Origin of the sequence: Paenibacillus sp. DMB5, from assembly GCF_001517085.1 — a bacterium.
GTDB lineage: Bacteria > Bacillota > Bacilli > Paenibacillales > Paenibacillaceae > Paenibacillus_AQ.
The window spans coordinates 1-49,458 of sequence record NZ_LRAC01000152.1; the positions used below are offsets into that span (position 1 = coordinate 1).

General features: G+C 55.6%; 34 protein-coding genes and 6 pseudogenes. 31 read left to right on the plus strand and 9 right to left on the minus strand.

Annotated elements, in window-relative coordinates; translation table 11 throughout:
- Positions 1-383: 383 nt before the first annotated feature.
- From AWJ19_RS27245 to AWJ19_RS27290, 10 genes are all read left to right on the plus strand, one after another.
- Entirely contained in the window at positions 384-1,346 is a 963-nt protein-coding gene (locus AWJ19_RS27245; RefSeq protein ID WP_068728350.1) for a M15 family metallopeptidase, read from the plus strand.
- Positions 1,347-1,515: 169 nt separating this feature from the next.
- Complete coding sequence (locus AWJ19_RS27250) at positions 1,516-1,854, plus strand: DUF3243 domain-containing protein (RefSeq protein ID WP_068728351.1); 339 nt, start codon at positions 1,516-1,518, stop codon at positions 1,852-1,854.
- Between the two features lie 197 nt (positions 1,855-2,051).
- Positions 2,052-2,528 (plus strand): glutathione peroxidase, encoded by a 477-nt coding sequence (locus AWJ19_RS27255; protein WP_068728352.1) that lies wholly within the window; start codon positions 2,052-2,054, stop codon positions 2,526-2,528.
- Between the two features lie 241 nt (positions 2,529-2,769).
- Positions 2,770-4,404: a formate--tetrahydrofolate ligase gene (locus tag AWJ19_RS27260; protein ID WP_068728353.1), complete on the plus strand. Its 1,635-nt coding sequence runs from the start codon at positions 2,770-2,772 to the stop codon at positions 4,402-4,404.
- A gap of 377 nt (positions 4,405-4,781) precedes the next feature.
- A complete protein-coding gene (locus AWJ19_RS27265) occupies positions 4,782-6,146 on the plus strand; it encodes an FAD-dependent oxidoreductase (protein ID WP_068728354.1) in 1,365 nt (454 codons plus the stop codon).
- 281 nt (positions 6,147-6,427) lie between these two features.
- Positions 6,428-7,255 (plus strand): formate/nitrite transporter family protein, encoded by an 828-nt coding sequence (locus AWJ19_RS27270; protein ID WP_068728355.1) that lies wholly within the window; start codon positions 6,428-6,430, stop codon positions 7,253-7,255.
- Positions 7,256-7,599: 344 nt separating this feature from the next.
- A complete protein-coding gene (locus AWJ19_RS27275) occupies positions 7,600-9,696 on the plus strand; it encodes a molybdopterin oxidoreductase family protein (protein ID WP_068728356.1) in 2,097 nt (698 codons plus the stop codon).
- A 127-nt stretch (positions 9,697-9,823) separates the two neighbouring features.
- Complete coding sequence (locus tag AWJ19_RS27280) at positions 9,824-11,038, plus strand: MFS transporter (protein ID WP_068728357.1); 1,215 nt, start codon at positions 9,824-9,826, stop codon at positions 11,036-11,038.
- Positions 11,039-11,108: 70 nt separating this feature from the next.
- Positions 11,109-11,639, plus strand: a complete 531-nt coding sequence (locus tag AWJ19_RS27285) for a GNAT family N-acetyltransferase (RefSeq protein ID WP_068728358.1) — start codon at positions 11,109-11,111, stop codon at positions 11,637-11,639.
- Entirely contained in the window at positions 11,620-12,258 is a 639-nt protein-coding gene (locus tag AWJ19_RS27290; protein WP_082708152.1) for an MOSC domain-containing protein, read from the plus strand. The genes AWJ19_RS27285 and AWJ19_RS27290 overlap by 20 nt, the downstream gene beginning before the upstream one ends.
- 143 nt (positions 12,259-12,401) lie before the next feature.
- On the opposite strand, the gene AWJ19_RS27295 is transcribed toward AWJ19_RS27290, so the two are convergent.
- On the minus strand, positions 12,402-12,950 hold the full coding sequence (locus AWJ19_RS27295) for a GNAT family protein (RefSeq protein WP_068728360.1): 549 nt from the start codon (positions 12,948-12,950) through the stop codon (positions 12,402-12,404).
- A 36-nt stretch (positions 12,951-12,986) separates the two neighbouring features.
- Positions 12,987-13,232, minus strand: a complete 246-nt coding sequence (locus AWJ19_RS27300) for a DUF2164 domain-containing protein (RefSeq protein WP_068728361.1) — start codon at positions 13,230-13,232, stop codon at positions 12,987-12,989.
- Between the two features lie 251 nt (positions 13,233-13,483).
- Between AWJ19_RS27300 and AWJ19_RS27305 the strand changes: the two genes are divergently transcribed.
- Positions 13,484-15,229 (plus strand): glutamine--tRNA ligase/YqeY domain fusion protein, encoded by a 1,746-nt coding sequence (locus AWJ19_RS27305; RefSeq protein WP_198536653.1) that lies wholly within the window; start codon positions 13,484-13,486, stop codon positions 15,227-15,229.
- A 422-nt stretch (positions 15,230-15,651) separates the two neighbouring features.
- Here the strand turns inward: AWJ19_RS27305 and AWJ19_RS27310 are convergent, their stop codons facing one another.
- The gene (locus AWJ19_RS27310) at positions 15,652-16,332 is read right to left on the minus strand and encodes a hypothetical protein (protein WP_068728363.1); all 681 of its coding nucleotides are present in this window, start codon (positions 16,330-16,332) and stop codon (positions 15,652-15,654) included.
- Positions 16,333-16,673: 341 nt separating this feature from the next.
- On the minus strand, positions 16,674-17,900 hold the full coding sequence (locus tag AWJ19_RS27315) for an MFS transporter (protein ID WP_347231169.1): 1,227 nt from the start codon (positions 17,898-17,900) through the stop codon (positions 16,674-16,676).
- Between the two features lie 296 nt (positions 17,901-18,196).
- Between AWJ19_RS27315 and AWJ19_RS27320 the strand changes: the two genes are divergently transcribed.
- From AWJ19_RS27320 to AWJ19_RS27335, 4 genes and pseudogenes are all read left to right on the plus strand, one after another.
- The gene (locus AWJ19_RS27320) at positions 18,197-18,835 is read left to right on the plus strand and encodes a molybdenum cofactor guanylyltransferase (RefSeq protein ID WP_068728365.1); all 639 of its coding nucleotides are present in this window, start codon (positions 18,197-18,199) and stop codon (positions 18,833-18,835) included.
- 131 nt (positions 18,836-18,966) lie between these two features.
- Positions 18,967-20,843 (plus strand): annotated as a pseudogene (locus tag AWJ19_RS27325) (ABC transporter ATP-binding protein).
- A complete protein-coding gene (locus AWJ19_RS27330; protein WP_068728366.1) occupies positions 20,773-21,450 on the plus strand; it encodes a response regulator transcription factor in 678 nt (225 codons plus the stop codon). The pseudogene AWJ19_RS27325 and the gene AWJ19_RS27330 overlap by 71 nt, the downstream one beginning before the upstream one ends.
- Complete coding sequence (locus AWJ19_RS27335; RefSeq protein ID WP_068728367.1) at positions 21,451-22,515, plus strand: HAMP domain-containing sensor histidine kinase; 1,065 nt, start codon at positions 21,451-21,453, stop codon at positions 22,513-22,515. It begins immediately after the preceding gene.
- An 80-nt stretch (positions 22,516-22,595) separates the two neighbouring features.
- On the opposite strand, the gene AWJ19_RS27340 is transcribed toward AWJ19_RS27335, so the two are convergent.
- Positions 22,596-24,161: a PLP-dependent aminotransferase family protein gene (locus AWJ19_RS27340; RefSeq protein WP_347231170.1), complete on the minus strand. Its 1,566-nt coding sequence runs from the start codon at positions 24,159-24,161 to the stop codon at positions 22,596-22,598.
- A 198-nt stretch (positions 24,162-24,359) separates the two neighbouring features.
- Between AWJ19_RS27340 and AWJ19_RS27345 the strand changes: the two genes are divergently transcribed.
- A complete protein-coding gene (locus AWJ19_RS27345) occupies positions 24,360-24,977 on the plus strand; it encodes a LysE/ArgO family amino acid transporter (protein WP_068728368.1) in 618 nt (205 codons plus the stop codon).
- Positions 24,978-25,100: 123 nt separating this feature from the next.
- On the opposite strand, the pseudogene moaA reads toward AWJ19_RS27345, so the two are convergent.
- Positions 25,101-26,101 (minus strand): annotated as a pseudogene (gene moaA, locus AWJ19_RS27350) (GTP 3',8-cyclase MoaA).
- Between the two features lie 322 nt (positions 26,102-26,423).
- Here moaA and AWJ19_RS27355 point away from each other — a divergent pair.
- Positions 26,424-27,122: a molecular chaperone TorD family protein gene (locus AWJ19_RS27355; protein WP_068728369.1), complete on the plus strand. Its 699-nt coding sequence runs from the start codon at positions 26,424-26,426 to the stop codon at positions 27,120-27,122.
- A gap of 98 nt (positions 27,123-27,220) precedes the next feature.
- On the opposite strand, the pseudogene AWJ19_RS27360 reads toward AWJ19_RS27355, so the two are convergent.
- Positions 27,221-30,366 (minus strand): annotated as a pseudogene (locus AWJ19_RS27360) (efflux RND transporter permease subunit).
- A gap of 3 nt (positions 30,367-30,369) precedes the next feature.
- Positions 30,370-31,302, minus strand: coding sequence for a TetR/AcrR family transcriptional regulator (locus AWJ19_RS27365; protein ID WP_068728370.1), 933 nt, complete (start codon positions 31,300-31,302; stop codon positions 30,370-30,372).
- A 173-nt stretch (positions 31,303-31,475) separates the two neighbouring features.
- Here AWJ19_RS27365 and cls point away from each other — a divergent pair, with 173 nt between their 5' ends.
- The gene (gene cls, locus AWJ19_RS27370; RefSeq protein WP_068728371.1) at positions 31,476-32,984 is read left to right on the plus strand and encodes a cardiolipin synthase; all 1,509 of its coding nucleotides are present in this window, start codon (positions 31,476-31,478) and stop codon (positions 32,982-32,984) included.
- Positions 32,985-33,084: 100 nt separating this feature from the next.
- On the opposite strand, the gene AWJ19_RS27375 is transcribed toward cls, so the two are convergent.
- Positions 33,085-34,611 carry a phospholipase D family protein gene (locus AWJ19_RS27375; protein ID WP_082708155.1) on the minus strand — a complete coding sequence of 509 codons (1,527 nt, stop codon included), beginning with the start codon at positions 34,609-34,611 and terminating at the stop codon, positions 33,085-33,087.
- Between the two features lie 273 nt (positions 34,612-34,884).
- On the opposite strand from AWJ19_RS27375, the gene AWJ19_RS27380 reads away from it, so the two are divergent.
- The 13 genes and pseudogenes from AWJ19_RS27380 to AWJ19_RS34345 form a co-directional block, all read left to right on the plus strand.
- Positions 34,885-35,802 carry a MerR family transcriptional regulator gene (locus tag AWJ19_RS27380; protein WP_068728372.1) on the plus strand — a complete coding sequence of 306 codons (918 nt, stop codon included), beginning with the start codon at positions 34,885-34,887 and terminating at the stop codon, positions 35,800-35,802.
- Between the two features lie 270 nt (positions 35,803-36,072).
- On the plus strand, positions 36,073-37,620 hold the full coding sequence (gene crtI / locus AWJ19_RS27385) for a phytoene desaturase family protein (protein ID WP_068728373.1): 1,548 nt from the start codon (positions 36,073-36,075) through the stop codon (positions 37,618-37,620).
- A complete protein-coding gene (gene crtI, locus AWJ19_RS27390) occupies positions 37,617-39,131 on the plus strand; it encodes a phytoene desaturase family protein (protein WP_068728374.1) in 1,515 nt (504 codons plus the stop codon). The genes crtI (AWJ19_RS27385) and crtI (AWJ19_RS27390) overlap by 4 nt, the downstream gene beginning before the upstream one ends.
- Positions 39,128-40,006, plus strand: coding sequence for a phytoene/squalene synthase family protein (locus tag AWJ19_RS27395; RefSeq protein ID WP_068728375.1), 879 nt, complete (start codon positions 39,128-39,130; stop codon positions 40,004-40,006). Before crtI (AWJ19_RS27390) ends, AWJ19_RS27395 begins: the two co-directional genes overlap by 4 nt.
- Positions 40,007-40,792 carry a carotenoid biosynthesis protein gene (locus AWJ19_RS27400; protein ID WP_068728376.1) on the plus strand — a complete coding sequence of 262 codons (786 nt, stop codon included), beginning with the start codon at positions 40,007-40,009 and terminating at the stop codon, positions 40,790-40,792.
- Entirely contained in the window at positions 40,761-41,495 is a 735-nt protein-coding gene (locus AWJ19_RS27405; protein ID WP_068728377.1) for a lysophospholipid acyltransferase family protein, read from the plus strand. Before AWJ19_RS27400 ends, AWJ19_RS27405 begins: the two co-directional genes overlap by 32 nt.
- The gene (locus AWJ19_RS27410; RefSeq protein ID WP_068728378.1) at positions 41,492-42,664 is read left to right on the plus strand and encodes a glycosyltransferase; all 1,173 of its coding nucleotides are present in this window, start codon (positions 41,492-41,494) and stop codon (positions 42,662-42,664) included. Before AWJ19_RS27405 ends, AWJ19_RS27410 begins: the two co-directional genes overlap by 4 nt.
- Positions 42,640-44,136 (plus strand): phytoene desaturase family protein, encoded by a 1,497-nt coding sequence (gene crtI / locus AWJ19_RS27415; RefSeq protein ID WP_068728379.1) that lies wholly within the window; start codon positions 42,640-42,642, stop codon positions 44,134-44,136. Before AWJ19_RS27410 ends, crtI (AWJ19_RS27415) begins: the two co-directional genes overlap by 25 nt.
- A gap of 132 nt (positions 44,137-44,268) precedes the next feature.
- Positions 44,269-45,397, plus strand: a pseudogene (gene fni / locus AWJ19_RS27420) (type 2 isopentenyl-diphosphate Delta-isomerase).
- A 144-nt stretch (positions 45,398-45,541) separates the two neighbouring features.
- Positions 45,542-45,898 (plus strand): GNAT family N-acetyltransferase, encoded by a 357-nt coding sequence (locus AWJ19_RS27425; RefSeq protein WP_241781912.1) that lies wholly within the window; start codon positions 45,542-45,544, stop codon positions 45,896-45,898.
- A gap of 628 nt (positions 45,899-46,526) precedes the next feature.
- Positions 46,527-47,627, plus strand: coding sequence for a redox-regulated ATPase YchF (gene ychF, locus AWJ19_RS27430; protein ID WP_068728381.1), 1,101 nt, complete (start codon positions 46,527-46,529; stop codon positions 47,625-47,627).
- Between the two features lie 287 nt (positions 47,628-47,914).
- Positions 47,915-48,981 (plus strand): annotated as a pseudogene (prfA, locus tag AWJ19_RS27435) (peptide chain release factor 1).
- Between the two features lie 25 nt (positions 48,982-49,006).
- Positions 49,007-49,458 (plus strand): annotated as a pseudogene (locus AWJ19_RS34345) (protein-(glutamine-N5) methyltransferase, release factor-specific); the annotation flags it as partial.

Here is a 49,458-nt window from a genome sequence, read left to right on the forward strand (position 1 = left end):
GGATCAAAGGCAGTTGTGCCCTTGATTTCGCCATAATCCGGCCAGCGCCGCCGAATCAAAGGCAATTATGCCCTTGATTTCGCCTAAAGTCGGCCGAACGCCGAATCAAAGGCAATTATGCCCTTGACCGCCATAATCCGGCCAGCGCGCCGAATCAAAGGCAATTCTGCCCTTGATTTCGCCATAATCCGGCCAGCGCGCCGAATCAAAGGCAATTATGCCCTTGATTTTGCCGTCCGCACTCCAATTCAGGGTTCTTACAGTATGTTAAATATTTTGAAACATTTTGGACGCAATGCTTGTCTATAATGAAAATTGAAAATAACGTTTCACCGTAAGGCAGCAAGTTAAGCAATAAAAAACAACTTGAGAGGAAGCAGCATATGTCCAGAACCGCCAAAATTGTCATTTTATTTATAGCCGTTATCGCCATCGGCTGGGGAATCGGCAAATATACCTCCCCGTCGCCTTCAGCTTCACAGGAAGAAGGGGCTTCCGCAGGCACGGGCAATGAGCTTCAGGCTCCGCCGGTTGCGCAGCCGGAGGCCTCCCCTGAGCCATCGGCTATACCGGAGCCTACAGCGGTTGCCACTGCTGAACCACAGCAGACTGACTCCCCGGCTGCTGGCGAGCCTACAGCAGCGCCTACAATCAAGCCTGCCGATCCGGCACCAACCGCGAAGCCGGCCGCAACGGCTAAACCGGCTGCAACAGCCAAGCCTTCCGGCGGCAGCGGGCCGGCTGATGCCGAGCTTACCGCCGCCGAGCCGGACAGTGTAACAGTCATGGTTAATAAACAGTACAAGCTGCCGGAAGGGTACAAGCCTGCGGATCTGGTCTATCCGGACGTTCCGTTTCTTTTCTCGGAGAAGATAGAGAAACGGATGATGCGTAAGACGGCGGCCGCTGCACTGGAGAAGATGTTTGCAGGTGCCAAGAGTGACGGTGTTTATCTGGCCGGTGTGTCGGCTTACCGTTCAGAGAAGACGCAGACTACGCTGTTTAACAATTATGTAAAACGCGACGGCGAAGAGAAGGCCCGTACCTACAGCGCTGTTCCCGGGCACAGCGAGCATCAGACGGGGCTGGCGATTGACGTATCGGGCAGCGACGGCAAATGTGCCGCAGAGAGCTGCTTTGGAGGAACCAAGGAAGCCAACTGGCTGGCAGATCATGCTGCAGAATACGGTTTTATCATCCGTTATCCCGAAGGCAAGCAGGCGATAACCGGCTATAAATACGAGCCTTGGCATATCCGCTATGTAGGAAAGGATATTGCAGAGGATATTGCGGCCAGAGGCATTACGCTGGAAGAATACTACGATGCCGTTCCGGTATCGAATTAAAGCGCAGGCGGCTCCGTTATCCGGGGCTGCCTTTTACTATTTTGGCAGGACTGTCCGGACATTCCCATCGCCCCGCCCGCTTACCGCGCCTCTTTAGAGATGGTTCACCCCGGAAACGGCTGGTTAAGTAGTGGGAAACCCTACTAATCAGGAACGGGAGGCGGATAAAATGTCCGAACATAATCATGTGGTCAGTAAAGACGGTAATGTCAGTATGGGCCGGGTGGGTGACGTCCTGGAGCGGATTGAGCCGCAGCAGCGGGAGCAGATTCTGGACAATTTCGGTGAATTTCAGCAATATTTAAGTAAGCGCATTCATTTGGCGCAGAAAATTGGAATGGGAGAAGAGCAGCTCGCCGTAGCCGCGGAAAAAGTCGCCGATTACCTGGCCAATCATGAGGAGCCGCGCAACAGTGAGCAGAAGCTGCTGCAGGAGCTGTGGAAGGTCGGCAATAAAGAGGAGCGGCACCGGCTGGCCCATATGCTGGTTAAACTGGCGCGGCGTTAAGCCCTTATATATTGAGATTCTGTACAGATGACAGGCCTTTACCGTGGCAACAGAAAATCCAGGCTCTGCTTTTATCAACCCAAATCCCATTGCCGGTTAGACTCTCTTGGCGTAATTCACCTCCATTTTTGTATTCGCACGGCTGTATAAGGTATGATGGCATTGATTAATTAAGCAGCCGAGAGGATGAAGAGCCAATGTCGATCTATAGTTTTGCCGCTGTTACACCTTCGGGTAAAGAAGTCCCGCTTAAGGATTATGAAGGCAAAGTACTGCTGATTGCGAATACAGCCAGCAAGTGCGGGCTTACTCCGCAGTACGGGGATCTTCAGAAGCTGTATGAGCAATACGGCAGCCAGGGTCTTGTTGTGCTTGGTTTTCCGTGCAACCAATTCGCCGGCCAGGAGCCGGGAACGAGTGAGGAGGCAGAGGAGTTCTGCCAGGTTAATTACGGGGTAACGTTCCCGGTGTTCGCCAAGACCGATGTTAACGGCCCTGATGCAAGCCCCTTGTTCCAGTATCTGAAGGGCCAGCAGCCCGGAACGGCGGACAGCAGCGACATCCAGTGGAATTTCACCAAGTTCCTTGTGGACCGCAGCGGCAATGTAACAGCCCGGGTGGAGTCAAAAGAATCGCCGGAAACGATGAAGGAGCTTATTGAGTCCCTGCTGTAACCGCGCGGTGCAGCTCCAACGATCACGAAATGTTCAGCCAGCCTTCCGCAACCGGGCATCCCGGCCGCGGAGGGCTTTTTGCTGTGGAGTGCAGTGGCTGCCTGCGGGTATACTATGAAAATATTCCTTGACGCTTTTCAGGGACACTGTATTCTTTGAAGAAGGAAACATCAGCGTATTGCATTCAAGGAAGCCAGGCAAGCTGAGCAGGATAATAACGGCAGGAGGGTTTTATAAAGTTATGAGGTTAATTACAGAGGTAGCAGCGGCAGCAGGAATCAGCGGGGAGCATCTGGAGCTGTACGGCAAATATAAAAGCAAGCTGGCTCCTTCCCTTTGGGAAGAGGTAAAGAACAAGCCGGACGGCAAGCTGGTGCTTGTTACCGCAGTTAATCCGACCCCCGCCGGCGAAGGCAAAACACTGACTACGATCGGGCTGTCCCAGGCGCTGAATGCAGCGGGAATCAAGACAGTGGCAGCACTCCGCGAGCCGTCGCTCGGTCCCTGTCTGGGCATGAAGGGCGGGGCAACAGGCGGCGGCAAGGCTCAGATTGTTCCGGCGGACGATATCAATCTGCACTTTACAGGTGATATTCATGCTGTAACTTCCGCGCATAATCTGCTGTCAGCAATGATTGATAATCATATATTCCAGGGTAATGCCCTGGGGCTTGATCCGCAGCGGATTGTCTGGAAGCGCGTTATGGATATGAATGACCGGAGCCTGCGGAATATTGTGACCGGGCTGGGAGACGGTAACGGAACGGTGCGGGAGAGCGGCTTCCAGATCACGACCGCTTCCGAAATTATGGCAGTGCTGTGCCTGTGCGATGACCTTGCCGACCTGAAGAAGCGGCTGAGCCGCATGCTGGTGGGCTACGATATGCTGGGCCAGCCGGTTACGGCCAAAGAGATCGGTGCGGTAGAAGCCATGACGGCCCTGCTCAAGGAGGCAGTAAAGCCCAATCTGGTGCAGACGCTGGAGGGAACACCGGTCATTATCCACGGGGGACCCTTCGCAAATATTGCCCACGGCTGCAGCAGCGTAATTGGAACCCGCTATGCGCTCAAGCTGGGGGAAGTAGTGGTCACGGAGGCCGGCTTCGGAGCAGATCTCGGTGCAGAGAAGTTTATGGATATTAAATGCCGCCAGGCCGGGCTTGCTCCGGATGCTGCTGTTCTTGTCGTTACCGTAAAGTCGCTGAAATACAACGGCGGTGTGCGTAAGGAAGAACTGTATGAGGGCAATCGTGCGGCGCTGCTGTCGGGACTGGCGAATATGGAGCGCCATATTGAGAACCTGGGCAAGTTCGGTGTTCCGGTTATGGTAGCCCTGAACCACTTTGAGGGCGATGCGCCGGATGAGGTAGATGCAGTGCTGGAGGCCTGTCGCCGTCTGGGTGTCCCCGCTGCCGTGTCCAAGGTGTGGGCCGAGGGCGGAGCGGGAGGAATGGACCTGGCAAGAGAGCTGAAAAAGCTGCTGGATCATGCACCAGGCGGGACCTTTGCTCCGCTCTACGAGGACCAGCTCGACATTCCGTCCAAAATCAACAAAATCGTCACTGAAATCTACCGGGGTACCGGAGTAGCCTTCTCACCGGCTGCCAAACGCAGCCTGGCTGTTATCGAGAAGCTTGGTCTGCAGCACCTTCAGGTATGCATGGCCAAAACACCGTATTCCTTTTCTGACCAGCCGAGACTGCTCGGTGCGCCGGAAGGCTTTACGATGGGAGTGCGGGATATTACGCTGTCGCTCGGCGCAGGCTTTGCCGTAGTCATTACTGGGAACATAGTCACAATGCCTGGCCTTCCGGCTAAACCTGCCGCTGAAGGGCTGCTGGTCGATGAGGACGGCGTCCTGCACGGGCTGGAATAGGCTGCCGACTGCTTAAATGAAAAAAATTTAATGCTATCCCTGTACCCGGCGGCTTGCCGCTATGGTATCAGGGATTTTTTTTGGGTAAAAATAAATAGGCGCCTACAGGCCCCACTGGGATTCCTTACATCGCTGCTTCCTGCCGCCAGGGAGACTAAACTCCGCCTGCTTGGGGAAAATAACTTAACCGGAGCAGCATGCTGCTGCAGGTAACAAACCAGAAGGTAATCCAAATTGTGAACAATGTGAGAAAAATCACAATTATACTTGTAATGTGAGAAAAATCACAATATAATCAACGTATAAAGTGAAATTAATCACATACGCAAACAAAATAATAAATAAATATGCTTGCCAATTTGGAGGAGGAAGAAATCATGAAAGTAGCAGTCATTGGATGTACCCATGCCGGAACCGCCGCAATTGTTAATACCGCACAGCTTTACCCGGACGCCGAGATTACGGTGTACGAACGCAATGATAATATCTCATTCCTGTCGTGCGGCATTGCCCTATACGTAGGCGGAGTGGTTAAAGACCCGCAGGGCCTGTTCTATTCGTCACCGGAAAAGCTGGCTGAACTCGGTGTTACCACCAAGATGCGCCATGAAGTGATTAATGTAGATACCGCCGCCAAAACACTGCGTGCCCGCAATCTGGCAACCGGTGAGGAATTTAATGATACGTATGACAAGCTGATTATGACTACAGGCTCATGGCCGATTATTCCCAAGCTGGAAGGAATGGACCTGGACGGCATCCTGCTCTCCAAGAACTACAACCACTCGAACACCATTATTGAGCGGGCGGAGCAGGTAAAAAGAATTACCGTAGTCGGCGCAGGCTACATCGGGGTCGAGCTGGTTGAAGCCTTCCAGATGAACGGCAAGCAGGTAACCCTGATTGACGGTGAGGAGCGAATCCTCAGCAAATACCTTGACGAGGAATTTACGGCTCCGATTCAAAAATCGCTTGAGGACCACGGCATCAAGCTGGCTCTCGGTGAAAAAGTAAGCTCGTTTGCCGGAGAGAACGGTAAAGTAACCAAGGTTATTACGAGCAAGGGCGAGCACGAGACCGATCTGGTTATTCTCTGCATCGGCTTCCGTCCGAATACAGAGCTGCTCAAAGGCCAGGTGGATATGCTGCCGAACGGAGCCATTATGGTTAATGATTACATGCAGACCAGCCTGCCGGATGTATTCGCTGCCGGAGACAGCTGCGCGATCCATTACAATCCGACCGGACAGCACGCTTACATTCCGCTTGCGACCAATGCGGTCCGCATGGGTACACTGGTAGCCCGCAATCTGGTTGCCAATACCATTCCTTATATGGGGACACAGGGTACCTCGGGTATCAAAATATATGAAGATAATATAGCCGGCACCGGCCTGACTGAAGAAGCAGCCAAGGCGGAAGGCATCGAGGTAGAAAGTGTCATGATTACCGACAACTATCGTCCTGAGTTTATGCCGACTGTGGAGGAAGTGCAGCTGAAGGTCGTTTATGCCCGCGGCACACGCCGGATTCTCGGTGCTCAGATTATGTCCAAAATGGACCTGACCCAGTCCATTAATACGGTATCGGTCTGCATCCAGAACCGGATGACGGTTGACCAGCTGGCCTTCATCGACTTCTTCTTCCAGCCGCACTACAACAAGCCGTGGAACTTCCTGAACACGGCCGGCCTGCAGGCACTGCCCAAGACGGTAGAACGCAAAGAGACAGTAAATGTATAATTTATAGATGGATTAAGTCCGACCGGAGCCGCCCTGGCTCCGGTTTTTTGCATGGCCGCGGCAGCGGGGGATTATGGGGCTGTTATACATAAAAGCGGATGAACTGTTACTGTGTTTTTTTTAACATTCATCTTTTTTGTGCTGTGCTAAATTTGACATGTCAGTGAAAACTTTCACGAAGCGTTTCTTGTGGTGATATTTATCACGTAAATGTGATCGGGCTCACGCTACAATGGGATAAAGGAACAAATTTTAAGTAATTTTCGAAGGGGATAGGAATCATGGCATACAACAAACCGCAACAGATTGCCGAGGTAACGGTAGAGAACGGAATCAAGAAGGTTCATAACCCGCTTGCAGCCGTACTTATTCTCGGTTTTCTGGGAGGGGCATTTATTTCGCTCGGATTTTTACTGGATATTCGTGTCATTGCGGGTGCTCCGGCTGAATGGGGCTCCATCGCCAACTTTATCGGGGCGGCTGTTTTCCCGGTCGGGCTGATTATGGTGCTGCTGGCCGGCGGGGAACTGCTTACCGGTAATATGATGGCGGTGCCGCTGGCATTTCTGGCGAAGAAAATTTCGTTCTGGGAAGTCATGAAGAACCTGGTGCTGATTACGCTCAGCAACCTGGCAGGCGCCCTGTTCGTTGCTTATTTCTTCGGTCATGTAGTCGGTCTGACGGCTGAAGGCGTATATCTTGAGAAATTGGTCAGTATGGCTGAGCATAAGATTGATGTTACATTTGTGCAGGCTTTTGTTTCCGGGATCGGCTGTAACTGGCTGGTAGCGCTGGCCGTGTGGCTCTCCTACGGGGCGGATAATTTCAGCGGTAAAATTCTCGGTATCTGGTTCCCGACTATGGCATTCGTTGCCATCGGCTTCCAGCACGTTGTGGCTAACATGTTCCTGATCCCTGCTGCCATATTTGAAGGACACTTCACCTGGGGGCAATATGTCGGCAACTTTGTGCCGGTGTGGCTCGGTAATCTTACCGGGGGAGCAATCTTTGTAGCAGCAGCATATTACATGGCTTACCTGCGCAAAGCGCCTGCAGCCGTCCAGACGGTTGAAGGTGTAGCGGCGACAGCTGTGAAGAAACACGCCTGATTGTTTCATAGAATGAATAGCATAGGCACTCCTTGTATGACCGGCCAGCATCCATTATTAACGGAGCAGGCGATGGCGATCAGGGGGTGTCTTTTTTATATTATAAAATGCCTGCAACACAAAATTCGCCGTGCATATCCGACTCGGGGGAACGAAATCGGATTCACGGCGAATAAATAGGGAGTGTTTCATATGCTCTATTACCCGGACATACCAGCATCGAAACAGCCGGATTCCGGTGATTTTCTTTACGCCCGGGAACACCCGCTATACAATGGACAGATGAGCTGTTTTATACGATATAAGGCTTCATTCAACCAACTAATTAAAGGAGGACATCCGCTTTGAAGCATAGCAGTGACGGCATTTTTCCGGCGGTATGTCCGCTGGACTGTCCTGACACCTGCGGGCTGCTGGTCCATAAGCAGGACGGTAAAATTGTAAAAGTTGAAGGAAATGCGGCACATCCGGTCACGAAAGGGGCGATTTGCAACAAGGTGCGGAACATGGCCGGACGGGTGCATCATCCGGAGCGGCTGATGCACCCGCTGCGCCGCACAGGCCCAAAGGGCAGCGGAGCCTTTGAACAGATCAGCTGGGAAGAAGCGGTTGCGGAGATTGCCGGACGGTACAGGCAGCTGTCCGCGGATTACGGGCCGGAGAGTATTCTGCCGTACTACTTCTACGGCAATATGGGTATGCTCAGCGTGGGCGGGATGGACCGCCGGTTCTTTAACCGGCTGGGCGCAAGCCGGCTGGATGCCAAAATCTGCAGCGCCGCCGGTACAGCAGGCTGGGTATATACGATGGGCATGGACGGGGGAGCCAGCCCGGAGGATACGGTGAACGCCGATCTGATTATCGTCTGGGGCGGCAACATTGTAAGCACCAATATGCATCAGGTGGTCTTTGCCGAGCAGGCACGCAAGCGGGGGGCAAAGGTTGTGGTCATTGATGTGCACCGCAACCGCACCGCGCAGTGGGGGGAATGGTTCCTGCCGCTGTACCCGGGAACAGACGCCGCACTGGCGCTTGGCCTAATGCATATTCTGTTCCGGGACGGACTGACCGATGAAGCTTTTCTGCAAAAGTATACGGTAGGACATGAAGAGCTGCGCGAGCAGGCGCTGGGGTATCCGCCCGGGCTGGTGTCAGAAATTACCGGCGTGCCTGTGGCAGATATTGAGCAGCTGGCCAGGCTTTACGGCGAAGCCAAGGTGCCGTATATCCACATCGGCAACGGGCTGCAGCATCATGACAACGGCGGGATGAACGTCCGCAGCATTGCCTGTCTGCCCGCGCTGGTGGGCGCCTGGCTGAAGCCGGGAGGCGGGGCGATCAAGTCCAACGGCGGCTACAGCTCTGTTAACTCACAGGCGCTGGCCCGGCCGGAGCTGCGCAGCAATCCGCAGGCACGCAGCATTAACATGAACCGGATCGGCGAAGCGCTAATGCAGCAGGAGCAGCCGGTCATGAGCTTATTTGTATACGGCACCAATCCCCTGGTTGTAGCTCCAAGTGCTGACAAGGTAAAGGCGGGGTTTGCCCGCGAGGATCTGTTTACGGTGGTGCATGATCTGTTCATGACTGACACTGCGATGTATGCCGACATTGTGCTTCCGGCAACCTCCACCTTTGAAAATACGGATTTGTACAGCTCCTACTGGCATCATTATATACAGCTGCAGGAGCCGGTGCTGGAGCGGCAGGGCGAGTGCAAGAGCAATGTGGAGCTATTCTCGCTGCTGGGACAGGCGATGGGCTTTGAACCGGAGGTCTTCGGCCAGCCGGAGGAGGAGATGATCCGTGCTGCGCTTGATTATCCGGACAACCCGTATTTGAACGGGGTAACGCTGGAGCGGCTAAAGGCAGAGCGGTTCGTGAAGCTGGATATGTCACCTAAGGCGCATTTTCTGGAGACGCTGCAGACTCCTTCCGGCCGGATCGAGCTTTACTCCGAAGCCATGGAGCAGGCCGGTCTGCCGCCGCTTCCGGTTTATACGCCGCTGAAGGAAGGTTATGACGGTGTGCGGCGTCCGGAGCAGGGAGCGGACTATCCGCTGATGTTCATCTCGCCGCCGAATCATAACTTCCTGAATTCGACCTTCGGCAATGTAGAGAAGCATCAGAGGATGGAGAAGGCTCCTGTCCTTCAGATTCATCCTTTGGATGCAGCAGCCCGGGGGATTGCGGACGGTGACGAAATCACTGTATACAACGCCAGAGGTGAAGTGGAGATTTCAGCCATGGTGACGGATAAAATGCTGCCGGGCACTGTGATCAGCCAGGGGCTGTGGTGGGGCGGAAAAGGCAGGAAGCAGCGGGTCAACGTGCTTACACCGGACCGGCTTAGCGATATGGACGGCGGTGCAACCTTCTTCTCGGCTACGGTGGAAGTGAAGAAACGGAAGCAGGTTTTGGAAGTGCCAGGCTCTATCTGATTACACTATGATTCTATAATTGAATAACGCGATAAAGCGGTAATGTGAAAGCTTGCTCTTCACCCTGTTTTGGGATAATACTGGATGGATTGACGACATATATGTAACAGGGGATGAAAGACAAGCTATGAAGTTTTTGCAGGATTATCCGAGGGAAGTCAAAGTATTTCTGATTGCAAGTCTCGTCAATGCAACCGGCAGCGCCCTGATGTGGCCGCTTGTGACGATGTATGTTTTTGAGGAGCTTGGCCGCAGCATGCAGGAGGCCGGACTCGTTATCGCTATCCAGTCTCTGGGGGGGATTGCCGGACAGCTGCTGGGCGGCTCACTGTATCATAAGCTGGGCGTCAAACGCCTGATTGTCGGGGCCCTGGCTATGAATGCACTCGCCTTGTTCGCTCTTCCCGCGGCAAGCACGAACTGGTATTTATTCATGGTGGCTATGGGGCTGGTCGGCCTGTTTAATTCCATGGCGCAGCCGGCGATTCAGGCTTTTGTCGGCTTCCGCTTTGCGGAGCGGCGGGGCGAGCTGTTCAATATCATTTATGTTGCGAATAATATCGGGGTGGCGCTCGGCACGATCCTCAGCGGTTTTTTGGCCGAGATTTCCTATATGCTGAGCTTTGTGATGAACGGGCTGACCTCGGCCATTTTCGCTCTATTCTTCCTGATCTATCTGCGGAAAATCAGCAGTACTCCGGTGCAGGAGAATCCGCGCAGATCCCAGCACCGGGAGCAGTCGGGGTGGAAGCTGGCGGGGAACACCCGGCTCTACCTGTACATGTCGCTGGGAACGATGTTCCTGCTGATCGGCAATTCCGTCTGGAACACGGGGGTTTCCCCGTTTATCATTTCAGAAGGCTGGTCCAAGAGCCTCTACAGCTTCCTCTGGACGCTTAACGGTATTCTGATCTTTGCCGCCCAGCCGGTAGTGAGTCTGATCAAACGCTGGTTCGCCGGCACGTCAAATGCCCAGATGACGGCAAGTGCCGTATTTTACTTAAGCGGATATGCGGTCATTCTGCTGATGCCGAGCTATCCCGGCCTTGTGCTGGCGATGATCCTGGCGACGCTAGGCGAAATGCTGATTTCACCTGCAACGCCGGCATTTATCGCGGATACCGCCGGACGCAACGCCCCTTTCTATATGGGGCTCAGCGGCGGAATCGGGGCAGCAGGCCGAGTCATCGGCCCGGCTCTGATGGGCGGCCTGTTCGACCAGGGGGGACTCGCGCCCACCGGATGGCTTGCCTGCGCAATGGCAGTGCTGGCAGTCGGATTTTTTGTGATCCATGCCTATGTTAACCGCTCAGACCGTAATCTCGGGCAAAATGCGGTATAATGGATAATGCTGGCTGAATAGCGGATCTGAGAACCTATAGATAAAAGGCAAGGCAAGGAGTGGAGGCGTTATGCAACAAATCAACGAAGGCTCGCTGACGATCCGGCCCTCGGAAATCAGGGATGTCCGTGAGCTGATCCTGCTGGACAATATGATCTGGACAGAAGATACGACACCGGGGCCGCTAATGTGGCGTTCCCGTGAGGATTACCTGCTCCATGCACCGCCGGGCTCACAGCTTGTCGCCTTGCAGAATGGCGAGCTGTGCGGATATGTGGGCTTTGGCTGCCCAAGCGGAATGGAGAGCAACCGGCATGTCTGCGAGGTGAACATCGCTGTCGATCCGCAGTTTCAGCGCCAGGGAATCGGCAGCAGGCTGATTGAAGCGATCAAACAGCATGCCGCAGACCACGGTATCCGGAAGCTGCGGCTGCGCGTGCTGTCGAGTAATGAGCCGGCGCTCGCCTTTTACCGCAAATGCGGATTTGAGGAAGAGGGCCGGCTGAAGGAAGAGTTTTACTTGGGCGGTCATTATGTCGATGAAGTGTTTATGAGCTGTATGCTGACTGGAGGGAATCAGAATGGAAGTCATTTCGCTTAATGTAGGCAAGCCCGTAACGGTGGATTACCGCGGGAAGCCGCTGGAGACAGGGATTTACAAGCTGCCTGCAGAAGGGCCGGTACGGCTCCACGCTTTGGGCTTCGATGGTGACGGCCAGGCGGATCTCGTCAATCACGGGGGAGTAAACAAGGCAGTCTGTGTCTACCCGATTGAGCATTATACATTTTGGGAGGAGCAGCTCGGCAAAAAGCTGGCGTATTCCGCCTTTGGTGAGAATATTACGGTAAGCGGGCTGCTGGAGACCGAGGTCTGCATCGGCGATGTGTATGAGATTGGAACGGCACTGCTGCAGGTCAGCCAGCCGCGGTTCCCGTGCTTCAAGCTCTCACAGAAGCATGGCGCGAACGATATGCCGGCCAAGGTGCTCTCCACAGGCTTCAGCGGCTTTTATTTCCGTGTACTGCGTGAAGGCGCCGTCGGTGCCGGTGATACTGTTGTGAAGGTCGAGTCCGGTGAGGGAGACTACTCGGTCCGCCGGGTGCTCAAGGCGATGGAGGTCGGACGGAAGGATAAAACCGATCTCAAGGAGCTGTCTGAGCTAAGCACGCTGACCGATGAGATCCGCGATGATTTCAAGAAATGGCTGGAGCGGGAGTAGACGGGATTGGGTACATAGCCTGGTGAGGCGGAAGCTTTGCGGGTATCTGCCGCAAAAGCAGCAGCAAACAGCCTGGGCGGCCAAGCCCCCAGGCTGTTTGAGTGTGTGTGCGGCTGAGAACGCGAGGCGGCTCACTCCTAGCTTCAGCCCAGCAGCTTCCACTCGCTGCGCAGCAGGCCGTAGACGGCGTGGTTCACATAGCCGTGGGGCAGCTTTTCCGACTGGCGGAGCACACCCTCGAACACGAAGCCCAGCCGCTCGGGAATGGCCCTGCTTGCTTTGTTGCCGGTGGCGCAGCGGATTTCAATCCGGTTGAGCTCCATTTCCAGCAGGGCATAATCGACAAACACACGGCAGGCGCTGGTCATATAGCCGTTGCCTTCATAGCCTTCGCCCAGCCAGTAGCCGATTCCGACAGAGCGGCTGAGCCAGTCGATCTCATGATACCCGATGACGCCGGCCAGCTCCCCGCGGACCCACAGTCCGGCGGTGAAGCCGCCGTTGTCGCTGCCCTGCTTGACGGCATTTTTGATGAAAGTGGTGATATGGGCCTGTTCGGAAACTCCGTCCACCCATGGCAGCCATTGTCTGAGCCGCAGCCGCGACCGCTCTACCAGCGCGAACATCTGGCGGGCATGCTCCGGCATCAGCAGCTTTAGCACAAGCTCATCATCTACGACATAATTAAACATGCGGCTGTCTCCTCTCACGCCCGGCCGATATGGTGCTTAACGCTTTTTCCATTCGAGGGCATAAATGTCCTCTTCGAGCGATTGCATCCGCTGTACGGCCAGGGAGCGGCAGTCGCTCAGCGCAGCATTATAAACAGCCGGACCGAGCTCCTTAAGGAAAAACTCCAGCAGGTTGTCCGCTGCAAGGTGGCCGATCGTTTCCCCGCGTTCCGCTTCAAAATAGCTGCGGATGTTCTCCGTAATGAGATCGCGCTGCTCTTTTGGCAGCTTAATTGGCTTCATAGATGAGTCCCCCTTTTTTATATAAGAAAGTACATGTTTCACGCAATGCTTTATCTGTATCTTTCTTGCATAAACGGATACCGTTCTGTTCAGGACGGCGTAGCCATTCATATTGGCTGAAAAATGTAAAAGCCTCATGCTTCCCATGCTACTCTATCGTCCGGAGTGAAGTCAAAGCCCTCCCGCTTGCGAGGACTCCATTACCCATTTCATTGATCATTCTCCGGTTAACGGGTATATTAATAGGAAACATGTTTATACAAGGACGTAAATTACAGAACGAGAGGTTGATAGCTGTGGAGAACCGTGGAACACCCTCCAATTTCATCAAGAATATTATTACCGAAGATTTGAGCTCAGGTAAAGTACAAGAAGTGGTCACCCGCTTTCCGCCGGAGCCGAACGGTTATTTACATATCGGACATGCCAAGGCGATCTGGATTAACTTTACACTGGCTGATGAATTCGGGGGTAAAACAAACCTGCGCTTCGACGACACCAATCCGCTAAAAGAGGACACGGAATATGTTAATTCCATCAAAGAGGATGTGAAGTGGCTTGGGTACGAGTGGGAAGAGCTGCGGTTTGCATCCGACTATTTCGGGGAAATGTACGAACGGGCAGAGCTGCTGATCCAAAAAGGCAAAGCCTATGTGGACGATCTGTCCGCCGATCAGATCCGTGAGCTGCGCGGCACGTTGACCGAACCCGGCAAGAACAGCCCGTTCCGTGAGCGTAGTGCTGAAGAGAGCCTGGACCTGTTCCGGCGTATGCGTGCAGGAGAATTCAAGGACGGCGAGAAGGTGCTGCGCGCCAAGATTGATATGGCTTCGCCTAACATCAACCTGCGCGACCCGGTCATCTACCGGATTTCGCATTCCCATCACCATAATACCGGCGATGCATGGTGTATCTACCCGATGTATACCTTTGCGCATCCGCTGGAGGATGCCATCGAGCATGTCACCCACTCGCTTTGCTCTCTGGAGTTCGAAGACCAGCGCCCGTTCTATGACTGGGTTATTGCTGAATGCGAGATGGAGGCAGCCCCGCACCAGTATGAATTCGGCCGGCTTAATCTGGCCCAGACGGTAACCAGCAAGCGCAAGCTGAAGCTGCTGGTGGATGAAGGCCATGTTGACGGCTGGGATGATCCGCGGATGCCGACGATCTCCGGACTGCGCCGCCGCGGCTATACGCCGGAAGCGATCCGCAGCTTCGTGCATGAGACTGGTATCTCTAAGAGCCAGGGCCTTGTCGACCTGCAGATGCTGGAGCATTTCATCCGTGAGGACCTGAAGCTGACCGTACCGCGCACTATGTCCGTACTGCGGCCGCTGAAGGTTGTTATTACGAATTATCCGGAAGGTCAGACGGAGTATTTTGAGATTGAGAACAACGTGGAGAACCCGGAAATGGGCACACGCCAGATTCCGTTCTCCCGCGAAATCTATATTGAGCGCGATGACTTCATGGAGGTGCCGCCGAACAAGTACTTCCGTCTCTTCCCTGGCAATGAGGTGCGCCTGAAGAATGCCTACTTCATCAAGTGTACGGACTTCATCAAGGATGAGAACGGCGAGGTTGTAGAGCTGCACTGTACCTATGATCCGGAGACAAGAAGCGGCAGCGGCTTCACCGGCCGTAAAGTCAAAGGCACCCTGCACTGGGTCGATGCAGGCCAGGCTGTTCCGGCAGAATTCCGCCTGTATGAGCCGCTGATCTCGGCCGAAGAAGCCGATGCTGAGGCAGAAGTGGAAGGCCTGGAGGTGTCTGCCGACAAACCTGAGCCAAGCTTCCTCGATCAGCTTAACCCGAATTCGCTGCAGATCCTGCAGGGCTTCGTGGAGCCGGGCCTGAAGGACAGCAAGCCGCAGGACAAGTTCCAGTTCTTCCGCCACGGTTACTTTAACGTGGACAGCAAGTACTCGACCCCTGAACACCTTGTGTTCAACCTGGTCGTTTCACTGAAAAGCTCGTTCCAGCCTGGTAAGTAAGGCTGCATAATAAAAGGCTGTCCCTGTTGTCTTGCGATGACGGGGACAGCCTTTTTGTGGTTTGTTTCCTGCTACGTGATGGTGACAGCATCTAGCGGGCGGCAGCCGGCTGCTGGCTCTAACCAAAGGGAAAGGTCCCTTTGAATAAGGAGTATAGTATGCTACTGGTAGGAATCAAAGGGAAAAATCCCTTTGAAAAGCCCGGATAGAGCGCCGCTAGTGCGAATCAAAGGGAAAAATCCCTTTGAAAAGCCTGAATAGTGTGCTGTTGGTGCGAAATCAAAGGGAAAAATCCCTTTGAATGGCCTGGATAGTCTGCTACTGGTGCAAATCAAAGGGAAAAATCCCTTTGAATGGCCTGGGATAGTGTGCTGCTGGTACGAATCAAAGGGAGAAATCCCTTTGATTTATTCGTTTATGTATTACAACAGTTCACCATCCAGCATGGAGTGAATATACTCATACCGGCAGACTCGATTGCTACCGTGGGCTCGTAAAGGCTTTAGCCTGCCTTTTTCACACAATTGAGTAATATGCCTTTTGATCGTTTTGGGATCTGCGGCGAGACCATTTACCAGGTCAACAGGACGGATGATTCCGTCCGATCGCTCAGCTAGCCGCAGAATTTCCCGCTCCATCCTTGAATACTTGCCGCTCTCATTATCAGCATTTGTCAGCAAACTCGAAAGTAATAAAGCCTTTAGCAATGAAATAGTCAGCTCCGGCGCAGACTCCAGGTCATCGTACGGCACCGCGACCACACGATACCCTGCAATCTGCAGGTAAGTTTCTCTGTTGAGCTCCTGGCGGTATCTGGTCCGGTCGGTATTCTGCACATGGGGGCCATATCCTTTGATCTCAATCGCAAACTTGACCTGCCCCGGCTTCCAGACATAGTCAACAAAGTAAGGACGGCCGCGCCAATCGGAAACCTCATACTCCGGATGAAGATGATTAAAATGCCCAAATAGCGGCCACCATACCCGCTCGGCAAATAACTTCTCCCCATGTCCGTGCCCCCGCTCCAGACGATCCAGACGTTCGCCGGTCCTCCTCCGCTTATGCCGGCTCAGCCATTTCTCATGTTCATCAACAAATCCCATTTATAAATGTCCCCTATATACAAAAATATAAAAAACGTCCCGCACCCCAATAAGCTTGGAGTACGGGACGTTCTTCGTCCGTTTTTTTGATTATAAAATCCGCCGGTTAGCAGCGTCAATGACATCACCGTTATTTAGGCCAGCGGGAGTAGAATGGAACGAATTAAAAGCCATGTCCTGCTGTCCCATACCCAAAGTTGTCCGCTTCCTCATCAAGTGCTCTGCCGTAGCGCAAACACTGACTCAGGTCCCGCGCCTCAAGGCACGTGCCCCGGACGGGACCACGCGGCCATTACAGTGTCCCGGTCTGCACGCTATCTGTCCATAACGCCCCTCGCATCTCAATTCTCAAACTCCTCCAGCTCCTCCTGGGCATTTGGGCGGTAGCCGCCGCGGGTGACGAACAGCGCCATCAGGCCGAAGCCGCAGGTTCCGATGAAGGCGAGGAAGGCACCGGACTGGTACATGCTCTGGGCGCCCAGGTTCTGGTACAGCCAGCCGCCGAGCACGCCGCCCAGAATACCGGCGATGCCGCTCCAGGTCAGTGTATATAACGCCTGTCCGGAGGAGCGGTACGGCTTTGGAACCAGCAGCATCGTCAGCTGGGTGCCGACATAGAAGAAGCCCCCGAAGGTAATGCAATGCAGAATCTGGATGAGGGCCACCTGAACCGGGGAAGTTGCCCCGGCCATCAGGCCCCAGCGGAACAGGAACAGCGCACTTACTGCAGCCAGCAAGCCCAGCAGCACGGAAATTTTGCGCTTCAGGAAGCGGTCGCACAGCACCAGCACGCCCATCTCCAGAATGGAGGAGAGGAAGACAGCGAGTCCGATCATGGTTTTGCTGCCGCCAAGCTCGGTTATATACAGCGACACAAAGGTGTTGTTCATCGTATTGGGGATGGACACCAGAATACCGAAGAAGATGAAGCACAGAAAGAACGGATTATAAAAAATCTGCCGGAAGCCCTTGAACGGCAGCGGCGCAATTCCGATGGAGTGACTCAGCCGCGGAAGTGCAACGAGGGCGAGCATCGCCAGGCCGAGCAGCACTGCGAACAGATAGGACAACACGGAAACGCCAGCCCAGTCAATCACCGGACCCGCCAAAATAGCTGTAAAGGCCCAGCCCAGCGACCCCCACAGCCTGTAGGAGCTGAAGCGGTTTCCGGTATCCTCGATATAGCTCAGAATCATGGTGTTGCTCTGGGCAAACAGAGGACCCTGAAAGAAATAAAAAAATAGGATGGAGATATAAATCATTTCATATGTATAGGCCTGAAAAACGAGCTGCGACAGAACCAGTGTCCCGGTAAGCATAACGAGGACGATCCTCCGGATATTCTGATACTTGTCCGTCCAGATTCCCCAGAACGGATTGGCTACGATGGAAACCAGTGCGCCTACCGACATCAGGCTGCCGATTTCAAGCTTGTTCATGCCGACATCCTGCAGATAAAGCGGAAAAAAGCTGGTGAACAGAACGACTGTCCCGTATACAAAAAAGTTAAACCATTTCAGAGAGGCAAAAGTTGGCTGCTTATTGTCATTGTCCCGCAAATTGGGCACTCCTTTCCCGCCAGATGCCATGCCTTCCATGGAAGCACTATGAAATAGGCCTCATATATCACTGTAACATTAGTTGAAAAGGGATACAAACCATGTTTTACAAAAAGCAGCCTTAAAAAGAGTACAAGCCGGCCTTTTATAGCGACGCATGCACATAACACTCCAGTAGCAGATTGTACTTTTGCGGATCCTTTTAACCCGTCACGTACAGACGCTTATTATCCCGCCGTTTCGCTGTTTTCAGATGGTAAAGTCTGATACGATTATCATATTATATCCCGCAACAGGAGGACAACATGACGCATTATTCAGGAATTATACTCACCGGCGGAGCTTCGCGCCGGATGGGAACAGATAAAGCGCTGCTTGAGCTTGGCGGCAGGCCAGTCTTGGCCCGGCTGGCGGACGAGCTGGGGCAGCTGGCGGAAAGTACAATCATCGCCTGCGGACCCCGGCAGCGCCGGGAGTACAGCAGCCTCGGGCTGCTGCAGGTGACCGATGTCTATCCGGGCTGCGGCCCGCTGGCTGGACTTCACGCCGCGCTCAGCCATACGCAGCAGGAATGGAATCTGGTAGCGGCCTGTGACCTGCCGTTTGCCTCGGCGGAGTTTCTGCGTTATATGCTCACTTCTCATGCAGAAAGCCAAATGAATACCGGCAGCCCAGGGCTGACCGGCGGTGCAGATGCCGCAGTAGCAGTATCCGGTGATGGCCGGGTACAGCCTTTGCTCGGCCTGTATCACAAGCGGGTGCTCCCCGTGCTGGAGACTGCGCTTGAGGCCGGCAATTACAGGGTCATGGACTGTCTTAATAAGCTGGACGTGCTGTATGTGCCGGAGTCCGGGTTTACACCAGCTGCAGCCGATACGCCATCTCCTGTATTCAACATGAACACGCCCGAGGACTACGCCGCAGCTGCAGCGCTTGTGCGGTGAGCTCTAAGACATTAAGTGATTCTGTTTAATTTCAGTTTAAATATCCGCAATATGATAAGAACTGAGGCGGAGAACATCAGCGCAAGACTTAAGCTCCAGAAGCTCAAACCGCCAAGAAAAGAGGAAATCCCATGAATACAAATAAACCGGGCCGGAAGGAGCGGCAGGGTGCGGCCATGAAGCCGTTCCTGAAGCTGCTGCATCAGACCAAGCCCTCCTACGGGCTTCTTACAGTTGCCGTTCTGCTGAGCATGGTTTCAACCCTGGTCGGCCTCGTCATTCCCATGTTCACTAAGAATCTGGTCGACGGATTCTCCCTGGCCTCCATTAGCAAGCTGCAGATTGCGGGCATTGCCGGTGCGTTCATCGCCCAGACGATTGCCGGCGGTGTGTCCATTTACCTGCTGAACTATGTTGGACAAAAGACAGTACAGCGCTGCGTGACCGGCTGTGGCGCAAATTCCTGGTGCTGCCCGTGTCCTATTTCAACGATAACCGCACAGGCGAAAGCGTCAGCCGGATGACCAATGATACCGGGATTCTCAAAACACTCATTTCCGAGCATCTGGCCAGCCTGTTCACCGGCGTGATTTCGATTGTCGGCTCGATTTCAGTGCTGCTGTATCTGAACTGGAAAATGACACTCGTACTATTCACAGTCCTGCCGTTGTCCGCGCTCATCCTTGTGCCGCTGGGCCGCCAGATGTACAAAATATCCAAAGGGACACAGGATGAAACGGCATCTTTTACCGCTACGTTAAGCGGGGTGCTGTCTGAAATCCGGCTGGTGAAGTCCTCGGGGGCGGAAGCGAGAGAATATGAGGCCGGGCGGACCGGCATTATGAATCTGCTCTCTTTTGGCATACGTGAAGGTAAAATAAGTGCAATGATCAGCCCGCTGGTCTCCTTCGTGTTCATGATGCTGCTGGTGGTGATTATCGGCTACGGTGGTATGCAGGTGTCGTCGGGTGCGTTAACCGCAGGCGAACTGGTCGCTTTTATCCTCTATCTGATCCAGATTGTGATGCCGCTGACCCAGCTGACCCAATTCTTCACCCAGATCCAGAAGGCCAAAGGCGCTTCGGAACGGATCATTGAAACGCTGGCAGCGGAAGAGGAGGTGTATGAAGGGGCTGAGGAAGCCGTTCAGGTGGAAGAGCCAATTGTGATAGAAGACCTGAGCTTTGGATATAAGACTGGCGAGCAGGTGCTGAACAAGGTCAGCTTCACCATGCAGCCGGGTCAGGTTACAGCGATTGTGGGTCCGAGCGGCGGCGGGAAAACAACTCTTTTCTCATTGCTGGAACGCTTTTATCGGCCGGATCACGGCCTCATTAAACTTGGCGGCAAGCCTGTTTCCACGTTCTCGCTGCGCTCCTGGCGTAAGCTGATCGGCTATGTATCACAGGAAAGCCCCCTGCTCGCCGGAACGATTGCCGACAATCTCGCCTATGGGCTGGACCGGGAAGTCACGGAAGCAGAAATGCGGCGTGCAGCGGAGATGGCTTATGCCGACAAGTTCATTGAGGAGCTGCCGGACGGGTATCAGACCGATGTCGGTGAACGCGGCGTGAAGCTGTCCGGCGGACAGCGCCAGCGGATTGCGATTGCCCGGGCGCTGCTGCGTGATCCGCAGATTCTGATGCTGGATGAGGCAACCTCAAGCCTTGACAGCCAGTCTGAGGCGGTTGTACAAAAGGCTTTGTCGAACCTGATGAAGGGGCGGACGACGATTGTTATTGCCCACCGGCTGGCGACGGTCGTGAACGCGGACCAGATTATTTTTATGGAAAAAGGCCGGATTACCGGAAAAGGCACACACAAGGAGCTGCTGCTGGATCATGAGCTGTACCGGGAATTCGCGGAGCAGCAGCTGCAAATGAATGTACCTGAGCTGGAGAGCGCCCCGGCAGAGGGAGAGGAGGCACCTTTGGAATATGGCCAAAATACTGGTGGCGGACGACGATCCGCACATCCGCGAATTGGTGGAAGTCTTTTTGAGGGCTGAAGGGATGGATGAGGTATACTGTGCTTCCGATGGTGTGGAGGCGCTGCAGCTTATGGAGGAGAACGGTGCGGATCTGGCGATTATTGATGTGATGATGCCCCGGATGGACGGCTGGGAGCTGTGCCGCGAGCTGCGCAGGAGCTATGATATTCCCATTCTGATGCTGACCGCCAAGGGAGAAACCGCGCAGATTGTTAAAGGGTTTGAGCTCGGTACTGACGATTATCTGGTGAAGCCGTTTGAGCCGCCGGTGCTGATTGCCAGGGTAAAAGCGCTGCTGAAGCGCTACCAGATTTCAGCCGCGCAGAGTGTTACTATCGGCCATTTACGGATGAACCGTAAAACCTATGAGATCTCCTCGGAATTCGGCAGCCTTACCCTGCCGCTCAAGGAATTTGAGCTGCTGTTCAAGCTGGCCAGCTATCCCGGCCAGACACTGACGCGTGACCGGCTGATTGAGGAGATCTGGGGTTATGATTTTGAAGGGAATGAGCGGACGCTGGATGTGCATGTCGGCCGGCTGCGCGAGCGGTTTCCCCGGGAAGGGTATGGGTTTAACATCCGTACGATCCGCGGGCTGGGCTACCGAATGGAGGTGGATAAATAGATGGGCAGAGGCAGGGCGGCGGATATTTTCAAGGCGGTTCTGGGTATCCTCGCGGTGATTACCGGATTCTATCTCTCATGGAACGGCGGGTATTTCGGGCTAAAGCTGCTGGAGAAGCATTTTGGCTGGTCACTTACTCCGTATAAGTCCCAGCTGCTGACGATGGTGCTGCAGTTCCTCATTCTGTTTCTGCTGGCCGGCACAACGGCGCTGATCGGCCGTCTGCGGGGGGATGAACGGGCCTTTTACATCCCGATCATTACCGCCATGCGGCAAATTGCCCAGGGGAACTTCAAGGTGGAGATCGAAAACAGCCGGCGCTACGGCCAGTTCGGCAGTATTGTGGAGGGCATTAATGAAATGGCCAGTGAGCTGGGCCGGATGGAGATGATGCGCCAGGACTTCATCTCCAATGTGTCGCATGAAATCCAGTCGCCGCTTACCTCTATCCGCGGCTTTGCCCGCGCCCTGCGGGATGAAGGTCTCAGTGCCGAGGCCAGACAGCATTACCTGGATATTATCGAGGCAGAGAGCAGCCGGCTGTCAGGGCTCAGCGACAATCTGCTGAAGCTGTCTGCGCTGGAGGCGGGGAGCTTTCCCTTTGAGACGAAGCCGTACCGGCTGGACAGGCAGCTGCGCGAAATGATTTTGGCTGCCGAGCCGCAGTGGCTGGAAAAAGATATTGAAGTGGAGGCAGATCTGGGGGAAACGATGGTCGTTGCCGTCCAGGATCTGATGAGCCAGGTATGGACCAACCTGCTGCATAACAGCATCAAATTCACGCCGCAGGGCGGGCAGATTTATGTCCGGCTGAGGCCGGTGGAGCAAGGCGTCGAAGTGGAGCTGCGGGACAGCGGAATCGGGATTGCGGAGGAGGAGCTGCCGAGGATTTTTGAACGGTTCTACAAGGCGGATAAAGCGCGGAGCGCCAGCGGGGGCGGAAGCGGGCTGGGTCTGTCGCTGGTGAAGAAAATCGTCGAGCTTCACGAGGGAACTATAAAAGTAACAAGCCGTCCCGGTGAGGGTACGGCTTTTGTGGTCCGGCTGCCGCAGCGGCTTCAATAAAGCCGCCTGATATGGCGCAGCAAATCTTGTGGGGGGGCAGCAGCTGACAAATGTCAATTTGTCAGCTGCTGCTCTTTTTTTTAGATGTGGTGTTCTTTTATAATTGCGGCCAATGCCGGCAGTCCGCTTTGCAGTTCATCGGGAGATGCATACGCGTAGGACAAGCGGAGATGCCGGCTGTCGCCGCGGTCATACAGATCGCCGGTATTCAGCAGCAGTCCGGCCCGCCGGGCGGACTCGAACAGCCGGCGCAGCGGCAGCGGGCGGTCCAGCGACAGCCAAATGTAGAAGCCGCCGGACGGTACGCTCCAGGAGGCGAGCCCGCTGAAGTGGGCGTCCAGGAGCTGCAGCATCAGCATGCGCCGTTGACGCAGCCGGCTGCGCAGCAGCGTAAGATGCTCTTCGTGGTAGCCGCCATCCAGCCACCGGGCGGCGGCCATCTGGGACAGGGAGCTCGCACCGTAATCGGTCTGCATTTTGATGTCTGCAAGCCGGCGGATGACCGGCTCCGGCCCGACGATCCAGCCGATGCGCAGGCCCGGACTGGCCGCTTTGGAGAGTGTGCCCAGGTGCAGCACTCTGCCCTCGCGGTCCAGTGTCTTCAGCGGCGGCGGGGGCGGTGCATCCAGCCACAGCTCCTGATAAGCCCCGTCCTCCAGAATCGGCAGTCCAAGCCCGCCGGAGACCGCCATCAGCTCCTGCCTCCGCGTCTCATCCATGACAATTCCGGTTGGATTGTGGAAGCTCGGGATGGTATAGAGCATGGCCGCCTTGGTCCGCAGGGCTTCCGCCGCCAGCCGGCTGACCACCATGCCGCTCTCATCCACCGGCAAGCCGCTGAACTTTATGCCTGCAGATTGAAAGGCATGAATGGAGTAGAGGTAGGACGGCTTCTCCAGCAGGATTGTCGAGCTGCGCGGCAAGAGTCCCAGGGCAATCAGCTGCAGCCCTTGGAGCGCGCCGGAGGTGATCAGAATGGAGCCGGGCTCAGCCTGAATCCCCTGCTTCAGCAGCTGGCGGCTGACGGCGCTGCGGAGCCCGGAGTTGCCGAGCGGCTCCTCGTAGGCCAGGGGCGGCAACGGCCGGGAGACGAGCTCCGCCAGCACCCGGGTCATGGCTTCGCCGGGCAGCAGCTCAGGCGCGGGCTCGCCGGTACCGAGGCGGATCAGTCCCGGCTCGAATTCAAGCCGGTTGATCGCCTGCACCGCTGGAAGATTGGGGTAATGTGTTCCCTCCTCCAGATAATCACTCCAGCTGCCGGGAGCAGTACTGTTGTTACTGTGGTTGTCGGCAGCGGTAACCCGGGTTCCCCCGCCGCGTCTGCCCTCAATCAGCCCCTGCCCGGCAAGCGTCCCCAGCGCCGTCATTAACGTGCTGCGGTTCACGCCTAGCAGGCGGCAGAGCTCACGCTGCGGGGCCAGCTTCATGCCCGCGGGCCAGGCGCCGCTGCTGATCCTTGCGCTGAAGCAGGACGATATTTGCACGTGCAGCGGCAGCGGAGAAACGGGGTCTGGCCGCCAGTCCTCCTGAAGATAGGCGGCAGGCGGCGCATTGTCGAGTGTTACACCTGATGGTGCAGAGCTAACAGTATTCTGCGATGGGGTGCGGGCTTGCCGGACGCCTGGCCGGCTGGAGTTCGAATTCAAAGGGCAGGCTCCTTTTCTATGCTGAGTATATTGATCGTATATAGCTAGTCTCTTGTGGACTCTTTTCCCGGAGTATATCATATTCTGCAGTTTGTTCTTAATTTGGCTGGCAGGCTGAATAAGATTTGGATGGTTACTGGCGGGACGGAAGCGTGTACGATAAACGGGCAACGGAATGGCGGAAAAGGGGAGCTTATAATGACAGAGGCAATTGTACATGGAATGATTCTGGCTTTTGGACTGATCTTACCGTTAGGGGTGCAGAACATATTTGTCTTTAACCAGGGGGCACTACATTCGCGGTTTCGCAGTGTGCTGCCCGTCGTTGTAACGGCTGCGCTGTGTGATACGCTGCTGATTGCGGCTGCGGTCGGCGGTGTGTCGCTGCTGCTGCTTACGCTGGACTGGCTGACTCCGGTAGTCTACGGGGCGGGCGTGCTGTTCCTTGGGTACATGGGCTGGCAGATATGGTCGGCGGCTCCGGCATCCGGTGAGGTGAAGCAGCTCTCAACCAGGGGGCAGGTCGGCTACGCGCTGTCGGTGTCACTCCTGAATCCGCATGCCCTGCTGGATACGGTCGGTGTTATCGGTACGGGCTCGCTCGGCTACGAAGGGGTTGAACGCTGGGGATTCGCTGCGGCAACTGCTGCTGTATCCTGGATGTGGTTCCTGGGTCTGGCAGGGGCAGGCAGAATACTCGGACGTGCGGATACCACAGGCAAGGCCATCCGGCTGCTGAACCGGGGATCGGCACTGCTGATCTGGGTAATGGCTGTTTATATGGGGCTTCAGCTGTGGAGAAGCTTCCAGGCCTAAAATAATCCCGCATAACAGGGCGGTGACACGGAAACAGGCCCTGACGATTGGCAGGATTTCAAAAAAATATACGGGGGTGTTCCAAACAGCCGTTACAGGCTGTTGGAACACCCCCGTCTTATGTCAGCCGCCGATCTGCGACATGCGCCGCTTGGTCGGCGTATGGCTCTGGGCCTTCTTCTCCAGGGCCAGCGCCATCTCATGATTATGCGGCTTGTTGCCCAGCGCCCGGCGGAACAAGTCCTGCACAGCCGCAGGGTCCTGCACGAGCGGCGTACATTGTATTCGTCCGCCCAGTACAGGCAGGCCTTGATGTGGCCGTCGGCCGTCAGCCTCAGCCGGTTGCAGTTGTCGCAGAAATGCTCGCTGACCGGATGGATCAGCCCGAAGGTGCCCTGCGCACCGGTAACGCGCCGGTTCTGTGAAGGGCCGTTGCCGGAGGGCATCCCGGCTTCCTCGGTTGTCCAGCCGGCCGCAGTGCAGGCGTCGATGACCGTCTCCAGCGGCAGATAGGTCTGCCGCCAGGAATCGCTGGCACTGCCGATCGGCATATATTCAATGAACCGCACATTAAGCGGGCTGTTCAAAGTGAGCGAGATGAAATCCTTGATTTCATCATCATTGATGCCCTTCATCAGCACGACGTTCAGCTTGATCGGGGAGAGACCGGCCGTATGGGCGGCTTCAATTCCCTTAAGCACCCTGGAGACATCACCGCCACGCGTAATCATCGAGAAGCGGTCCTGCTTCAGTGAATCTAGGCTGATATTCACCCGCGACAGCCCGGCCTGCTTCAGCAGGGCGGCTTTGGCGGGGAGCATCAGGCCGTTGGTGGTGAGTGAGATATCGTCAATTCCCGGTATGGCAACAATCATCGAGACGAGCTGCTCCAGATCCTTACGCACCAGCGGTTCTCCGCCGGTGAGCCGTACTTTGCGGAGCCCGAGCGGCGCGAGCGCCTTTACTACAGCGGTAATTTCTTCATAGCTCATAATCTCGTCCTGCGGCTGGAATTGCATTCCTTCCGCCGGCATACAATAAATGCAGCGCAGGTTGCAGCGGTCTGTAACCGAAATGCGGAGATAATCATGTAATCGTCCAAAAGGGTCCGTCAACGGTTCCATAAGCTCTTCCCTTCTTCATGATACATTTTATATTAAATTTTAAAGACTACTGTAGTTTCCGTCAATAAAAGGACAACCTAAATGATAGGGGGACAATGGTAAAGAGACATGGTCTAAATTTGACAGAAGTGCGACAATTTCTCCCAATGGTCATAGAATGCTCACCGAAAGCGCTTTACATGTTCGATATAATAAAGGTGCCTAGACAGAAGTTATTTATTTGATCTTTTGCGAAAGACACAGCTATGATACCGGAAGCGCAGCAGCGGTCAGCTGCCTTTAGAAGATGCGCCCGGTCAAACCAATAGGGAGGTTTTGCAAAATGACGATACCCACTGTTCCAGCGCTTGTTGTACCGGAGGTGTTTAGCCGCTGGCTCGAGAGCCGCGGGTTAATATATCAAATCTTGGTTGATTTTTACGGCAGAAAGCCGACGCTCTCGCTTGTCGCCCAGTGGAGAGCGAACCGGCAGATGATGAGCATTGCTGCAGAGCTGACGGAAGGCGGACGGGAGCTGAAGCGTTACCTGTGCGTCCAGGACCCTTCGCGGCTTCCGGAGATCTGCGAGAAGGAAAAGGCCGAGTATATGAGACTGCTGAACGACTGTACAGTAAGCCCGTTCTCTGCAAGGGAAGCCATTCAGCTCGGCCGGGAGCAGGAATTCTGCAATGAGCTGTCCGAGCTGTATGCCTCAGCAGGCATTGTGTTTAAGAAGTGCAGCGGAGAAGCGGATGATCATATTTCAATTGAACTGGAATTCATGGCTGTAATGCATGAGCGGATGCTGTTCAACAGCTTCTCTGTCCGCAGCGCAATGGAGCTGCTGGACATTCAGGAGCGCTTCCTGGAGGAGCATCTGCTGAAATGGATGCCGCAATTCTGCACTCTGCTCAAGGAAGCAACCACCAGCCCGTTATACCTGAGCCTCAGCCGGATGCTGGAGGAGTTTCTGCCGCAGGATCTGCAGATGCTGCAGGCCTGGAGGGCTTCGCTGGAGAGCAGCGCCTCAACAATGGCTTAGGATGGCGGGAACGCTATCCTGGCTATATGCTGAATATACTTAATGCTGAAAAGGCGCCTTTCCGTTTAAGGAAGGCGCCTTTTTCGGCTTTTTAAGATTTACTCCTGGGCCCGCTTCTTGCGGAATTTCATCAGGAACTCATAGACCACCGGCACGACAACGAGTGTCAGCAGGGTAGAGCTGACCAGACCGCCGATAACGGTCACGCCGAGTCCCTTGGAAATAATGCCGGCGCTGTTCTCGAGTCCGGTGACCAGCGGAAGCAGTGCACCGATAGTGGCCAGCGCGTCATCAGAATCGGACGGAGACGGGTGCCGCCGGCCTCAAGCAGGGCCTGCCGCGTGGTCATTCCTTCGTTTTCTTTGTGGATGACACGGTCGATCAGTACGATCGCGTTGGTAACGACGATCCCGATCAGCATCAGCGCGCCCATGAGCGCAGAGACGTTCAGCGTCTCCCCGGCCAGCAGCAGGGCGACGAGGGCGCCAATGACGGTGAACGGCAGAGAGAACAGGATCGCAAACGGTGCAAGACCGCCGCCGAAGGTGACGACGAGCACGAAGTATACAATGGCAACGGCCGCTGCCATGGCGATTCCAAGCTGGCCGAAGGTTTCATTGATCTGCTCGGTTACACCGCCAAAGGAGACAGTGACTCCATCAGGGAGATCGAGCGCTTCTATTTTTTCCTTCACACTGTTGGAAGCACTGTTTACGTCAGTAGCGATAATGTCTGCAGTGACTTCTACGCTCATTTTACCGTCGATCCGGGTGATTGAGTCCGGCGAAGTGCCTTTTTCGATGGTTGCGACCTGGCTGACCGGCACTGTAAATCCAAGCGGCGAGGCAAGCAGGGCGTCTTCCATCTCCTGAATGCTGCTGTAAGTAGTTGTATCAGCTTCAATGTAGACGTTGTAATTCTTGCCGTCCACAGCCACTTCGGTCAGCACCGGACGGGTATTAACCGGGCTCAGCTTCATAGCGAGCTGTCCGGCAGTCAGACCGAGCGAGCTGAGCTTGGCCTGATCGGCAACGATCGTGTATTGCTCATACGATTCGGAGAGGCTGGTATCCCCGTCCTTGAAGTTTTTGGTGTCGGCATTTACAATGCCGGCTATCTCGTCTGCCACCGGCTTCAATTGCTCCAGCGTGTCGCCAAAGATATTTACAGTCAGCGTATTCCCGCCGAGACCGCCGCCGGCCATGCCGGACATGTCACCCCACACGCCATCCGGCACTTCAGCCGTCAGATTTTCAATCAGCTCTTCTTTTACCGTTTCAAAGTCAGGAGTATCGCTGTCATAGGTAATATAGAAAAGGCCGGAATTATTAGAGCCCATTCCCATGAACCCGCTGCCCCCGATGGAGTACTGCAGGTTGGTCACATGCTCCTGGGCGAGAATGAACTTCTCTGCCTTCAGACCCTGCTCCTGTACATCCTCAGCCGTCTGCCCGGCTTTCGGCGAGAAGGTCATGATTACACTCTTGTCCTCCTGGGAAGGCATAAAGCTGACTCCGATCGGTTTGATCAGGAACAAGCTGCCTGCAAGCAGCAGTACTGCGGCTCCAAACGTAATCAGTTTATGGGAAAGACACCAGTCCAGGATTCTCTGGTAACCGGCAGCCATTTTGCCGGGCTTTTCTTCGTGTACTTTTTTGCCTTTTTTGAGACCGCCCCGGAACAAGGAATGAGCCAGTGCAGGCACAAGGGTGATGGCCACAATCAGCGATGCAATCAGCGAGAAGACCATGGTCAGGGCAAACGGCAGGAACAGCTCGCCCACCATTCCGCTGACAAAAGCAAGCGGCAGGAATACGGCGATCGTAACAATCGTCGAAGACATGATGGGTACGAACATTTCGCGCGTAGCCGCGCTGATCAGCTCTCTGCCGCGCAGCTTCTCGCCGGAAAGCGACATGCGGCGGTAAATATTCTCAATAACGACAATCGAGTCGTCGACTACCCGGCCTATAGCTACGGTCATCGCGCCCAGCGTCATCATATTAAGAGTAATGTCCATCTGGCGCAGACACAGCACAGCAATGAGCAGCGACAGCGGAATGGAGATAATGGAAATGATGGTTGAGCGGATATTCCGCAGGAACAGCAGGATGATAAGGACTGCGAAAAGGGCACCGAAAACAGCTTTGGACAGCATCGTATGCACAGAATCCTCAATCGGCTTACCCTGATCAAGAAGTACAGTCAGGTCAAGCGACCCGTACTGCTGTTTAAGCTCCTCGGTCTTGTCCTTAACGCTGTTTACAACCTCAACCGTGTTGGCATCATTAGCCTTCACAATCTGGATACCGATGGATTCCTTGCCGTTCGTACGGGAGATCGACTCCGATTTGCCGGTAACCTCAATTGCGGCAAGCTCTCCAAGCTTCACGGTCGGAAGCCCGGCGGCAGCTGCGGCACCTGCATTAGGTGCGCCCGCACCAGCACCAGCACCGCCCGCTCCTGCACCCGCGCCAGCTGAACCGGCGGCAGCGGAAGGGACAAGCGGCACCGCCAGATTTTCAAGATCCTCCACCGTGCTGATGTTACCGTCAACGACAACCGCCTTTTGCGATTCGTCCATTTCAAAGAGGCCAAGCGGTACACGCAGGGACGAGGCCTGGACAATGCCTTTCACCGTATCTTCGGTCAGGCCGTATTGCTTCAGCTTCGCCTGGTCAAACTTGAGGGAGACTTCCTTTACATACTGGCCGGCGATCGATACGGAGGCGACACCCTCGATATCTTCCAGGGCAGGCCGGATGTCGTTCTCGGCAATACGGGTCAGCTCCTCAAGGTCCGCCGAGCCGTTGCCCGCCAGGCTGAGCGAGATAACCGGCAGCGAGCTTAGGCTGAACCGGGAGATCTGCGGCTTCCGGGCATCCTCCGGCAGGGTCACTTCATTCAGCGCCTCGCGTACAGCGGCTGTGGCATTATCCAGATTCGTTCCGTAATCGAACTCAATCTGAATACTGGATGCATTTTCCAGAGATGAAGATGTAATGGTCTTGACACCGTCCACATTGCGGAGCTTCTGCTCCAGCGGCTTGCTGACATCATTAACGACGCCCTCAGGCGCTGCACCAGGATATATCGTTGTAACGCTAAGATAAGGGATGCTGATATTAGGCAGTGTCTCCTGCTTCATCGTCAGACCGCTGTACAATCCGGCAAATACGATAATGATCGTCAGGAGCCAAATCGCAAATTTGTTTTTGAGCGAAAATTGAATCAGGCTTTTCATAAGTTACGTTTCTGCTCCTCTCTCTAAAAAAGCGCATGAATTTGGAATGTAAGGCGAAACTAGCTTTTGCAGTGCTTCAAGCTCCCCGTGCACAGCAGGATAAGCCTGGAGGTTGGCGATCATTCCCCGGATAATCGCTTTGCGGGGCTCCGGCATCAGGAATTCGCCCTCCAGGATGGACAGGGACTCCAGACCATCGTCTGCGTCCGGTTGACCGGCAGACGGAGCGCTGCTGAGCGTATTCCGCATCTCCTTGATGAGCTGCAGCGGGCTGCGGCGCCGGCTGTCCTCATGGCCGCTCAGCCAGCTCTCCAGCACGGCAGCGGCAATCAGCGGCTCCTGCCGGCCGGTAAGCAGGCCTTGCGCAACGATGTCGAGCAGATCGACCAGATGATCCGCCATGCGCGAGATCGCAACCTGCGATTCCTGGCCAAAGATCAGCCGGATGAAGGCATGGAGCATGCCGTCCGCGAACAGGAACAGATCCCCTGTGTACGGGAGAATCTGAGGCCCGTAGAGTGTGTTCAGCTTGTTCTGGAACCACAGTACAAGCGGTGCACTTGCCTTGCGGATCCATTCCGGCACCTCATTGCCGCCTTTCCCGGCCAGCTCCTGAAATTGCCGCTGCAAAAACTCGCGCAGCTCGTATACATGGGTAAGCAGGATCTCCACCTGGTTGCGCAGCTTTTCCCGCGGGCTGCTGCGGCTCTGCAGCTCTTCCCGCTGAAGCGGATCATGAATCATCCGGAAACAGTGCATGTAAATGCTGCGCTCCAGCTCCTCCTTGGATTTGAATACGAGGTAGAGGCTGCCCTTTGAAATCCCGCACAGCTCGGCAATTTCCTGCATGGAGGTGGAGGACGAGCCTTTTACCGCGAACAGCTGCATGGCGGTCTTGATAATCAGTTCCTGTCTGTTTGCATTTTTATCAGCCACAAGCTGTTGAAGCCCCTTTCTGACTTGGTGGTTCTACAATTGACTGGATGGTCAAAAAGATTATAGTATAGATTCCGGGCCAATTCAAACCAGTAGGAAGAAAACGATTCTTCAGGTAATATATAGATGGGAAATTCAAGTATTGAAAGGTTGAAGAAGAGAGTAGGTTGTCTATGAGAAGAGGATTGCAGGCTCTGGTCATTATTGCAGCTTTGCTGGCATTTTATTATTTCGGATTCGGCATTTTTGGCAGTACGGCGGGGACGATCATCAGTATTTTCTCCACGCTGACGGTAATTTCCATTGGCCTGGGTATTTTTATGGAGAACCGTAACCCCTCCACTACGATGGCCTGGATTCTGCTGCTTGCGCTTATTCCGGTGCTTGGACTGGTGTTTTATTTTCTGTTCGGACAGAATGTATTTAAACGGCGCAAGTATGACAAAAAAGCGCAGCGTGACCTGATGGCCTACGAGCGGATCGAGAACGATGCCCTGCATACATACCAGGACTGGTCGATATTTGATTCCACCCGCCAGAAGCTGCTGGGGCTGTCACAGCGGCTTGCCCGGACGCCGGTCTCGTTCAGCTCGGAGACCCGGATTCTGACCAACGGGGAGGAAACGTTCGGCACGCTGCTGCTGGAGCTGAGGCAGGCGCAGCATCATATCCATATGGAGTACTACATCTTCCGTGCAGACCACATCGGGACGCGGATTCAGCAGATTCTGATTGAGAAGGCCCGTGCGGGTGTTGCCGTCAGATTTATGTACGATGCCGTGGGCAGCATGCAGCTCTCCAAGGCTTTTCTGAAGGAGATGACCGATGCGGGGGTGAGGGTGGCGGCTTACGGCAATTCCACCTCCTTTTTCTCCAGCCGGGTTAACTACCGCAATCACCGCAAAATCGTCGTGATCGACGGGGATGTGGGTTTCATGGGCGGGCTGAACGTCGGGGACGAATACCTGAGCCGGAGCAAAACGTACGGCTTCTGGCGGGATACCCATATGCTGCTGCGGGGTGAGGCGGTGCGGACGATGCAGATTATCTTCCTGCAGGACTGGCTGCACACCACCGGCGAGTCGATCCTGGAGCAGGATTATCTGTCGCCTCAGCTGCGGTTTACCAATGGGGACGGGGCCGTGCAGATTATTGCCAGCGGGCCGGACAATGAGCGGCGGGCGCTGAAGAACATCTTTTTCTCCATGATTACCTCTGCGGAAAAATCGGTGTGGATCGCCAGCCCCTACTTTATCCCGGATGAGGACATTCTGACCGCGCTGCGGGTAGCCGCCATGTCAGGGCTTGATGTGCGCCTCCTGTTTCCCGCCAAGCCGGACAAGTGGCTGCCGTTCCTGGCTTCGCATTCCTATTTTCCGGCGCTGCTGGAGTCCGGGGTAAAGATATATGAATACGAGAAGGGCTTTATTCACTCCAAGCTGCTCATTATCGACGGGGAGGTGGCCACAATCGGTACAGCCAATATGGATATGCGCAGCTTCCACCTCAATTTTGAGGTGAATGCGCTGCTGCTGCAGACGGAGAGTGTGGCCCGCATTGTGGCTGATTTCGAGCGTGATCTGCTGTCCACACGCCAGATTGTGCATGAGGCTTTTATGAACAAACGGCTGCTGGAGCGGCTGCTGGAATCGGCAGCCCGGCTCATGTCGCCGCTGCTGTAAGCAGAGGGCAGGCTGCCGCAATATAGACAAGCACATGCAAATGCAATAACCGCCGGAAGAAGCCATTCAGGCTTCCAGGCGGTTATTTGTCTGCCTATGCTTAAAAAGTAGTGAAGCCCAGCCTGGTCTGTATCCTGTAGAGGACGTATTTCAGCCAGGTGACTCCGCTCTGATACTCCTCAAGCGGCAGGCTGTATTCAGCATCCTCGTTATTCCACAGCCGGTTGAAATAGCCGGTCATCTCCGCATAAAGCGGCTGGTCCTGCGGCACGGACACCCACAGGTTATTTTCCAGATTATAATCATCCAGATTGCGGGTTGTGAAGTTCGTTGAGCCGCCCAGCACAATAGATTTGCCGGAGGCTTTGGCGATGAACATCAGCTTGGCATGATACTGCTCCTTGCCGGTGTTATACCAGCGGATGGCGATCTTTCCGCCGGAACGCTCGTTCAGATTCATAGCCACAGGGCGGTTGGGGATGCCGATTTTGTCGCGGCCGAAGGCGTTCTGGTTCGGATCCAGCAGCAGCCGCACCTCTGCGCCGCGCTCTGCAGCCTTTAGCAGCTCACGGATAACGGCATCATCGGCCAGGTAGAACATGCCCATCCAGATGGTATCGCCTTCTCCGGCACTCTGGATGCTCTCCAGAGTATATTTATAGACTTTGCCTTCGGTCAGATAGCGGATATCCAGCGGCCCGTCTGCGGTCTGCGAAAACTCCGGTGTCCCGCTCAGAAGTGGGCCTGCACCGGAGAGGTCAGCCGCCGCCTGTTCGGTGCGCAGAATGTCGGCGATAACCGGACCTTGCACTTCCAGCGCAATGTTGGAATGGTAGGCGCTCGGGTCATGCACATTGCCTGAAGAAATAAGGGCTGTGTTCTCGCTGACTACCGCCTTGCGGTGATTGGCTTTTACATTCAGCAGCTTTAGATAGGAGCGTGCGGTAATGTCGGGCCCGCCGCTGGCCATCAGATTGGGAATCCAGCCGTTGCCTGACTGCCCGAACCACTGGATGAAGGTGCGCCATACTGCGGAGTAGGCAGGCGTGGAATCGCGGAGCTTGTCAGTATCGGTGATGACTACCTTAATGCCGGCGGCCTTCATCTCCTCCAGCAGATGGTTGGGGGCGGAGCCGTAGTTGGTATTAACCTCATCGGTGATAAAAACAATGTCCATAGCCGGATAAGCGGCTTTATGGGCAATAAGCTTATCGGTAAGCGCCTGGCTGACTGCCGGGAACTGCTGGTCTTTATGGGTATAGTCATTGAACAGGAACAGGTCGATAACGAGAAACTGTCTGGACTCCTCGATAATCTGCAGAATTCTTGGCAGAATCTGTTCTTCCCGCCCTCCGTCTGCACTGCCTTCCGGATAAGTAAGATCATGCCAGAAATGAACGTTATCAACCTTATACACCGGGCTTTCATAAGAAATCCCGGGCGGCAGCGGCTTATGCGTCTGGTAGAGCATGACACCGGCCAGCCAGAGCAGAAGCAGCAGGGCAGCGGACAAAAGAATATTGCGGCGCGGCCGCCCCGGCCTGGAGGGGGCAGAGGACGGGCCGCTAATGGAGTTGCTGGATTTATAAAGCTGTTCCGTTGTGCCAAGGTGTGTGCTTGAATTCATTTAAGGATCCTCCTGAGTCTGCTCCGGATATTGTAACTACCTATTACCTCCCCGGAAGGACAAGTGAAGCAGCTGTATCAAAAAGCCCGAACGCTGAACATACTTTTTTTGCTTAAGCATGGAAGGCTATTCCCACGGCATCACAGATCCGCAGGTTAACTGCATCTGATGACATAACACAGGTACAAATGTATAATGAATGTAAATGATTTGTATAAGGTTTAAATATCTAAATACTATGGAACGGGCTACGGAAAGAGAGTGGGATGCAACGTGTACTCGATTAAACAGGTCGTCGAAATGCTGGACATACCGTCTGTCACATTGAGAGCCTGGGAAAACAGGTATCAGGCGGTTACTCCTGAGCGGACGGAATCCGGCTACAGGCTGTATACCCAGGAGAATATTGAAGACCTGCGCTGGCTGAAGGAGCAGACAGAGAAGCAGGGAATCAGTATTTCACACGCGGTGCGGCTGCTGAAGGCCCGTAAAGAAAATCCGGCTGCCGAAGGTCCGGCAGGAGGCGCCGGGACACCGCGGGAAGCCTTTGAGAAGATGAAGCAGCAGATTTATTCGGCGCTGTATGAATTCCAGGGCGAGCGGGCGAATGCGCTGATTGATTTTGGCTTTTCCATGTACGGCTATGAGTCAATGTTCCATCAGGTGCTCGTCCCGGTTTTGATCAGAGTGGGCGATGCCTGGGAGGAAGGCTCGGCGACGGTGGCGCAGGAGCATTACATGACGCATATGGTCTCTAACCGCTTCTATCAGTTTTTCCACCTGTTCCCGGTGTATGCCCACTTGCCGAAAGTGCTGGCCTTCTGTCCGGAAGGGGAGCACCATCAGGTCGGTCTGCTATTGTTTTCGCTATTTTTGCGTAAAAACGGGGTTGAGGTCGTATACCTGGGTGCCAATACCCCGGAAGCCGGTGTGGTGGCCATGCTGGAAACGCAGAACCGGATCGGGGCAGTCTGCCTGTCGGTTACAGATAAGGAGCTGCTGCCTTACTGTAAAGAACTGATCGCACGCCTGCAGGCCATACGGCCGGGAATGCGGTTTATTCTGGGCGGCAAAGCCTATGAAGCGGCAGGGGAGCCTGTCCCGGAAGCTGCTGAGGTTATAGGGGGTCCTGCGGAACGCTGGCAGGAATGGTTTGATTATTCATTTACGGGAGCAAGAAATCAGCGCTGAGATGACTTTGAATAAACCCTTCTGAATCACCTGCGGGTGGGCGGAAGGGTTTTTTTGTGCCGATTGTTCAGACAAACAGAAGGATTCCGGGTCTGAGGCTTAAATAATCCTGCTTTTTCGGGCAAACCGGTTAGGAGTAGCTGTTTACAGGGGTAAATAAAGTATGTATGATATTTGTATCAGTAATGTATAGTTTTTGTATAATGTTTGTCTGCACTTATTTATGCGATTGTTGAAAATAGAATCCAAGCGGGATAGGGAGTGGGACTGATGACTGGAAAAAGCGCCGCAAAGGTTGCGGTGGTCGGTGCCGGACCGGGAGGGCTGGCTGCTGCCATGCTCCTGGCTGCCAAAGGGTATGAGGTAGAGGTCTTTGAGAAGCAGGATACGGTCGGCGGAAGATCGGGCGAGCTGCGGCTGGGGGAGTACCGATTTGACCGCGGAGCCACCTTTCTGATGATGCCGCATCTGCTGGAGGAGCTGTTTACCCTGGCTGGACGTTCCCTGCACAGCTATGTTTCCATGAAGGAGCTGAACCCGCTGTATTCCCTGCATTTCGGGGAGACCGTGTTCCGGCCGTCTACCGATCAGGAGCAGACCGAAGCAGAGATTGAGCGGCTGTTTCCGGGGAACGGGGCTGGTTACCGACGATTTATGGCTGACGAGGATGATAAGTTTACAAGGGTTATGCCGCTGCTTCAGCGCCCTTTTCAGTCACCTGCAGATTACATAAAAAGAGATGTGCTGCACGCGCTGCCGAGGCTTCATGCCACCGATACGGTGTATAACCGGCTGTCGAAGTATTTTGACGATGAACGGCTGCGGTACGCCTTCACCTTTCAGGCCAAATACCTCGGGATGTCGCCCTGGGAATGCCCGGGAACGTTTACGATTCTGTCTTACCTTGAGCACCGTTACGGCCTGTATCATCCTGAAGGCGGTATTAACAAGGTTCTGGAGGCTATGGCGGATGTGATCAAGGAGCACGGCGGGCGTATCCGTACATCTAGTGCAGTGAACCGGATATTGGTTAATAACCATCATGCCTCCGGCCTGCTGCTGGAGGACGGGGAAAAGGTGCACGCCGATTACGTGGTGCTCGGAGCCGACTTCGGGACCGCAGTGACCCGGCTGTTCGAGCCGGGCCTGCTCAAAAAATATACACCGGTTAAGATGGAGCGTAAGCGCTACTCCTGCTCTACTGCAATGCTGTATCTGGGTGTGGACGGCGCCGTTGACCTCGGCCATCATTCCGTTCATTTCTCGGGCGATTACCGCCGCAATGTTGACGAGATTACACGGCAGGGCGTACTGTCGGCCGACCCGTCCATTTATATACACAATCCTTCGGTTATTGACGCTACCCTGGCTCCGGCGGGCAAATCTTCCCTATATGTGCTGATGCCCGTTCCCAATCTGCAGGCCGGTATTGACTGGCGGCAGGAGGGCACGGCCGTCAGGGAGCAGATGATGGAGCGGCTGGAGCAGATCCCGCAGCTTGCCGGCCTGTCTTCCCGCGTGGAGGAGAGCAAATTCTTCTCGCCGCTGGACTGGCGTGACACTCTGGATGTATATAATGGCGCGACCTTCAACCTGGCCCATAACCTCGGCCAGATGATGTATCTGCGTCCGCACAATACCTTCCAGGAGGTGTCCGGCATCTGGCTGGTCGGCGGCGGAACGCATCCGGGCAGCGGGCTGCCGACGATCTTTGAGTCGGCGAAGATCAGCGCGCGCCTGCTTGAGGAGCATGACCGCACTGCCCGCAGCCGGTCCGTTGCCGTAGCAGGCGCAGCGGGAAGCGGGGTGCCGCTGTGAGCCGCGTGGCTATTGTCGGCGGCGGGATCGGCGGGCTTACAGCAGCGCTACTGCTGAGCCGCCAGGGGCAGCAGGTTGTCATTTATGAACGCGCCCACCGGGTAGGCGGGCGGGTCGCCTTTGAAGAGGAGGGGCCGTACCGGATAGACCAGGGGCCGACCATTGTGCTGCTGCCGGAGATGCTGAACGGCATTCTCGAAGAAGGCGGGCTTCCGCCCGGCAGCCTTGAGCTGCTGCGCTGCGATCCGCTCTGCCGGATTCACTTCCGGAGCGGGCGTGTGCTGACCAAGGTGGCGGGCCTGGAAGAGCAGGCAGCAGAGATCGACCGCGAATTCCCCGGTGAAGGCAGCGGTTTCCTCCGGTTTATGGGCGATATGGCCCGGCTGTTCCCCCGGGGCAAAGCCTCCTTCCTGGAGCAGCCGTTTAACCGGCGGCGTGAGTTCTTTAGCCCGGCGAACCTGGTGCTGATGAGCCGTCTGCGTGCTTACCGCAGCCTGCGGTCGGCGGTCAGCAGCTATTTCCGCAGCGAGGAGCTGCGGGACGCTTTTTCCCTGCAGAGCCTGTACATCGGCGGTGCCCCGTTCCGCACCCCGGGCATATACACGATGCTGCCGTATGCGGAGAGCGCCTTCGGCATCTGGATGCTGAAGGGCGGCTACGGGCAGCTTCCGCAGATCCTCTCCCGTGAGCTTCTCAGCCGCGGGGTTGAGATTCATACCGGTACAGAGGTTGAGGGCCTGACCGTTGAAGACGGGCGTTGTACCGGCATTACAGCCGGCGGTGTCAAACATTCGTATGATGCTGTGCTCTACAACGGCGAATTCCCGCAGCTGGAGGAGCTTCTGCCGGCGCAGCTGTTTAACGGAAGTACACCTGCCGGGAATACGGATGTGCAGCGCAGTTCAGGTGCAAGAGGCCGGATCAAGCGCGGCCGGTACCAGCCCTCCTCGGGCTGTGTGCTGATCTATGCCGGAACGGACCGGCGCTGGCCGGATTCCCAGACGCATCAGTTTTTTCTGCCGGACAGCCTGAACGACAATCTCCGGGAATTGTTCGACCAGGGCAGAATTTCACAGCTGCCTTCCTATTATGTATTTAACCCCGCGGCGCTTGACGACACTGCGGCGCCGCCGGGACAAAGCGTGCTGTATTTCCTGATCCCCGTTCCGGCTGATCCGGAGCTGGACTGGGAGGCCATTGCAGGTCCTCTGGTAGAACGTGTCCTGGATGATGCCGAGCAGAGAGGTTTTGCGGGACTGAAGGCCAGTCTCCGGTGGAAGAAGATTCGTACCCCTGCGGATGCGCACAAGGATGGCCTGTATGGCGGCGGCAGCTTCGGCATTGCTCCGGTGCTCAGCCAGCTCGGGGTTTTCCGCCCGCAGCCCCGGCCTTATCCGATAAAAGGCCTCTATGCCGCCGGCGCTTCCGTTCATCCGGGCGGGGGCGTGCCGATTGTCATGCAAGGAGCAAGGATGGCTGTCCATGAACTTATGAAGGAGATGAAACAATGATAAATGAGAGCATTATGCGTGAGTGTGAGGAACTGATGAAGAAGGGCTCGACCTCCTTTCATAAAGCGTTTGCCGGGCTGCCGAGCCCGCGCCGGGAAGCTGTGCATGTCATCTACGCCTTCTGCAGGATTATTGACGACAGTGTGGATGAGCCGGACAAGTCACCGTACACGATCCATGAGCTGCGCTGGCATTTTACGCGGCTTGAGGAAGCGGAGGGCCATTTCATCTGGCCGGCGCTGCGCTGGCTGTTCGCCAGCTTCCCGAAGCTTACGCATGAACCGTTCCTGCTGCAGATGCAGGGTCAGCTCGGAGATCTGACGTTTACCCATTATGAGACCATGGAAGAGCTGGAAAGCTACTGCTACCTGGTAGCCGGCACCGTCGGCGAGATGCTGCTCCCGGTTCTGCGCGAGGATTCGGATGAGGATGTGCAGAATGCCGGCATTTCTCTGGGCATCGGCATGCAGATTGTCAATATCATCCGCGATGTAGGCGAGGACCTGCGGAGGGGACGGCGCTATGTGCCGCTTGAGCTTATGCGGAAGCACGGGTACAGCCAGGAGGAGCTGGAGTCGGGGGTAGTCAATCAGCGCTTTATCAATGTCATTGAAGAGCTCCGCCGTGAGGCACTGGGCTGGTTCGAGAAGGGGCTCGCCCACGTGGAGACTTATCCGCCCGAGAGCGGTCTGGCTGTGGAGCTGGCGGCGGCATTTTACTCGGCAATTCTCGATTCGGTGGCTGAAGCCGGATATGATGTATTCCGCAACAGGGCTTATGTCAGCGATGAGGCCAAGCTGCGGATGCTGGGCCGCACAGCAGCGCGATATGCCTCAAGACTGGGCGGCAGACCCGGTAAAGCGGCGGTACTATAGATGGTCAGGACTGTTTTCTGGGTCTGGTACGCTATTGGGGCACTGCTGCTGATTTTTTTCAGTGTTCCGCAAGGACTGCAGTTTTCAAATGGCCTGTTTCTGGTTTTTTATGCTGTTTATGCCGCTGAACTGATTGTTAAGGGATTTGAGCGTCCTTTTGTGGCCGACCAGTCAGTCATTTTTCAGAAGCAGCTCCGCCCGCTCCGTCTCCTAGTCTCAGCTGCGCTTATCTGGACCGGCGGGATGGCTGTGGAATGGTTCGGCGTTCATACCGGGCATCTGTTCGGCAGCTACGGATATTCCGATATCCTTGGTCCGCTGCTCTACGGTGTGCCTGTAACGCTGGGCTTCGCCTGGATTGCTGTTGTGTGTAATGCTGTCCTGCTTTGCCGGGATTTCGGCCAGTCCGGCTGGCGGCTTATGCTGCTGCGGGCGGTGCAGGTCGGCTTCTGGACTGTTTTGCTGGATCTGGTCCTTGATCCTGTGGCCCATGCGCGGGGCTTCTGGACCTGGGGGGACGGAGGCGGCTTCTACGGAGTGCCCGTGAGTAACTTCATCGGCTGGCTGATTGCCGGATCGCTGCTGTCACTCTTCATTCCGGCTGTCCGCTTATCCGGCAGGGCGGTCCGGCGCGGCACCCGGCTCTATCAGGCTGTAATCATCATGTTCGGTCTTGTCGGCCTGCGTGAAGGGCTTCCCCTATGCATGATTATTGCCGGTATTGGGGCAGTCCTGGCAGAAGGGAGCCTGCGCTATGCTAGAAGCGGCCAAATCCCCAAGCTTTGATGCGCTGTTCAGCCGCTATAATACCTTCTATCTGCTGCGCAGGCACTTCCGCTTCATCGGAATATCAGGTGAACTGCAGCCGGCTTCAGCGGGGAGCAGGCCCGTACTGTACATTATGAACCACAGCTCCTGGTGGGACGGTCTGCTGGCCTATCACGCCGCAAGAATCCTTACTCGCCGCAAGCAGTACTTCATGATGGAAGAAGGGCAGCTGCGCAAATTTCAGTTTTTCCGCCGTTTAGGTGCTTATTCTATCAACCGCGATGAGCCGGCAGATGTCCGTGCCTCGCTGCGTTATACAGCCAGGCTGCTTGGTGAAGGCGGCAGCGTGTGGATGTATCCCGAGGGGGAGCTTCTGCCGCTTGAGCGCCGTCCGCTTCAGCTCAAGGAAGGGGCAGCTGTCGTGCTCCGCCTTTGTCCGGATGCGGCTGTTATACCCGTGACCCTGTATCATGGACTGTTCTTCCATCCTAAGCCGGAAGCGACACTCCTGGCAGGTGAACCGCTAATGCAGCGGTGGAAGGAGATGGACAGGAGCAGCATTTCAGCGCTGCTGGCCTCCTGTCTGGAGAAGCAGCTGGACAGTCACCGCCAGCTGATTTTTGACCATAAGGGGCATATGCCGGCCTGCTTCACACCGCTGATCAAGACCGGGGGCTCGGTTCATGAACGATATGATGCCTGGCGGAGGGGGAGCCGATGATTGCCCTACTGCAAGGAATAACTGCGATGATTCTGCTGCAGCTGGCATTTGCCGTGTGGAATGCTTCACGGCTCCCGGTGCTCGGTGCACAGCACCGGGAGGAGCCGGCGGAAGCACAACAGAGATTGGAAGCGGCAAAGTCCCGAGGGACACAGGCAGCCGCCCTGTCCGTGCTGATTCCGGCGCGTGATGAGGCCGCGAATATCGCCGGCTGCCTGAACTCCGTGCTTGCCTGCAGCACTGCCGGGCGCCACATCGAGATTATCGTGCTGGATGACCGTTCAGCAGATGATACGGCAGCGCTTGCCGCAGCAGCCGGAGGCTCCCGGACGCAGGTGCTTGCCGGCGCTGCGCTGCCGGAGGGCTGGGCAGGCAAATGCCATGCCTGCGCCCAGCTGGCAGAAGCAGCCGGGGGAGAGTGGCTGCTGTTCCTTGATGCCGACATCCGCCTGCAGCCGCAGGCGCTTACAGCAGCATTAGCCTCAGCAGAGGCACAGGGCAGCGGTCTGATCACCGGCTTTCCGCGGCAGCAGACCGGCTCCTGGCTGGAACGCCTGGCAGTTCCGCTCATGGTATTCACCATTGTCTGCCACCTGCCGGTTCCGCTTGTCCGCCGCTCAAGGGATCCGCGGTTTGTGGCCGCCCACGGCGGGTTTATGCTGATCCACCGGGACAGCTACACCCGCTGCGGCGGGCATGCCGGCATCCGGGACCAGCTGGTGGATGATATGGCACTGGCCAGAGCGGTCAAGCTTGCCGGTGAGCCGGTAACTCTGGCAGATATTTCAGGGTATACAGAAATGCGGATGTATCACAATGCCCGGGAGGTCTGGAAGGGCTACCGCAAAAATATTTACGCCGGCCTCGGGCGCAAACCGGTGCTGCTCTTGGGTGTACTCCTGTTCTATGCGCTTTTGTACGTATTTCCGGTTATCGCTGCGCTTTGGGCTGTAACTACCGGGGACACGGGCGCCCTGCTCTGGGCGTCGGCCGCCATAGCCGGAGGAGCTGCAGTAAAAAGAACAGCAGACAGGGCAGGCAGGCAGCCCTTCTGGTTCTGCCTGCTGCTGCCGGCAAGTATTGTTAGCCTGATTGCCATTGGAGCCGCATCCTGGCGCGGCAGTGTGTCCGGCCAGGGCTATGAATGGAAAGGGAGGCGGTACCGTTGAACAAGCAGGCAGTTATTATCGGCGCCGGCTTCGGCAGCCTGTCCTGTGCAGTCACACTGGCGGCAAAGGGCTGGAAGGTGACTGTGCTGGAGCGGCAGGATCAGCCCGGCGGCAAGCTGCAGCGGGTAACGGAACAAGGATACACCTTTGACAGGGGACCCAGCACCATCACCATGCCGCATGTCTTCCGCTCGCTATATGAGCTTGCCGGCGCCAAGATGGAGGACTATGTCGGGCTGTATGAGCTGGAGCCGAGGACAAGGAATGTTTTTGCAGATGGACATACGGTTGATTTATCTAGGGATACAGTATATATGCGTGAACAGATTGCCGCCTACTCTCCTCATGACGCCGGACGCTACAGTGAATTTATGGCTGAAGCTGAACTATTGTACCAGCTGAGCGAGAAGCAGTTTCTGAACCGGCTTCTGCTCTCGTGGAAAGATAAGCTGTCCCTGCCGCTGGTGCGGGATCTGCTGCGGGTCCGGCCGTTTCTAACCCTGCAGTCGCTCCTACAGCGATATTTTAGGCATCCCAATACACTTGCTATGCTGGGACGTTACGCCACCTATGTCGGATCCTCCCCCTACCAGTCTCCGGCAATCTTTGCGATGCTCGGTCATGTGGAGGCCAAACTTGGGGTATACGGTGTTAAAGGCGGTACATATAAGCTGGTGGAAGGGCTGGTGGCGCTGGCCCGGAGGCTCGGCGTGGAGATCGTTACCGGAACTGAGGTTACAGGCATCGCCGTGGCCGGGGGGAAGGCCGAAGGGGTAGAGACCTCACGGGGCTTTTACCCGGCACGGACTGTCATTGCCGGGGGCGACGTGCTCAGCGTCAGCCGCATGCTGCTGCCGGAAGCATCCCGCCGGACAATGAGTGACCGAACGATCGAGCGCTATGAGCCCTCGCTGTCGGGTCTGGTGACTCTTGCCGGTGTGAGGCGGAAATATGAGCAGCTGCTGCATCATACAGTATTTTTTCCGGAGCAATATGAGCCTGAGTTCACAGACATTTTTGACAAAAGACGCCCTCCGCTAAATCCGACAGTGTACGTATGCTACTCCGGTTACTCTGAGCCCGGCATGGCCCCGGTTGACGGCAGCAATCTGTTTATTCTGGCTAACGCCCCATATCTGAACAACGGCTGCGACTGGGCCAGAGAGACGGAGATATACGGGCGGCGGATTACGGATATGCTCAAGGGCTTCGGCATCGGGGGACTGGAGCAGGCGGAGGTGCTTCAGCGCTATACTCCCCAAAATCTCGCAGCCGATACCCTTGCCCACCGGGGAGCCATTTACGGCATCTCCTCGAATTCTGTCCGCCAGACCTTCTCCCGCCCGGCTAACCGCTCCCGGGAGGTTCAGGGACTGTGGTATGTGGGCGGAACAACTCATCCCGGTGGAGGGACACCGGTTGTATCCCTGTCAGGGAGGCTTGTTGGTGAGCATATCGCAGGCGAAGGCTAGGAGCGGCCTGCCTTTCTGTCATTTGCAGGGCAGCGATGCTATAATGAAGCGTGCTCTTGGCTAAAGAGATGCCGGCAGGTCCGGCATTTTACGGTTTTAGATTGCAGATAACAAGTAAAGGGAGGGGACAGCATGGAACACTTACCGCAAAAAACTGCACCAGCCTTCACTGCCAAAACAGACGGGAGCCCGCTGCTGCCTGGCGGTGCGGGAGAGAAGTCCCTGCTGCCTTCCTCCACAACAGGGGAGCGCAAGCTGGAGCATGTGCGTCTCTGTCTGAATGAGGATGTCGGCGGCAGCGGAATTACGACCGGGCTGGAAGAATACCGGTTTCTGCACAATGCACTGCCTGAGCTGAATTTCGACGACATCTCACTGCGCACAGTCTTTCTGGGGCGTGAGCTGCAGACACCGCTGCTGATCAGCTCCATGACCGGCGGCAGCAAGGCGACCGGCGCAATAAACGGCAGACTGGCTGAAGTGGCCGGGCGCAGGGGCTGGGCGCTTGGTGTGGGCTCGGTGCGGGCGGCGGTGGAGCGTGCGGAGCTGGCCGAGACCTTCCGGGTGCGTGAGCGGGCTCCGGGAATTCCGGTTATAGCTAATATAGGTGCCGTGCAGCTGTCTTACGGCTTCGGCGTGGAGGAGTGCCTGCGGGCTGTAGAAATCGCCGGGGCGGACTGGCTTGTGCTGCATCTGAACGGGCTGCAGGAGGTATTTCAGCCGGAAGGCAACACCGGCTTCTCCTCCCTGCTTGCCGCGATCGAGAAGGTCTGCCGGGCGCTGCCGGTGCCGGTCGGCATCAAGGAGGTCGGCTGGGGCATAGACGGCGAAACGGCCCTCAGGCTGTATAATGCCGGAGCAGCCTTCATCGACGTGGCCGGTGCGGGTGGCACCTCCTGGAGCCAGGTGGAGAAATTCCGCAGCACCGACCCTGTGCGGCGGGCGGCGGCCGAAGCCTTCGCCGACTGGGGCATTCCGACGGCCGATTGCATCCGCGGGGTGCGGGCGGCGGCTCCGCACGGTGCGCTGAATCCGGCAGCGGCGGCCTCAAGCATGGCGTCGATGCCGCCAAGGCACTTGCGCTGGGGGCCGACCTGGCCGGGTTCGGCCGCAGCCTGCTCGGGCCGCAGTCGATTCCGAGGAGGCGCTCGACCGGGCGCTGGCCCAGGTGGAGCTGGAGCTGCGGATTGCCATGTTCGGCATCGGCGCTGCCGACCTGTCTGCGCTGCGGGGAACGCCGCGCCTGCTCAAGCGGCAATAATGAATGAAGTACAAAGGAAGTGCTTAACAAATGATCAAGCTGGTACGGATGGACGAACCGACCTTTCAATTTTTTCTGAAGCAGTCGACCCGCGATTATGCGGAGGACAAAGTAAGAATCGGAGCCTGGGAGCAGGACACGGCGATGCAGCTGTCCCGGGACGAGATGAACCGTTATCTGCCGCAGGGACTTCATACTGAAGGCGCCTTTTTATATTCTATTGTGGAGGATACCGGCAACACCCAGGCCGGCTATATCTGGTTCAACGTGGCTCAGGGCCGGCAGGGCAAGGAAGCCTTCATTTATGATTTCTATATCTTCGAGCCTTATCAGCAGAAGGGATATGGAAGCATGGCGCTAACGCTGCTGGACGAGGAGGCGCGCTGCATGGGTGTAACACGGATCGGCCTGCATGTTTTCGGTGACAATGACCGCGCGTTTAAGCTGTATCAGAAGATGGGCTACGGGATTACTGATATTACGATGTCCAAAAAGCTGTAGCAGAGCTGGAAAGCTGGACTTGTGGCAGTTGGGGGAACAAGCCCTTCATAATCCCACGTTAACCCGGTATAGCCCGGTTGCTTCACGGCGGAAAGACTCCTCAGGGGTCTTTTTTGTTGCTCACGCCGCGGCCGCGGACGGGAGAACCACTCAGTAGAGTTACAGGCGGGGCAGCAGTAACGCTAACGGACTGGATCGCCCTTATTTTCACACAGGAGCATCATTTTGCCCTGCCAACGGACCTTATCGCTCTTATTCACTCTTAAACAGCCCTTTTCGCGGCAAATTTCAGTAGATAAGAGCGCTGTGGTCCGTTAGCGTGCCTTCAGGCGGATTTCGGCCAAAATAAGATCATCTGAGTCCGTTAGAATTACGTACAGGTGGAATATGGTGTTCCTGTCTAATTTCTAATGAAGAAAGCATACTCGGGAGGGAACATCAGGCCCCTCTTCGTATGTATGCCTTATAAACGGCTCATTCAGCCTGCGCCGGTCCCCGCCTTTTTTCTGACACACCCCCCGGACATCCGCTGTTGCTGGCTGTTTTGTTCTAATATATAATGGTTTAGATCACAAGTCGGTAATTATGCGGTGGATCAATACAACCGAAAATAGGAGTTGTCATATAAATGGCTTTGAAAGCTGGTATCGTCGGATTGCCAAACGTTGGTAAATCCACATTGTTTAACGCAATTACACAAGCGGGTGCGGAATCCGCCAACTATCCTTTTTGCACCATCGACCCGAACGTGGGTGTCGTGGAAGTACCGGACGAGCGCCTTGACAAGCTGACTGAGCTGGTGCAGCCGAACAAGACGGTTCCGACCGCTTTTGAATTTGTTGATATTGCCGGACTCGTGCGCGGCGCGAGCAAAGGCGAAGGCCTGGGCAACAAGTTCCTCGCCCACATTCGTGAAGTGGATGCGATCGTTCATGTGGTGCGCTGTTTTGTGGACGAGAATGTAACGCATGTTGACGGTAAAGTAAATCCGATCAGCGACATCCAGACGATTAATCTTGAGCTGATTCTGGCTGACCTTGAAAGCGTGGAGAAGCGCATTGAGCGTTCCCGCAAAAACATCAAGGGCGGAGACAAGAAATATGCCCAGGAAGTTGAAGTGCTTGAACGTGTAAAAGAGGCCCTGTACGAAGACAAGCCTGCGCGCAGCATAGAGCTGTCTGATGACGAACGCCTGATTGTGCGTGACCTGCACCTGCTGACCCTGAAGCCGGTGCTGTACGCGGCTAACGTGGGCGAAGATGAAGTGGCAACTGCCGAAGAGAATCCGTATGTTAAGCAGGTACGCGAGTTCGCAGCTGCCGAGAATGCGGAAGTGGTGCCGATCAGTGCCAAGGTTGAAGCAGAGATCGCTGAGCTCGAAGGCGAAGATAAAGAGATGTTCCTGGAAGAGTTGGGACTGCAGGAATCCGGTCTGAACCGCCTGATCAAAGCGGCTTACAAGCTGCTTGGCCTGTACACTTACTTCACTGCAGGCGTGCAGGAAGTGCGTGCCTGGACCATCCGCAAGGGAACCAAGGCGCCGGGCGCTGCCGGTGTTATCCACTCCGACTTCGAACGCGGCTTTATCCGCGCTGAGGTTGTAGCCTACAACGATCTTCTGGCTGCAGGCTCCATGAACGGTGCCAAGGAACGCGGACAGCTCCGTCTGGAAGGCAAGGAATATCTGGTTCAGGACGGCGATGTCATGCATTTCCGTTTCAACGTATAAGCCAAGAGCGCAATAATGCGTCAAGATAGAGAGGCCATTCTGTGGCGGGTACCCGCTGCCGGATGGCTTCTTTTTGCAGGACGGACGGAATAATATTACAAAAGATTCTGCATACTAAAGATTGGCCGGAATTTATTTGCAAAGTTAGGCCTGCTGTGTACGCTCGACTGTAGCCAACTGGCAGGAACGATGCTATAATATAAAGTCGTATATCTATTTATAATGTAACTCACAATTTTAAGCATTTTAAGTGAAATATATTGAATCAGGAGAGGTGAATTCCCTTGTTGTTGGACCGATTGCAATCATTGGCGGACCGCTATGAGAAACTCAGTGAACTGCTTTGTGACCCGGATGTTGCAAGCGACAGTAAGAAACTGAGGGACTATTCCAAAGAACAATCCGATCTGCAGCCTGCCTTCGAGGCCTATGCTGAATATAAAAATGTAATGGAAGAGCTTGAGGCAGCCAAGATGATGCAGGCCGAGAAGCTTGATGATGAAATGAAGGAAATGGTCAAAATGGAGATCGAGGACCTGTCCTCGCGCAGACCGAGCTGGAGGAGAAGATCCGCATCCTGCTGCTGCCTAAGGACCCGAATGACGATAAGAACGTAATCGTCGAAATCCGCGGTGCAGCCGGCGGGGATGAAGCGGCATTGTTCGCCTCCGACCTGTACCGGATGTACACCCGTTATGCCGATGCCCAGGGCTGGCGCGTTGAGCTAATGGATGTGAATACGAATGACCTCGGCGGCTTCAAGGAAGTTATTTTCCTGATTAACGGCCGCGGTGCGTACAGCAAGATGAAATACGAGAGCGGCGCACACCGTGTTCAGCGCATTCCGACCACAGAATCCGGCGGACGGATTCATACCTCTACTTCAACGGTAGCGGTGATGCCGGAAGCGGAAGAATTCGAAATTGAAATTCACGATAAAGACATCCGCGTCGATACGTTCTGCTCCAGCGGAGCGGGCGGACAGTCCGTTAATACGACCAAATCGGCAGTTCGCGTAACCCACATTCCTACCGGTATCGTAGCTACCTGTCAGGACGGCAAATCGCAGAACTCCAACAAAGAGAAGGCGCTGCAGGTGCTGCGTGCCCGTATCTCTGATATCAAGCGGCAGGAAGAGGAAGCTAAGTATGCCGGCGAGCGCAAGAGCAAGGTCGGGACCGGTGACCGCAGTGAGCGTATCCGCACGTACAACTTCCCGCAGAGCCGGGTAACCGATCACCGCATCGGCCTTACCCTGCACCGTCTGGACCAGGTTATGAACGGGGATATTACTGAGATTATTTCCGCTTTGTCGATTGCTGAGCAGGCGGAACTGATGGAAAAAGGAGAATAATGCTTTGAAACACGGCTTATATGTCATGCCTCATGTGCAAAGCATCCGGGAAGCCTTTGCGGAGGCTTCTTCTTTTTTGGACAAAAGCGGGTGCAACGAGCCGCAGCGCAGCAGCCAGCTGCTGCTGGAGCATGTGCTCGGCGTAAGCGGAGCTGCTTATTATATGGCGCTGGCTGACCCTTTTCCGGCTGAGCTGAGAGAAGCCTGGGAAGCGGCGGTCGGCGACGGGCGGCAGGTGAGCCGGTGCAGTACATCACCGGCGAGCAGGAGTTTTACGGCCGGGTGTTCGAGGTAACGCCGGACGTGCTGATTCCGCGGCCCGGAGACGAGCTGCTCGACGAGGCATCCTGAAGTACGGCGCGGAGCTGTGGCCGGACGGGCTGGTGCATGCGCCGGGCGGAGCGGCGCAGACTGGCATGCACGCTGCGGGCGGACCTGCGGCTGCTGAAGCCGGCGGGCGGCATAGCCTCCGCCGCC

Coding starts and splice junctions, on each gene's coding strand:
- AWJ19_RS27270 (WP_068728355.1), top strand. CDS start 6,428: ATGGCATACAACAAACCGCAACAGATTGCCGAGGTAACGGTAGAGAAC.
- AWJ19_RS27265 (WP_068728354.1), top strand. CDS start 4,782: ATGAAAGTAGCAGTCATTGGATGTACCCATGCCGGAACCGCCGCAATT.
- AWJ19_RS27285 (WP_068728358.1), top strand. CDS start 11,109: ATGCAACAAATCAACGAAGGCTCGCTGACGATCCGGCCCTCGGAAATC.
- AWJ19_RS27295 (WP_068728360.1), bottom strand. CDS start 12,950: ATGTTTAATTATGTCGTAGATGATGAGCTTGTGCTAAAGCTGCTGATG.
- crtI (WP_068728373.1), top strand. CDS start 36,073: ATGACTGGAAAAAGCGCCGCAAAGGTTGCGGTGGTCGGTGCCGGACCG.
- AWJ19_RS27260 (WP_068728353.1), top strand. CDS start 2,770: ATGAGGTTAATTACAGAGGTAGCAGCGGCAGCAGGAATCAGCGGGGAG.
- AWJ19_RS27410 (WP_068728378.1), top strand. CDS start 41,492: ATGATTGCCCTACTGCAAGGAATAACTGCGATGATTCTGCTGCAGCTG.
- AWJ19_RS27305 (WP_198536653.1), top strand. CDS start 13,484: ATGTTTATACAAGGACGTAAATTACAGAACGAGAGGTTGATAGCTGTG.
- AWJ19_RS27280 (WP_068728357.1), top strand. CDS start 9,824: ATGAAGTTTTTGCAGGATTATCCGAGGGAAGTCAAAGTATTTCTGATT.
- AWJ19_RS27300 (WP_068728361.1), bottom strand. CDS start 13,232: ATGAAGCCAATTAAGCTGCCAAAAGAGCAGCGCGATCTCATTACGGAG.
- AWJ19_RS27395 (WP_068728375.1), top strand. CDS start 39,128: ATGATAAATGAGAGCATTATGCGTGAGTGTGAGGAACTGATGAAGAAG.
- AWJ19_RS27345 (WP_068728368.1), top strand. CDS start 24,360: ATGACAGAGGCAATTGTACATGGAATGATTCTGGCTTTTGGACTGATC.
- AWJ19_RS27335 (WP_068728367.1), top strand. CDS start 21,451: ATGGGCAGAGGCAGGGCGGCGGATATTTTCAAGGCGGTTCTGGGTATC.
- AWJ19_RS27255 (WP_068728352.1), top strand. CDS start 2,052: ATGTCGATCTATAGTTTTGCCGCTGTTACACCTTCGGGTAAAGAAGTC.
- AWJ19_RS27320 (WP_068728365.1), top strand. CDS start 18,197: ATGACGCATTATTCAGGAATTATACTCACCGGCGGAGCTTCGCGCCGG.
- AWJ19_RS27355 (WP_068728369.1), top strand. CDS start 26,424: ATGACGATACCCACTGTTCCAGCGCTTGTTGTACCGGAGGTGTTTAGC.
- AWJ19_RS27310 (WP_068728363.1), bottom strand. CDS start 16,332: ATGGGATTTGTTGATGAACATGAGAAATGGCTGAGCCGGCATAAGCGG.
- AWJ19_RS27330 (WP_068728366.1), top strand. CDS start 20,773: ATGGCCAAAATACTGGTGGCGGACGACGATCCGCACATCCGCGAATTG.
- AWJ19_RS27425 (WP_241781912.1), top strand. CDS start 45,542: ATGCAGCTGTCCCGGGACGAGATGAACCGTTATCTGCCGCAGGGACTT.
- AWJ19_RS27245 (WP_068728350.1), top strand. CDS start 384: ATGTCCAGAACCGCCAAAATTGTCATTTTATTTATAGCCGTTATCGCC.
- crtI (WP_068728379.1), top strand. CDS start 42,640: ATGGAAAGGGAGGCGGTACCGTTGAACAAGCAGGCAGTTATTATCGGC.
- AWJ19_RS27405 (WP_068728377.1), top strand. CDS start 40,761: ATGCTAGAAGCGGCCAAATCCCCAAGCTTTGATGCGCTGTTCAGCCGC.
- cls (WP_068728371.1), top strand. CDS start 31,476: ATGAGAAGAGGATTGCAGGCTCTGGTCATTATTGCAGCTTTGCTGGCA.
- ychF (WP_068728381.1), top strand. CDS start 46,527: ATGGCTTTGAAAGCTGGTATCGTCGGATTGCCAAACGTTGGTAAATCC.
- AWJ19_RS27290 (WP_082708152.1), top strand. CDS start 11,620: ATGGAAGTCATTTCGCTTAATGTAGGCAAGCCCGTAACGGTGGATTAC.
- AWJ19_RS27250 (WP_068728351.1), top strand. CDS start 1,516: ATGTCCGAACATAATCATGTGGTCAGTAAAGACGGTAATGTCAGTATG.
- AWJ19_RS27400 (WP_068728376.1), top strand. CDS start 40,007: ATGGTCAGGACTGTTTTCTGGGTCTGGTACGCTATTGGGGCACTGCTG.
- AWJ19_RS27375 (WP_082708155.1), bottom strand. CDS start 34,611: ATGAATTCAAGCACACACCTTGGCACAACGGAACAGCTTTATAAATCC.